This is a genomic window from Burkholderia sp. BCC1644, assembly GCF_902833225.1.
GTDB lineage: Bacteria > Pseudomonadota > Gammaproteobacteria > Burkholderiales > Burkholderiaceae > Burkholderia.
Window position 1 is genome coordinate 1 of the sequence record NZ_CADFEI010000034.1, and the last position, 54720, is coordinate 54720.

Genomic DNA, 54720 nt, shown 5'->3' on the forward strand with positions numbered 1-54720 from the left:
CACATCACGGGCAAGGCAGCGGAAGCGGCGCTCGGTGCGGCGCACATCACGGTGAACAAGAACGCGATCCCGAACGATCCGGAAAAGCCGTTCGTGACGAGCGGCGTGCGCCTGGGTTCGCCGGCAATGACGACGCGCGGGTTCGGCGTGAAGGAGGCCGAGATCGTCGGCAACCTGATCGCCGATGTGCTGGAAGCGCCGGAAGACGCGGCCACGCTCGAGCGTGTGCGCGGGCAGGTCGCCGAGCTGACCAAGCGGTTCCCGGTCTACGGCTGAGCGTCGTGAGGTTCGACCGCCTCCGGGCGGTCGAACCTTGCCGTTTCGCGGCGGCATGAAAAAACCGACTCGCGGCATCGAGCCTGCGAGTCGGTTTTTTTGGGGGTTGCCTGAAGCGGCTTCAGACGGACGGATCGACGTTCGCCTCGAGTTCGCGAATGCGGTCGAGATTGCGCGTGTCCTTCAGCACCGGCGGCCCCGCGAACGTGTTGCGCACACCGAAGCCGTACCAGATCACCATCAGCACCACGACGAAGCCGACCAGCACGTACAGCACCTTTTCGTTCGGCGGCTGGATGCCGACATACGCGAGCACGCAGGCGCCGACCAGTGCGAGCAGCGCGCACGGCTTCGACCAGATCCCCAGTTGAAACGGACCCTTGTCGGTCCACGAGCGGCCTTCGGCCAGCATCCCGGAGCCGATCGGCATCGCGTACGAGATGAACAGGAACACCGCGCTGCCGGCGCTCAGGACCGAGAACGCGTCGCCGTACAGCGTGACGACGATCGCGAGCACCGCACACGTCCAGATCGCGGGCCCGGGCGTCCGGTGGGTCGGGCTGACGCTACGCAGCAGCTTCGACGCCGGCAGGCCGCCGTCGCGTGCGAATGCGTACACCATCCGCGACGTCGACATGATCGCCGCGAGCCCGCACACGTAGTTGATGAAGAACATCGCGATTTCGAGGGTCACGCGCAGCGTCTTCGGAATCGGCGCGAGGATCGCTTCGAAGAAGCCCGTGCCCTGCTTCATGCTGGCGGTCAGGTCGGGCATCACCAGCACGAACGCGCACACCATCACGTAGCCGAACACCGCGGACCAGAACACCGAGCCGATGATGCCGCGCGGCACGTTCCTGGCCGCGTCATGCGTCTCTTCGGACGTATGGGCGGACGCATCGAAGCCGGTGATCGTGTAGGTCACGAGCAGCAGGCCGGACAGGAACGCGAGCGGCGTGGTCTGTTTCGGCCATGCGCCGCCGTCGACGCCGGTGAAGTTGGTGAAGGTGACCAGCCGGTGCGCATCGAACGCGACGGGCGAGTAGTAGAGCAGCGACACCACCAGCGCGATCGTCACCACGAAGATCAGGTAGCCCGACAGGTCGGTGATCTTGCTCGCGATCTTGATGCCGCGCGCGTTCAGGATCGCCTGCGAGATCGTGATGACCGCGATGAACGCCGTTTGATGCCACCACGTCAGGCTGTCCGGGCTGACGCCGAACATCGGCGCGATCAGCGTCTTGAAAAACGGATCGTAGGTGCCGAAATTGATCGCGGCGATCACGAAGATCAGGCCGATCAGGTTGAGCCACGCCGTCATCCACCCCCATTTCTTCCCGCCGAGGATCGCGCCCCAGTGATAGAGGCCGCCGGCCGTCGGAAACGCGGAGGCGATTTGAGACATCGACACGGCGACGATCAGCGCGAACAGCGAGCCGAGTGGCCAGCCGAGGCCGATCGATGCGCCGCCGGCCGCGGAAAACGCGAGCTGGAACGCGGTGATGCCGCCGGACAGGATGCAGATCACCGAAAACGACACGGCGAAGTTCGAGAAACCGCTCATACGTCTCGACAGTTCCTGCGCATAGCCCATCTTGTGCAGCAGGCTTACGTCACTGTCGGTGCCTGAATCAGGCTGGAATTTTGCATCCATAGTCGCTCCGTCACGAATGTCCTGCGTGGCAGGACCGTCATCGCCGCCCGGGCCGTGCGATACGGCCCGCTCCTGGGATTCGTCGGCGGCACGCGATGCCGTGGGGAAATCGGCAATCGCTTTCCAGTCCGATGCGTGAACGGTATGAAATCAAATCTCCCGGCTCTATCAGATTTCGGCAACGTAGTGAAAATCCGGATGCGTGCACCGGATGAGGGCAGCGTGCACGCGCTCGCCCCAGGTGGTCGACAGGCGAGCGCCGGGGCCGTCAGGCGCGCATGATTACGCGTTGCCGGCTGCAAACAGCGCTTCCCAGCCGAGAAACGCGCCGAGCGGAATGATCTCCCAGTCGATCAGCCCGGCCTTGGCCAGCGGAAACTCGCACAGTGCGTCGCGGGCGCCGTCGATCGAATCGCACTCCGCAATGATCGCGACGCCAGGGCGATCCTGGCGGAAATAGATGTCGCGGACGATCCCGCGCTTGAGCAAGTGCCAGCCGTAGCGCACTTCGTCGAGCAGGTGCGGCTGATACGCTTCCGGGCTGGCGCCGGGCAGCGGTACGTCGAGACACAGCAGTTTCATGTCGATTACCTTTCAAACGGTGCGCCGCTTACGCGCCGGCCGCGAACCGCGACGCCAGTTCGGCGACACGCTGCCCGAGATGCGCGGCGGTTTCGAGGTCGCTGGCGATCGGCGACAGCTCCGGTGACACGTCGTCGGACTGCGCCATCGCGCCGAGCCAGCCGCCGATCCGGTTGCGTTCGTTCGCCGCGGTGCCGGCGAAGAGGTCGAGCCCGACCCAGATCATCCCGTGCTGCGCTGCGAACAGCGTCATCGTCATCAGCGAATTCAGCTTGTCGCCGTGCTGCGCGCCGGAGTTCGTGAAGCCGGCCGCGACCTTGTTGCGCCAGGTTTGCGGAATCCACGCGGGTCGCGTCGAGTCTTCCATGAACTTCTTGAGCCGCGAACTGATCGAGCCGTTGTACGTCGGCGAACCGAAGATGATCGCGTCGCTGGCGGCGAGCGTATCCCACGGAATCGCGCCGTCGGCGACCGCGACGAGCCGGACTTCCGCGCCCGGTACGCGCTGCACGCCTTCCGCGACGGCTTGCGCCTGTCGCTCGGTATGTCCGTGGCCGCTGTCGAAAACGATGGTGGCAAGCATGAAAGCCCCTTTGCAGTACGTTGAACGATGGCCGCATTGTGGGCGGTGCGGGCCGCAACCAGAAGCTGGGTCCGGGTTGAGTCGCTCTCAACTTCAGGTTGATAATCGGCGGCAGGCGAAGGTGTACCGTGCGACGTGTCGATCGAAGGAGGCTGCTTTGGATTTGTCGCAACGAACGCGGGCGATTCTGTCGTTCGTGCATGCGGCCGACGGCGGCAGCTTTGCGGCGGCCGGCCGCATGCTCGGCATCACGTCCGCCGCCGTCAGCAAGAACGTCGCGGGCCTCGAGCAGGCGCTCGGTGTGCGGCTGATGAACCGCACCACGCGCACGCTGAAGCTCACCGACGAAGGCGCCGTGTTCCTGCGCCAGGCGCGCGTCGCGCTGGAGGCGCTCGATGCGGCGGTCGACAGCATCGTCGCGCAGCGGCTCGGCCCGCAGGGGCGCGTACGCATTTCGACCAGCGCCGCGTTCGGGCGCGATCACCTGCAACCGGTGTTGCCCGGGTTGCTCGCGCGTTACCCCGGCTTGTCGGTGGAAGTCGATTTCGACGACCGGATCGTCGACGTCGTGCGCGATGGCTACGACATCGTGATACGCGGCGGCGACATTCGCGATTCGGCGCTGGTGTCGCGGCCGATCTTTCGCATGCATGCCGCGCTGGTTGCGTCACCGGCGTATCTGGTCCGCCACGGGATTCCGAGAGCGCCGGACGAACTCGGCGCGCACCGGCTGATCGCCCGCCGCTTTCTCGACGGCGGGATCGCGACGTGGGGTTTCAGGATGCGTGACGGGAGCGTCGTCGAGTTCGATCCGGGCGAGTCGGCACTGCTGACGTTCTCGGCGCCGGAAGCGGGCGTGCAGGCCGCCGTCGACGGGTTGGGGATCGCACGGGTCGGCGTGCATCTCGCGTGGGCGCATTTGCGCGCCGGCACGCTGAAGGTGCTGCTGCGCCGCCATTTTTTGCCGGGCACCTACGAGATGGCGATCCAGTACCCGCATCGCGCATTGAAGGCGTCGCGCGTGCAGGCCACGGTCGACTATCTGCTCGACGCGTTTGCCGCGAACGAACGCCTGCATGTGCCGTTGAAGGCGCTGGATGCGTATGGGGCGTGAATGAAGTCACCGCCGTTCACGCAACGAAGCATCGGCTTCGTGCGTGAACGCGGGTGGTGCGGTGTAACGGGGGAGGTGTGCCGGCTCAGGCCGAGCGTCGTGCGGACAGGCGATTCCACAGCATGCCGGCCCGGTTGCCGCTGCCGCAATACGCGAGCACCGGCTTCTGCAGCGAATCGACCAGCGCGCCGAACGCGTCGACTTCCGCGTCGCCGATGTGGTCGCGCTCGACCGGCAGGTAGCGTGCTTCGAGGCCCAGGTCGCGGGCGGCGGCGGCGATCTCGTCGAAGGCCGGCTGGTCGACGCCTTCGCCGTCGGGCCGGTTGCAGATGACCGAGCGGAAGCCCGCATTGCGGATCGCCTTCAGGTCGGCCGGCGTGATCTGGCGCGATGCGGAGAACCCGTTCGCGGCGGTCGCGCGGCATTGCTCGATCGCCTGGCGGAAACACGCGATCGCGAAGTCGACGTCCTGCTCCGTCGTGAAGCGGCCGAAGCTGACGCGCACGGTGCGGCCGGCCGTTTGCGCATCGAGGCCGATCGCGGTCAGCACGTGCGACGGTGCGCCGCTGGTCGAGTTGCACGCGGAAGTCGACGACACGGCGAGCGCTTCGCCGAGCATGAACGGGAAGAAGCCCGGTGCGTTTACCGTCAAGCTCAGCGTGTGCGGGATGCGGCGCGCGGCGGCCGCGTTCTGCGTGACGTCGCCGAGCGCGAACAGTGCATCGGTCAGGCGTGCGCCGAGCGCGGCGATCCGCGCGGTTTCGCCGTCGAGCTTTTCAGCGGCGAGTTCGCACGCGACGCCCATCCCGACGATCTGATGCGTCGCGAGCGTGCCCGAGCGCAACCCGCGCTCGTGGCCGCCGCCGTGAATCTGCGGTGCGATGCGATCGGCGATATCGCGGCGGACGAACAGCGCGCCGATACCCTTGGGCCCGTAAACCTTGTGCGCCGACATCGACATCATGTCGATGCCGAGCGCGCGCACGTCGATCGGCGTCTTGCCGAGCGCCTGCGCGGCATCGACGTGGAGCAGCGCGCCGGCGGCATGCACGACGCGGGAAATGGCGGCGATGTCGGTCAGCGTGCCGATCTCGTTGTTCACGAGCATCAGCGACACGAGGCCCGTCTCGGGGCCGATCGCGGCCGCCACGGCGTCGGCGGTGATCTCGCCGTCGCGCGTGGGCGTCAGGAACGTGACCGACGCGCCGTGCTTCGCCAGGTTGGCCATCGTGTCGAGAATGGCCTTGTGCTCGATGCGGCTCGTGATCAGTTGGCGCTTGTCGGTCGCGTTTTCCGCATAGCCCTTCAGCGCGAGGTTGTTCGATTCGGTGGCGCCCGACGTCCAGACGATCTCGTCGGCATCCGCGCCGATCAGCGCGGCGACCTGCGCGCGCGCGTGTTCGACCTTGTCTTTCGCCAGCCGGCCGGCGGCGTGCGAGCTCGATGCGGGATTGCCGAAGATGCCGTCGAAGCCGAGGCAGGCCGTCATCGCTTCGATCACGCGCGGATCGGCGGGCGTCGTGGCGGCGTAGTCGAGGTAGTGCAGCGTGGGGGTGGTGTCGCTCATGTCCGGCTCTTGCTCTGTTCTTTCAGAATGAGAGAAATGATACGGGGGACAGGAGGGAAAAAGGATCCAAAGTTGGTCGGTGTTTGGCCTTGGTGTGGAATTTTGTTTTGTATTGGTGGTTGAGGGGGGAATTTATTTCTTGTTGAGTGGGGCCGCGCAACATGGCTCCATCTTTGGGGCGCCGTGGAAACGATGGATGCGCGGCATCCGTACTGCGGCGATTGCGATTCGGGGAAGTGGTCGTCGCGCTTCCCCGGCTCGACCAAGTGGTCACAACGGATCGAATGATGCGGGCAGTCGGTGTGTGTCACGCACCCATGCAAGCAATGTGCTTTCATACCTGGCAGGGATCGTGATCGTCAGGGTGGTCAGGTGTGTGTCGTTGTCCGGCAAGGCCAGATATCTTTGCCACGCTTTCCGTACCAACTGCGACATGGCGGAATTCGTGATGCCGAGTTCGGCGGCGAGCTTCCGCTGCGACCGGCCGTTGACGAAGATTTCAAACAAGGCCCAATGGTTCACCGGTTTGATCCGGGTATCGTGCAGCCTCAACAACTGAAACTGTTCGGCCGTCATGCGTCGAATCGGTGCCATTCAGATGCGCCCGGAAGTTTGCAGGGTAGATATCAAGGCCGCGCCGCAGGACGTCTTGTGATCGTGGAATGCGGCGGGGCGGCCTTCGACATTGAACGCCTCGTCTCCTTCAGTAATCACGCAGGCGCCGTGAAGCGGGCACGAACATGCATCGCCGACGCGGGCGACCGCGCGTCCCATCACCTTGCTCGTCGTCGCTCCGGACTCGACCTGGCCGCCGTGCGTGTGCTGGTCGCCTACTCGAATGATTCCTCGCATATGACCCATCCCGTGTGTGATTCGGTGTGGCGGTCGCGGTCGCACGCAACGCGCCGCGTGTCGGCTTGCATCACCACGAATAGCCCTGCATTCCGTAGTTGACGTCGTGACGACGCCCCCACCAAGGCAGGTAAGCGTTGTTCCCGCCACGCGCTCGGAACCAGTCGCTGTTCGGATCGATCGGCGTGAGCTTTGACGGTGGCATGACCACGACGGCCGCGGGGTGCTTCGGGTCGGTCGTGCCTGCGACTAGAGCGTTTCCGCCGAAGTGATTGATCCGGCCGATCGCCAGCGCAACGTCGGTCAATGCGCTACCGGTTCCCATGTCGCCGAGCAATGCCGACGTGTTGAACGTCTGATTCTTGTGGTCGTATTCAGGCAGGACCTCGGTGAGTGTTTGTGACAGCCCGACAAGTCGTGCCGAAGCGGCATCGCTACCGGCACCGGCATCGTGAACGATGTACTTGATGTCCGGAACGGCGATCCCTGCGTTGCGTGCTGCCTGGTCGATGGTCGCCTTCCACGCTTGCACCGTTCGCGTCGTACCGACCTTTTTCGAGAATGCGTCGGTGTTGCCGGTCGCGGCCTTGCCGATCCACGCGAGTGGTTCGCGCTCGGTGTTGAAGGTGGGGCCGGCGAGGAACAGCACGACGAGGTTCTCGTTGATCTGGGCGTCGGTGGGCGGGAAACTGGGCGCGTCCCAATTCATCACCCATACGCTCTTGTCGGGGTTCGCCTGCAAGTAGTCCAGCGCGTTGTTCAGCGACGTGAAGCCTGCGTTTGCGCCGCCTTGCGTGATCTGCACATCAGGCGGTGTGTCGCGGCTCCACAGAGTTTTGGAGGACGGCGGGCCGATTTCAAAGAATGTCATCATTCGATCGACCAGGCGCGATCGAGCGTACGTTGCATCGAGACGGAAAGGAATCGCGATATCGACACGTATGCCGGCGAGTTCGCGCCAGTCCTTCTGATTCTTGGGGCCCACTGTGTAGAAGTACTTTGAATTCATCCCATAGCGCGTTCGAAGCAGCAGAATGGCTTTATCAACGTACTTCGCATAGAAGCCCTTGAACGTCTCTGTCCCACGATTGCCATACACCAGTGCGCCAATTGACCGCAGTGAAGAGAATTTTTCAGGCTTCGTTCGCACCATATCGTCGTTCATGTTCGGGGTAACAAGTCCTTGCGCCCACAACAACTGCCACTCTGTCGGGTAGTCCATACGTTGCAATGGATTCAACCAGATCAGACCGACGACCTGCGCAACGAACGGCTTGGCAGGTTCGTCCGTATGGGCGGCTACGCGAGTGACCAGATCGGGAGGCGTCTCGGCTTGCACCGGCCGCGACATGGCCGTGGTGAATAAAAAAATCATGAGCGCCAGTAAGCTGGGCACAACTACGAATCGTTTCATCCAATCTCCTATTTCCAGGTGTGCCGGGTCCGGTTGTTCTACATGTGCCATTAACGTGGCCATCAGGGGGATCGTGATTAACCAGACCATAAGAGCGATGGCAACGCGTCGGGATCGAGTAGCGATCAGAGCCTTCATAGCGGCCCTCCAGCCATCAGGTAGAACTGGCCTTCGCGCTCGTCTACGATTTTGCCGGGCATATTGCCCTCACAATTGTCTGCATGCACCCATTCATGCATCGCCATTCGATCGAGTAGCCCGGACGCAAAGTAGTCGTAGTACTTTCGGTTCGAATTTTCTTCAGGAATACCGTCACCCATCCGCCAATCTGCTTCAATTCGCAAGTCGTACATCTGATCAGGCGTCAGGTAACACGGGCCGATCGCCACATCGTACGCAAGCGCCTTTTCCGCATGCTCCGGGTTGGTCATCGTCGTCGAGTGGTTCGTCGGGCTGTTCGTCGTACCGCGATCAAGCCAGTCCACGATCTGCTTGTCTCGCCATTCCTTGTAGCCGTCAGGTAGAGCGCTTTTGCCGTCTTCGCCGATGACGTGACCATCGCTGTCGACCCACTCCGTGTTCAACGTGCGGCGCGCCTCCATCCGCATCAGGGCGCGGTCTTCGTAACGCTGCCCGGCTTCACTCGCGGCCGTACCGTGCGCGTCACCGTCCTTGTGCTTCGCCTTGTACTGGTCGTAAGGATCATCGGCCCGTTTGGCCGCATCGATCTTGCCGGCATCGCGCCATGCGGATGGCGGATCGTTGCCTTCGTTGAAGGTGCTGGTTGCTTCGCCATCCTCGGTCAGAATCGGCTTGTCGAACCTCAACGTCTGTGGCGGAAACGTCTCGTCCAGCGTCGGTGCGTCCGCCCATATCTCCCAACCCTTCGGCGGATCGGCATTCACGCGAAACATGTTCATTGCCGAACTGAACCCGGTCGCGACGAACATGATCGGCGCCGAGAACAGCGTTGCCGCCATCCCCCAGACCGACTCATTCCCCTTGAGCGCCCCGACCAGATTGAACTTCGCCGGCGGCGAAGGCGGATACCAGAAGCCTCGCGTCGTTCCTTTCTTGCCATGCCGCCAGTCGTCTTCCCAGTAGCGATAGCGCACCTGCGCCCCTACATCGAAGCCGGACGCGAACACGCGTTGCGTCAGGACGCCGTGTACGCCGATATCCGTTAGTTCGTGCTTGCCGATGCCGCGCCAACCGATGCCCTGCACCGTGATCGCCGAAATCACCTGATCGTGCGGACAGCAATACGCCGTGACGCGCCCATACGTCGATCCGTTCAGGCCGTGGCGCGCACGGTCGGCCTGTGCGGTAAACGACTTGTCGCTCGTCGGCGATACCCGGTTGTTCGCCATGTCGGCATCGACTGTGTCGGGCGACGGCTCATGGTCGGCGCGATCGCCAATCATCGACAAGAAAGTACGGAGCGTTTGAGTGCGCGACGCGTAGGTCTGCCGGCCGCGATGGCCCGTGACATCCTTCGTCAGACGTTGCGACCACGTATCCATGAACGTGTCGGATTTGTGCGGCCCTTCACTGTTCGCCAGGCTGTACGGTGCATTGGCCAGCACATAGGCATCCGCGACGCATCGCCCCTTGCGCCCCCACGGATCTTCCACTTCCGGTAACGCGTCACCGAAGAACGCGCCCGTGAGGCCGACGATATTCCCCTGGCTATGACACACGACGGTGATCGGCACGTCGGCGCGCATCTTCCGGATCGACTCGATCAGTTTGGCAAGCCGCAACGCGGCAAGCACGCCATACGCACGCGGTGGCGCGCGATACAGGGGCCGGTTGGTCGGGTTGATGCCCTGCACGGTTATCCACCCCATTGCCCGGTCGTCGAGGCCACCGTGCCAAAGATCGGGCAAGCTCGAGCAGCCATTGGTGAACGGCCCGCCTCCCCAATAATCTTTCTCGTTGAGAAAGATCTTGTCGCCGTATTCCTTCAGTTCTTCGAGTGTCGCGCGGTAGCCCCACCGAAAATGGATGACAGGCGAGAACGACGGATCGGGCATGACGTAATTGTCCGGAAGCAAGTCCGGATTCAGAAACCCCTCCGGAGTCACGCTCTCGGTGTACTTCGCCGGCGTCAACTGCCCGGCGTCGATACCGTGATACTTCATCTGATCGTCCAGTCGTCCCAGCCGACGATTCAGGCCCTTGCACAATCCCGCTTCGGACGCCTGGAACCATTCGCCCTCGGAGTTGACGCCGTGGACGAAGATGACGACGCCGGGCAACGGCAGTTGCTTGACGCAGATGAGCCGCTTGTCCTTGTCGAACAACACCGGCCCTTGGGTTCGGCCAACGACGATAGGCGGTGGGGTGGAGCGCGATGCCGTAGCGTCGGGAGCATCAGTCGTCGTGGCCGGTGCATGGACGTGCGCACCCGCTACCGGCCGAGGATCGAGAATCGAATCGGTCATGGTCTCAACCATTCTTCTTGATGAACTGCACCGACAGCGTTTCGAACTGGTCGGCATGGACTGCCGGCAGCTCGCCGGCCGTGTCGGTGGTCAGGTTCGACAGCGCCCCGGACGCCCTCTGCATTTGCCCGTCGAAACCCGCCACCGCATCGCCATCGGTCGCACGAACGAGTTTCGTCACACGGCCGAGCGGGGCGTGGTCGAACGTCGGCATATCGGTGCTCATGCTGGCCGGACCATCCCACGCATGGCCTGCCGATTTCACCGTGAACGTGCCGGGGCAACCGAGTTCGATGTCGCCGCCGTTCAGCTTCAGATACGCACCGCCCGTCGTGACGAACACGACCTGATCGTTCGCCATGCCGGCAAGCTTGCCGCCGGCCGCGGTCAACTGGATGTTCTTCGCGGAATCCACCTGCGTGTCGTCGTCCTGCGACTGGATCGTCACCTTTCCCTGATTCGCGACGGCCGACACGCCGCCGCTATGCGCGAACATCGCGACGCCATGGCCAGCGTGCAGATTGATGCGCTCGCCGCTGGTGACCTGCACGTGCCGCTGGGCAATCTGGTCGATGTTTTCGCCCGCATACATGACATGCGTCCTGGGCGTGACGTGCAGCGATCCTGCCTGTGCGCCGAACGCCATCAAGGCGGACGCGTCGCCGGCTGAACCGGCATTCGCAAGGTCGGGCTTCCAGTTGCGGAACGCATCGACGATCTTGTCCTGCCCGGCGGTATCCGCGGCCCGTCCGCCATGCTGGCCGGCATAGTCGCCGAGCGATTTGAACAGCGCCACGCACTCGTCGAGCAAGTGAACCAGCTCATCGCGATCAAGCTGATCACCGGTCGCACGGGTGCGCGCATAGGTCGAGAACAAGATGCCCTGGGCCGCCCGCAACGCCGCCGCGGCATCGGTGCGCAACTCGGCACCTTCGCCCCGATCGGCGCCGTGTCCATCCTTGCGGGGTTGCGTCAGATAACCGAGGTTCAACTGGGTATGCGCGTGTTCGCTCGCCAACTGCGCGGATATCTGCGACGGCGTATCGTCCAGGCGAAGCTGGTTGTACCGGTCACCCTTGATTTCCTTCGTCTTGATCCCGGACACGTAACGGTTGCCGGGCAGCGCGCCGGTATGCGTGAACGTCGCGGGTGGGTTCGCGCCATTGCTTAGCACTCCGATGATGATCAGACGATCCGGATCGCCCGACAGGCAACCCAGCAAGACCTCCATCCCGACGCGGGGCAGAAACAGCGTGCCGAAGTTTCCGCCCGCCAGATTCGCCCCGACGCGTATCGGTGCGCTGTCGCCGGCCGATCCGTTCGTTCCGGCGCCTTGCGCGTGCTCGTGATCGACCGGATCGAAGCCATGAATCCGTACGCGCACGCGGCCGGCTGCATCGCAGAATACTTCCTCACCCTGCGTGCCGACGATCGTGCCGGTCAGCAGGTGAGCCGGTGGCAGGTCGATTGCCGGATCGTAGGACGGCGTGAGCGGCACGCCGCGACGCACGCACGTGAACTGGTTCTCATAGCGCGTGTCCGCCTGTTCCGACGCATCGCCCGGCGTGGTTGGGGCGGCTTGCGTGAGGTTCCGGCTGGCCGCGTACAGCGTGGTCACGCGGCTCGTCAGGTCTTTCGGAAGGTTGTTCCGGACATCGTGCCGTACCGACGTCACGACGAACTGCCGCTGCTCGGCCGGCTTCATGTCGAGTTCGGGGTCGCCTGTCAGCGTGAACCAGTAGCCGACCGGCATGTCGCGGACGCTGCCGATACCGTCGTAGCGCTCCGCCGCGAACTGGTGGGCGAGTATGCGGTCGTGCGTGATGCGGTCGTGATCGTTCCAGGAATCGCCGACGTGCGGAATGTCGATCGCGACATCGGTCAGCAATCCAGCCAGGTCGTTGCCGGCGTCGCCTTGATCGATGCTCGTCGCGATCGCGGAATCGTCCATGCGCGCCTTCTTGTAGTCCCACGACGGACGGCTGGCTTTGCCGGGGGACAGGCTTTGACGATGTGCGAACAACGTCACCGTATCGCGTTGCGCGGTTCCCGAATTGCGCGGATCGAGACGCACGGTACCGGCAGGCGATTCCGGCAATCGAAGCGGGTCGTCGCAGAACACGAGCGTGTGGATCGGCCGCTCGTCGGTCGAGCCGCGCGCGTTGTCGACCGCCCACGCCTTGGCAAAAACGGTGATGCCTTCGCGCCGCAACAGTCGGCGCACGAAACGGGCATCCGACTCGTTGACCTGCCGCGTCAGTTCGCGTGCCGGATAACGTTCCGATCGCAATCCCGACAAGTCGAAATCGAACGCGCGCGCAAGTGCGGGGCTGCGTTGCCGCCATTCGTTCAGCAGCGTGCCGAGGATGTCGATGACGTTGCGCGACCGGAAGACGCGGGAATTGATGCGGCGGTCCATCAGCGACAGCGCATCGCAAATGCGCAACTGATACACGGTCAATTCGCCGTCGGATCGACCGGCCTGCACGTCGTACACGATCGCATTGATCGCCCGCACGTCGCCCCGGTCGGTCGTCAGCCTGACCGACACCGGCAGACCGAGAAACAGCGTGGGCGCCAGATGATCGTGGGTGGATATGCAGGTCAGCTGCCCGTCGATTCCCGACATCAATCCTTCGCGAATATCGGCGTGATGAAGCGCCAGCAGATGACCGATTGCGTGTTGCGCCTGCCCGAAATGCAGCGCGACGGGCCGGTTGTTCCAGTCGACAAGACCGGACGCAAAGTTTCGCAATGCTGTTGCTATCGACATAACGGCAATCTCGTTACTTTTCCGACGTCCGCGCCGTTTTTTCGAATCGGACTTTCAGTGAAGTAAATCGGTGGTGGTCGTGATTTCGGTGCGCAGAATAACAAACTATGGGGATTTATAAGGTTTATTTAAATTTTGAGATGAAAAATAATTCACCCGGAAACGGTTTTATACATTTTGTGATTTTTGTGAGGTATTTGGTTTTAATTGGAAAAATCCTATGTCGAGCCGTCGGGGCTAGTATTTGTCGCTGTTCCTTGCTGGGTGGTGCCAAGGCGGTATTCGTGGCCGGTGCTGTCGAATCGAATTGGATGCCAGTAATTAGAGATTCGACTTGTCCTAATTTTGAAATGAATAAAGCGGAATTGAGGTGCGTAAAGCGGTGCATGCAGGGTCGTGTTCCTGCGCCGGGTATGTATATCTGCTTGACAGCGATTTTGCCGTTTTCGGTTTGGTAATGCAGGAGGCAGTTTCTGTCACGGCTGGCGATGGCTAACTGCATAAGCGCGAAGATTCTGGAGCGCGAGTCAAAGTCCGCCGTGATCGAAGATCGAAAGCGCATCTTCTGTCATACGAAATACGTCGCCCGCGCGTATCAGGGTCGACCATTCGACCATGCGCGCACCGCCCTCGCCGAAACGTGTGCATGTCGGACGTGAGCGGGCCGGTACCCGGTCACCCGGATGTCCATGAGGGATTCCCCCCGTGACGCACAATTGCGCTTCGCGTCGCCCCCACGACCGTTCTCTCCGCGCCGTCCCACCGTCACTTCCCGTCCGCCGCTGCCGATTGTTTGCATATCGCGAATGGCGCGTTCGCCGGTTGTTCGATACCCGATCCGTCGCCTTGCACCTATCGTTGTGCCGTCGGCTGGCCGGATTCGATGCGTCGAACCGGTGCGGAAGCCGGCGCTTCCCGGCGATTCACATCGCACACAAAAACCATCGGACCTGGCTCATGCGCAGGCGCTCCGGCGCGCGCAGGCGACCCTGTGTCCACGGAGACGGACATGAAAGCAAACGAGTGGGATACCTCATACGAGTGGAAAGCGGTCACGCTGCTGGCGCTCGGTTTCGGGCTGGTCGGCCTCGACCGCTGGCTCATCGCGCCGCTGTTCCCTTCGATCATGAAGGACCTGAACCTGACCGCGCAGGACGTCGGCAATTGCATCGGCGTGCTCGGCCTGTCGTGGGGCATCTTCGCGGCGCTGATGGGCGGCATCTCCGACAAGGTCGGCCGCCGGAAGGTGCTGATTCCGGCGATCCTCGCGTTCTCGCTGCTGTCGGGTTTCTCGGGGCTCGCGGGCGGGCTGCTCGGCCTGATGGCGATTCGCGGGTTGATGGGCGTCGCGGAGGGCTCGTTCTGCCCGACGAGTTTCGCGGCGACGGCCGATGCGTCGCATCCGCGGCGGCGCGGCCTGAACCTCGGTCTGCAGCAAAGCGGCTTCGCGCTGTTCGGCCTCGCGCTGTCGCCGATCATCGCCACGCAGCTGCTCGGCTTCGTGTCGTGGCGCTGGGTCTTTGCGCTGGTGGCCGTGCCCGGCCTGATCCTCGGCGCGATCATGTTCTTCGTGATCCGCGAGCCGAAGGTCGCGCAGGAAGTCGCGTCGGAACATGCGCCGGCATCGCTCGGCCATGTGCTCAAGAGCCGCAACATCCTCGTGGCGATGGCCGCGCTGTGCTGCGCGATGACCGGCGTGTTCGTGCTCGGTGCACTGCTGCCGCTGTACCTGACCGATTACCTGTCGCTCGGCACGCAGAAGATGGGCCTCGTCGTGTCGGCGATCGGCTTCGGCGGTTTTCTCGGGCAGTTCGGGTTGCCGGGGCTGTCCGACCTGGTCGGGCGCCGCATCGCGAGCATCGTCGGCTTTGCCGGAACGGCCGTGATGCTCTACCTCTTCCGCGGCCTCGGCCCGCAGCCGCTGGCGCTGTTCGGCGTGCTGTTCGTCGCATCGTTCTTCACGCTCGGGCTCGTGTCGCTGCTGTCCGGCCCGGTGGCGACCGAGGCCGCACCCGTCGGCCTCGTGTCGACGTCCATCGGCGTGGTGGTCGGCGTCGGCGAGATCTTCGGCGGCGGCATCGCGCCGGCGATGGGCGGCTATGTCGCCGCACACTTTGGCATCCAGAACATTCTGTGGCTGCCGATGTGCGCGGTCGTGCTGGGCATCGTGGTCAGTCTGTTGCTGAAGGAAACCGCACCGGCCGTGTTGCAGCGCCGCGCGGTCGTGCGGCCGGAACTGGCAACCGGAGAGCAATCGCGGTAATGCCGGTGCGTCCTGCGATTGACATCGATTTGGCGACACTGTGACGCCTTTCGCATGACACAACCCGATACCCGCACAGGTAGACTGCCGTTTTCGCTGTCGAAAAAGGGCGGGGCATGGACCGGTTCCTGAGCATCGAAGCATTCGTGAGAGTGGCCGAGGCGAGCAGCTTCGCCGAGGCTGCGCGGCAACTGGGTGTGACGAGTTCGGTCGTGACGAACCGTATCCAGCAGCTCGAGAAGTTCGTCAACGCGCCACTGTTCCATCGCAGCACGCGCCACGTGCGCCTGTCCGAAGTGGGTGAGGCGTTCTATCGCGAATGCGCGGAGGTGGTCGGGCGCGTCAACGAGCTGACGGACCAGATGCGCGAGCTTCGCGCGACGCCGACCGGGCGGCTGCGCATCCAGATGCTGCCCGGCTTCGCGCTCGATCACTTCGGCGTGCCGCTGGCCGCATTCAATCAGCGCTACCCGGGCATCCAGCTCGACATCATCGTCAATGACCGTGTCGTGGACCCTGTCGAAGAAGGGTTCGACATCGCGTTCCAGATCTTCCCGCCGATTTCCGAATCGCTGATCGAGCGGCGGCTGTTCACGGTCCGGCGTCTCTTTTGTGCGGCGCCCGCGTACGTCGACGCGCATGGTGCACCACAACATCCACGCGATCTGCTGCAGCACACCACGGCGCTGTACTCGGGCTATCCGTCGCGCAACCGCTGGACGATGACGCGCGGCGACGAGGTCGTCGAAATGGAGCTGCCGGGCATGATTCGCTCGAACTCCGTTCACCTGTTGCGCGAATACGCGCTGACGGGAGGCGGCGTGGTCTGCTTGCCCACGCTCGTGGCGAGCGACGCGCTCGTCGCGGGCAGTCTGGTGCCGATCCTCACCGACTATCAGCTCGCGCCGCTGAGCTTCGCCGCCGTTTATCCCGCAACGCAGCGACAGGCGTTGAAGGTGAAGGCGCTGGTCGAATTCCTCGCCGAATACATCGGCGACGAGCCCCTGTGGGATCTCCCGCTGCTGGAGCGCGGCTGGGTGCGTTGAACCCGGCGGATTATTCGCGAAACGCAAATGCCGTAATCGCCGTCCGTTGCCTTGTTGCTGCTGTCCCTTGCCCCTAGAGTGGAATCCAACAAGCGGTTCAACTCAGGAGACAGAAATGACCAGCACGGCATTCCACACCGTCTTCGGCTCGCTCGATGGTTACCGGAAGGGCGAGATCGAAATCACCAGCGGCAGCGCGCAGCACTACGCCTTCTCGAATGTCTTCGAGGTGGCGTCGAAGTCGGCCCCTTATGAAAAGGTCGTCGCCGGCAAGAATCTCGAATACGTGATCGAAGTGTTGAGGACCGACGGCCAGTCGCCGTGGTTCGCGTGTGCTCACGACGAGTTCACGATCCAGATGGACGGCGAAGTCCGGATCGAATTCATCAAGCTCGACAACCCGCCGGCATCGGGTCGCGGCACCGTGAGCGCAGGCGAGCAACCGGCCGGCCGGAACATGGGGTACGTCGTTTTGCGCCAGGGCCATCAGGCGCTGCTGCCGGCCGGCTGCGCCTATCGCTTCACCGCGAGCCGGCCGGGCGTCGCGCTCGTGCAGACCATCCTCGGCGAGCTGTCCGTCGAGAAGTGGGCCGAGATCTGCCTGCACTGACCACCTCATTCGACTATCCCAGGAGACACGTTATGGCCACCCTCGAAACCCTCGACCCGTCCACGGGCTTTGCCGCCGATCTGGTGCGATCGACCGAAGCCGATGCCGTGACCGGCTACCGCCGCTTCCAGCTCGGCGCATTCGAATTCCAGCGCGACGAATACTTCGTGAAGATCAGCTGGCCCGCGAAAGGCCAGACCCGCACGCACGCGATGCCGGCGGACGCGTTCCTGCGCGCGATGATGCGCGACGTCGCATGGGGCTTCTTCTACGGCTGGGTGAACTTCGATCACGTGTTCGGCACGCGCAATCACTACGGCAAGGTCGACATGTATGCGGGCACGTTCAACGGCATCCTGAAGGACGCCGGTGTCGATTACACCGAGACCTTCGAAACGCCGACGATCATGGCGACCTTCAAGGCGATGCTGCACGACTGGACGAACGAAGGCTTCGACCCGTTCGCGGCGCCGGAGGAAACGGGCACCGCATTCGGGCGCAAGCACGGTGAAAACGGCGCGGCGATCGAGCGCACGCGCATCGCGACGCGCCGCATGCCGGGCCTCGAAGGCGATTCGCCGCTGCGCGACGAGCTGCCGGTCAACCGTGCGTTCCTCGACGTCGCGCAGGACGAGCCGGAAGTGCATGTCGAGCCGGGCTTCGAAGGCGAACTGCACGCATTCAACCTGTTCAAGTACCTGTCGCGCTCGGACGTCACGTGGAATCCGTCGGTCACGTCGGTGTGCGGGCGCAGCCTGTTCTGCCCGACCACCGAGGAATTCATCCTGCCGGTGTTCCATGGCAACGACCGCGTCGAATGGTTCCTGCAACTGTCCGACGAAATCGTGTGGGACATCGGCGACAAGAACACCGGCGCGCCGCGCGCACGCGTCACGATGCGCGCCGGCGACATCTGCGCGATGCCGGCCGACATCCGGCACCAGGGCTACTCGACGAAGCGATCGATGCTGCTGGTCTGGGAAAACGCGACGCCGAACCTGCCGCAACGCTACGAGAGCGGCGAGCTCGCGCCGTATCCGATCGCATTCTGAGCCGCGCGTCAGCGACTGCTTTAGCCATACACCGAGGACGATTCATGCAAACCCAACTCTTCATCGACGGGCGCTTCGTTGACGCCGTCGACCGCGGCACGATCGACGTGCTGAACCCGCACGACGGCTCCGTCATCGCGAAGATCGCGGCAGCCACCGCGGCGGACGTCGATCTGGCCGTCGACGCCGCGACGCGCGCGTTTCCCAAATGGTCGGCGCTGCCGGCGGCCGAACGTGGCCGTCTGCTGCTGCGCCTGGCCGACGCGATCGAAGCCAACGCGGAGGAGCTGGCGCAGCTCGAATCGCTGGACACCGGCCACCCGATTCGCGATTCGCGTTCGCTCGACGTGCCGCGCACGGCCGCCTGCTTCCGTTATTTCGGCGGCATGGCCGACAAGCTGCAGGGCTCGGTGATTCCGGTCGAGACCGGCTTCCTGAACTACGTGCAGCGCGCGCCGATCGGCGTCGTCGGCCAGATCGTGCCGTGGAATTTCCCCCTGATGTTCACGAGCTGGAAGATGGGCCCGGCGCTGGCCGCCGGCAACACGGTGGTGCTCAAGCCGTCGGAAATCACGCCGCTGTCGACGTTGCGCATCGTCGAGCTGATGGCCGAAGTCGGGTTCCCCGCGGGTGTCGTCAATATCGTCCCCGGTTACGGCCATACGGCCGGCCAGCGGCTCGCCGAACATCCGGGCGTCGGCAAGATCGCGTTCACGGGGTCGACGGCCACCGGCCGGCGGATCGTCGAAGCGTCGCAGGGCAACCTGAAGCGCGTTCAGCTGGAGCTGGGCGGCAAGGGCGCGAACATCGTGTTCGACGATGCCAACCTCGACGCGGCGATCAACGGCGCTGCGTGGGCGATCTTTCACAACCAGGGGCAGGCGTGCATCGCGGGTTCGCGCCTCGTGCTGCACGAACGGATCGCGGACGCGTTCCTCGAGCGATTCGTCGCGCTCGCGTCGTCGATCCGGATCGGCAATCCGCTCGATCCGGATACGGAAATGGGCCCGCTGACGTCGAAGCAGCACCTCGATCGCGTGCTGTCGTATGTCGACGCCGCGCGCGAGCAGGGTGGCCGCGTGCTGACGGGCGGCAGCGCACCGCAGGATCCGGCGCTCGCCAACGGCTACTACGTGCGTCCGACGATCATCGAGGCGAAGAGCGCGAGCGACCGCGTCGCGCAGGAGGAGGTGTTCGGCCCGTTCGTCACGGTGCTGCGTTTCGGCAGCGACGAAGAAGCGCTCGCCATCGCCAATGCAACGGAATACGGGCTCGGCAGCGGCCTCTGGACCCAGAATCTCTCGCGTGCGCACAAGATGGCGTCGCAGATCAATGCGGGCATGTGCTGGATCAACTGCTACAAGCGCGTCAATCCGGGCAGCCCGTTCGGCGGCGTCGGCAAGTCGGGCTATGGCCGCGAGATGGGTTTCGAGGCCATGCACGACTACACGGAGGCGCGCTCGGTGTGGGTCAACGTCGACGGCAACGTGCCGCCGCACTTCAAGCGCTGAGGCTTTCATGGAGCGCTTCGTCTATCAAGGCACACCTTCCCGCGTGGTGTTCGAATGGGGCGCGCTCGACCGGCTGCCGGACGAGCTGTCGACGCTCGGCGCCAGCCGCGCGCTCATTCTGTCGACGCCCGAGCAGCGGCATCTCGCCGACCGGGTGAAAGCGGTACTCGGCGAGCGCGCGGCCGGCGTGTGTGCGCAGGCCGTCATGCACGTGCCGGTCGAAGTCGCGCGCGCGGCGCGCGAGATGGCCGCGGAGCTGGGCGCGGACTGTTGCATCGCGATCGGCGGCGGGTCGACGATCGGGCTTGGCAAGGCCATTGCGCTCGAATCGTCGCTGCCGATCCTGGCCGTGCCGACGACGTACGCGGGCTCGGAGATGACGCCGATCTACGGGCTCACGGAAGGCCGGCTGAAGCGCACCGGGCGCGACGTGCGCGTGCTGCCGCGTACCGTGCTGTACGACCCGTCGCTGACGTTGTCGCTGCCGCCGGGCATTTCGGCGGCGTCGGGCGTCAATGCGATGGCGCATGCGGTCGAGGCGCTCTATGCGGAAGACGCGAACCCGGTGATCAGCTTGATGGCCGAAGAATCGATTCGCGCGCTGGGCGAAGCGTTGCCCGTGGTGGTGCGCGATCCGGAAGATCGAACGATGCGCAGTCGTGCGTTGTATGGCGCGTGGCTTGCCGGAACCTGCCTCGGTGCGGTCGGCATGGCGTTGCACCACAAGCTTTGTCACACGCTCGGCGGCACGTTCAACCTGCCGCACGCGCAGACGCACGCGGCGATGTTGCCGCATACCGCGCACTACAACCATGCTGCGGCGCCCGATGCGCTGCGCCGCGTTGCGCGGGCACTGGGCGGGAACGACGCGGCCGATGCCGGCCCGCTGCTGTTCAGGCTGAACGAGCAGCTCGGTATCGCGCCGGCGCTCGCCGACATCGGGATGCCGGAGGCAGGCCTGGACGAAGCCGCCGATCTCGCGTGCAAGAACCCGTATGCGAATCCGCGGCCGATCGAGCGCGCGGCGATTCGTGCGTTGCTTCAGGATGCATGGGAAGGGCGTGCGCCGCGTTGAGCGGCCCGATGCGCCAACGGAGAAAGACGTGATGAATGACCCCATCGACCGGAGCTGATCGTCATGGCTCGATTTTTCGCGGTATTTGCGACGGACCAGCCCGGCATGCGCCACGTGCGCGACCGCATGCGGCCGATTCACCGGACCTATCTGCGTTCGGCTGCCGAGCACGGCGTGGTGGTGCGGCTCGGCGGGCCGACGCTCGACCCTCAAGGGGACGCGATGAACGGCACGCTGCTCGTCGTCGAGGCCGACGACATCCAGGCGGTGATGCAGTTCGTCGGGAACGATCCGTATGTGAAGGAAGGACTGTTTTCGCGCGTGGAAGTGCGTCCGTGGGACTGGAGCCTCGGCAACCCCGAGCAGAGGGTGTGAGCAATGGAAGCGAGACAACTCTGCCGCGTGTCCGAGGTGCCCGACGGCGGCGCGCGGGTCGTCGACGAAGCGTGCATCGGGCGTCCCGTCATCGTGGTGCGGCGGGGTGAGCAGGTATGGGCGTATGTGAATCGTTGCCCGCATTTCTCCGTACCGCTCGATTTCGTGCCGGGCAATGTTTCCTGCTATCGGTCGCAGGTGCTGATGTGCGCGCATCACAGCGCGCTGTTTCGCTTCGACGATGGGGTTTGCATCGACGGACCGTGCACGGGGGCTGGACTGGAAGCCGTGGCGGTCGAAGTGGATGCCGCTGCGCGGGTCATTTTTCGAGGCAATTGACTCGCGGGTTCGCATCATCAAGTTCGTGTTTATAAATCAGTAAAGCTAATCATATTTCCGGTGTTGATGTAACTGCCTGAATCAAGGCGAATTTCCACGAAGCAATGAGCGATCACCCGCGATCCGGCGCGGTGACGGACTCGTATTTCCATAAAAAAGACGGAGACAACATGAAACTCAGGTTTGGAGCAGTGGCGATTCTCGCCGTCGCGCAAGGCGCATGGGCGCAGAGCAGTGTGACGATGTTCGGTCTGATCGACTCCGGCATCTCGTATGTCAGCAACGAGGGCGGCGGAAAGAACGTCAAGTTCGACGACGGTATCTACGCGCCCAACCTCTTCGGCTTTCGCGGCACCGAAGATCTCGGCGGCGGGTATCACGCGACGTTCGCGCTCGTGAACCAGTTCTCGATGGCGAACGGCAGCATCGTCGGAACCGGGATTTTCGGGCGGAACGCCTACGTGGGCATCGACAGCGACCGGTTCGGCAGCATCACGCTGGGCAATCAATACGACTTCATGGTCGATGCGCTCTTCAACAAGGGGAATGCGATCGGAAGGGACATCTCGGGACTGTACGGTTTCCGGAACGGCCCGTTCCAGCGGCTCGCGCTTCCTGACAACCCGACCGGTGCGTTCGACTGGGACCGCACCGCAGGCAGCAAGCCGATCGCGAATTCGGTCAAATACAGTTTGCCGACGGTCGCGGGTTTCTCGGGCGGCGTGATGTATGCGTTCGGCGGCGTGGCCGGCTCGGTCGGCGCGGACAACGCCGTCAGCGCCGGGGTGAACTATGAAATGGGGCCGTTCGGCGTGGGCGCGGCCTACACGAACGAGAAGTACGGCCCGGCGCCGGGCGTGCCGTCGACCAGCGTGCGCAACTGGGGCGTCGGCATGCACTACGACTTCGGTGTCGTGAAGGCGACTGCATTGATGACCACCGTGCGGAATTCGTTCAACGATGCCGCCGTGTGGATGGCCGAAGCCGGCGGCCTGTGGCGGATCAGGCCGGATGTCGTCCTCGGCGCGAAGTACATGTACATGAAGGGGAATGAAGCGGTGAACGACAACCACGCGCATCAGGTCAGCGTGGCGCTTCAGTACCTGTTGTCGAAGCGGACGATGGTGTACGTGTCGGCCGATTATCAGCGGGCAAACAGCGGCGCGAACGCGCAGGTGAATGGCGTGCTGGATCCGAATGGCGCATCGAGTTCGGCGAGTCAGGCCGTGGCGCGGCTCGGGTTGCATACGGTGTTTTGAGGAAGGTGGCGGGCGGATCCGATGTCAAGGTCAGCCCGCCAACGGACTTCCTGGTCGCTGCGGCCGCCTCAGGTGCGGCGCGCACTGCCGTCCGCGCGTGAATGGGGTGTTCGATCGGCGGCAGACGGGGATCTTCGGGTGGGGTGTCGAGGGTATTCGAGACGAGGCTCGCGGGCGCGTGCAGCGAATCGTCAGGAGGACGGCGGGGATCCGTTTGCGGATTCCCGATGGGCGCCGCTGCTCGCTTCCCGTCGGTTGTTGTCGTCCGGGCAACACGGTAGTGTTGCCCATTGACCTGCCGCCTCGCCGACGATGATCCTATGATGGGGCGCCCGCCATCGGTGAATTTCACGCGGCGGGTGCGCTGCCGATCATTCCACTCTATAGTGCTCGTCGTTGATCGATCTGCAAGCACATCAGGAGTTCGTCGTGTTTCACCGGAAATCCAAATTGGGTCGCTCGAGCGTCGCGTGCATCGTTGCCCTGACGACGATGCTGGCGACAGTCGCGGCGCATGCTGAGGCGGAGGCTGCCGACGGCACGACGCGCATCGCGTCGGCTGTCAATCACGACACGTCGCCGGCGCGACCGATTGTCGGCGACGACCCGGTTGTAATCCGGGATGCGTTGAAGAAACTGCACGTCAGCACGCTCGCGCCTTCGTTGCGCGACCGGGTTCGTGGCCTGGTCTCCGACGCGGCCGACCGGCATGCGCCGAATCCCGACCTGGCGGCCGTCAATCTGGATCGTGACGTAACGTTCGTGGTGCCGGTGCGGTACGGCGTGAGGTACCGGTCACGGCGGCACCTGTTGACGCTGGACGTCGACCTGTTCGATGGGGAGCGCGACGACCGGACGGGCATCCTGCTCAGCAAGGTCACGACGGGGCCACGAGGGCGCGGGCTCGTGATTGCGCCCGAAGCGAAGGCAAAAGGGTACATCCAGCACGTCGAGATCATCGAACTCGATTCCGGGCAAGGCAAAAAGACCACGGTTCGTAGCCGCATGCGGCTTTCACCCGCCGAGTACGCCAAAACGCAGGGCAACTTCGCGCTCGTTTTTTCCGGACGCCTGGTTCGGCCTTACCTGACCGAACAAACCGAACATGCCGATCCGAGTATCGACGAGCCGACGGACATTACGACGCGGATCTCCACGTTGCACGTGGATCTCCATGACATCCAGCTGGTGAGTCCGTCGAGCGGCGTCGTGGTGTCGAAGAAGCTGGGTTTGTCGAAGTAGCGGGTTTCGGCGAGTGGTTGATGCAGGCACGTGGTTAGCCTGTTGTTCAACCGTCTCGTCCATGAAAACGCGGACAGGCTCGGTACGACTGCTACGGCGCTTGCCGTCGATTCGCCGATAAGGGCCGGATCGGTGAAGCCATATCCGCTCGAAGCGCCACTTTCTTGCGGCTTCTTGCCCGACGCCCGTTTTTCAGTATAATGAACCCACGTTCGGAATGTCGAACGTAAGAAATCAAGCATCCAGAGTCGGGTTTTCCGACGCCAACCTGCCCTCCCGGGCAAGGTGGACGCCTTTGAGGCGATGCGGCCGATTCACGGCAACGAAACGGGAGCAGCATGGCTGGCACCGGTTCGATCACCACTCATCCGGAGCAACCATGAGCCAAGTTTCCTCCGCTTCCCGCCCGACCGTCTGTGAAGACTGGTCGCAGTTCCTTCCCGGTTTCACGTTGACGCACACGGTTCATCTCGTATCGAGACGGAATCCGGGCATCGTTTCGACCGCGGCTGCTGTGCTCGAAGGCGAAACGGCGACCGTCGATCGATGGGCCATCACCCGCTGTGGCGACGTTCTCGAGCAAAAGATCGTGCTCGGCGAAATGACGGAAGGGCAGGCGGTGCGGCTGCGCGAACGGCTTGCCGCGCTGGATGGCGTGCTCCGCACGAGGGTGGAGCATCATTTCGTGCGGGCGGGTTGAGTTGTCTGCGGAATTGAAGCGGAGAGCGGCTGTTGGATGAGGCGTTTGTGGTGGTGCCGTATCTACTGACGAGTGGCAGGTTCTAACAGTGTTCCCCAAAGGCGCTGGTTTTCCCTAGGGCTTTGCAAAATCCCCATCTACATGTCGTCATCTACTAGGCTTGCTCCTAGCACAGCAAGCCAGCGCCACGACCGTGCTCGAGTCACGCAATTTCAAAAGTATCGGCTTTGACTCTCGTCAGTACTCGGTCACGCATGTGGCGATGGGGGCAGTCGGCGAAACGTGTATAGGTCGCGGCACCTCTCGTCCGAGTCGCGACTGACGACAGCATCCGCACGCCTAGTAATCACATTCCAGGCAGCGATTGCTGGCGCGATGTCGGCAACGCAGCGTCATTCCAAAGTTTCGTAGCAAGCGGATGACGGGCAAGATGGATGAGGCGATATAGTGGTCCCTTGTTCATGTTGACGAATAGCGGCTTGGATTGGGCAACCTGCATCTTTGTCAGGTCCGTGACGAGCGATTCCCAATACTCCAAATACACACCGACTTGTTCGCGCTTGGGAACCTCTTTCAGCCGCAAATTGTTGCGCCACCCCGGCGCAGCTGCATCCAATCTTGAGCTGGCCAGATTGAAGTCGACACCGATGTTTCGCTGAACGTCCATTACGCTGAAATGAATCAGGAGATCGATGTTCGGCCGAGCCGCAAGCTTGCGGATAATTTCGAAATCCAAGTGCTCGATGTTGAATGGGTCGAGGAAGGCGAAATGTAATCCCCTCGGAAGCATCTCGAGCACCCAGTCAACGGTTTTGGATGCGTTGCCCACGCGTGCCTGCACTTTGGCGCCTGCGGTGCGAAGTCGCGAGCTACAAGCTTCCACGCTTACAGCATCGGCATCGGCGATGTATATCTCGTCGAACGGCGCTCCACCGCGTTCCGATATACGCCAAGCAGATAGCGCACCGCCATCAGAGATAACCCCCGATTCACGGTTCATGACTCGCCCTGGCCCCGAAAAAAGGTCGATAAACGAGGCATATGGCCATTTTGCGCGAGCTTTTCGGGCTGCGTCGACATAACGGGACAGCGCCACGTGTTTGTCTTCGGACCAAGGACCAACCTTCATGACCGGCAGGCCATCAACCGGGTCGATGACTGTCTCGTCGTCATTTTTTTTGGACACGCTTTTGTCCCGTATTTTGGAGGAGCTTAATGGGGGTGTCGGATAGTATGCCGTTTTTTAGAAATATTTACTAAAACCTGATAATCTTTCGAGAGACCAAGAGCCCCGCATTACACCAAGAATGGCAAAGACAGAAGACAAGTATTTCTGGCAGGTCGGACATCCGCCGCCGCTTCTTGACCAGCACAGTGCTGTTAAGCATTCGATCGTCGAAGAGTATGTTCAGCAATACATCGAAACCCTGATGAGTTTGCCGACGATGCCCAAACTAACTTTGACGTTGGTTGACGGGTTTGCCGGCGGTGGGGAATACCTCAATGAAGAGGCCAAATCGGTTGATGGTACGCCTCTGCTTATGATGCGGGGGGCGCATCTGGCGCGAGCCGCTCTCAATGTTGGTCGACGCACACTGCGCGAAGTGGACACGGAGTTTTTCTTCGTGGAGAAAAAGCGGGAATCTGCGGAGTATCTCTGTCAACATTTGGAAAGGCGGCGAGCTGAGGGCGCCATCGCACAGCAGGACTTCGAGCGGTCGAAAGTGCTGAACGGTGGATTTCTCGATGAACTGCCGAGAATCGTCGAGCGCATCAAAGCACGACGAGGCGGCGGTCGGGCGATTTTTCTGCTCGACCAGTACAGCTACAACGCCGTTCCGATGAACAAGCTTCGGTGGCTGATGACCGAGCTGCCGAACGCCGAAGTCATCATGACCTTTAATGTCGACTCACTCCTCACCTACATTAGCGACAGAGAGGCAAATCGGAAGGCCGTTCGCAGTATCGGCATTGAGCAGTACATCCCTTGGGGGCAACTGGGGCAAATCAAGGCGGAGTCTGGACGAGCGGCACTCCAACGTTACGTCGCGCATGGCATTAAAGCTGAGACAGGCGCGCCGTACATGACGCTGTTCTTTGTTCGGCCAGACTCGGCAAATCCGTGGAGCTATTGGCTCGTACACTTGTCGCAGCAGTACAAGGCCCACGATGTAATGAAGTCGCTGCACTGGGCGCACTCGAGCGAGTTTGGACACGAACTCGAGCCAGGGCTCTTCATGCTTGGCTACGACCCGAAACGAGACGAGCAATATACCGGTCAGTCTATCCTCTTCGATGCTGGTGGGGCAGAGCTCTGCATCGAGACATTGAAGGAAGACCTCGGCCGCGTTCTGTCAGGCCGGCAGCAGCCACTCACCGTTCGACAACTCCTCACCGACCACATTTCCAACACTATTGCAGACGAAACTCGGCTGCAAATGGTTATCCGGGGTTTGCACACGTCAGGGAGTATCGTGGTGTCGAATAAAGACGACAGAGTGCGGCGGCCGTCAAAGCACTACAAACCCTCCGACATCATCGAATACTCGCCGCAGCGAAACATCTTCACGTAAGCCGCGCGTGGTCGGGCATATCGTCCCAAGTGCGTCCTTCGAGGAGCCGCCCATTCGCGCCCTTGGAGCGACGTACGCCATCGCTGCCCCATGTACCCCATTGCTTGAAGAAGAACTTCACGTCTTGCTCCTCGCACTGGATCTTGACGTTCTGCACCCACTCTTCGAGCATCGGGCGCGCCTTCGCACCGGATTCTCCGCCGACGATGACCCAGTCAATGTTCTCGAGATTCAGTGTTCCGAGGTCCTCGAGGAGCGGTTCGACGGACAGAAAGCGCACACCGCCTTGCACCGCGCGCAGCTCATCGATGCGAGGTACCCCATACCGACGGTCCTCTACGGTCACACCGAGCCAGGCGTTTGCCGGAATATCACGACGGCTGCAGTAGCTCGCGAGACGCTCAGCGCGCTTCGTGAGAATCTGAAACGTGTGCTGCGGGCACGCGCGAATCGCGTCAAATACCTGCGTGATGTACGCATCGGGAACCGAGCGGTGGAACAGGTCGGACATCGAATTGACGAAATACACCGTCGGACTCTTGCGTTTCAACGGCTCGTCCAAGCGATTCGGCAGAATGGTCAGTTTGAATCCGTTCTCGTAGCCAGGAGTGCCCATGGCGTGCAATCGCTTCGCCATGCCTTCGGCGTAGCAGTTCTTGCAGCCCTTAGAAATTTTCGTGCACCCAACCGTTGGGTTCCACGTGCGCTCGGTCCACTCAATCTTGCTTTGCCCACCGCTCATTATTCGACCTCTCAATTTGGCTGCGATTTTATCGGGCTTCCAGTGGTTGCTGCGAAATAGCCATGCTCCTGTCATGTGCTCGCGCTTTCTCGATGCTCGAAAGTGGCGGCACACAATCCCCGCAGTTCAACCCTCGTAGTATAGAGTTTTTGCTGTATATTTATACAGTTAATGGAGGTGATTATCTATTTCCAGCGCGGGCCATGCTCCGTGACGCATGCGCAACCAGGTTACTAATAACCCAGACCGTGAGCAGCCCCGGCCATTGCGCGACGTTCGAGCAAGTGGATGGTGACGACACGCGACAACTTAGACAGGGTCATGTTCGGCTCGCCAGAGCCGACGCACGTTCAATAGGAACACGAAAACGCCCCTCTCACTCCACCGTCACCGACTTCGCCAGATTCCGCGGCTTATCGATATCCGTCCCCCGCGCGAGCGCCGCGTGATACGCCAGCAACTGCATCGGCACCGTATGCAAAATCGGCGACAGCGGCCCGTAGTACTCATTGAGCCGAATCACCTCGATCCCCTCACTCGGCACGAGTCCGCAGTCCACATCCGCGAACACGAACAGCCGGCCATTCCGCGCGCTGACCTCGTGCATGTTCGACCGCAGCTTTTCGAGCAGCATGTCGTTCGGCGCAACCGCGATCACCGGCATCTCGTTGCTGACGAGCGCCAGCGGCCCATGCTTCAGCTCGCCGGCCGGATAAGCCTCCGCGTGAATATAGGAAATCTCCTTCATCTTCAGCGCGCCTTCGAGTGCAATCGGATAATGCATGCCGCGCCCGAGAAACAGCATGTTGTCGCGTCGTGCGAGCAATTCCGACCACGCCATGATCTGCGGTTCCAGCGCGAGCACTTTCGACATCGCATCGGGCAGGTGCCGCAGCGCGCGCAGATGGGCCTTCTCCTCGTCGTCGCTCAAGCGCCCGCGCACTTGCGCGAGTGACAACGTCAGCAGGAACAACGCAACCAGCTGCGTCGTGAACGCTTTCGTCGAAGCCACCCCGATCTCGATCCCCGCACGCGTGACGAACTGCAGCGCACATTCACGCATCAGCGCACTCGTCGCGACGTTGCAGATCGCGAGCGTATGCGTCATCCCGCTTTTCTTCGCGACATGCACGGCACCGAGCACATCGGCCGTTTCGCCGCTCTGCGACACCGCGACAACCAGTGTGCGCGGATTCGGCACGCTGTCGCGATAACGAAACTCGCTGGCAATTTCCACGCTCGCGGGCAGCTTCGCGATGCTCTCGATCCAGTACTTCGCGGTCAGTGCCGCGTGATAACTGCCGCCGCACGCGAGCAGCAGCACCGAATCGACGTCGTTGAACACACGCCACGCGCCGTCGCCGAACAGCTCGGGCATGATCGACGAAACATCGAGCAGCGTATCGGCCACGGCCTGCGGCTGCTCGAAGATCTCCTTCTGCATGTAGTAGCGGTACGACCCGAGATCGGCCGCGCCGCTATGCGCGGCGACGCGTTGCACCGCGCGCTCGACGCGCTGGCCGTTCGCATCGACGATCCAGTAGCGATGCAGTTGAATGTCGGCGACATCGCCGTTCTCCAGATACGCGATGCGATCGGTGATGCCCGACAGCGCGATCGCATCGGACGCCAGAAAATTCTCGCCTTCGCCGACACCGACGACGAGCGGCATCCCGTCGCGCGCGCCGACGATCCGGTGCGGCTCGTCGCGGCACATCACCGCGATCGCATAACTGCCGCGCAGGCGTGCAACCGCACGCCGGACCGCGTCGAACAGATCGCCGTCGTACAGGTGGTCGATGAGATGCGCGATCGCTTCGCTATCGGTCTGGCTGGCGAACACGTAGCCATGTGCCTGCAGCTCCGCACGCAGCTGATCGCAGTTCTCGATGATCCCGTTATGCGACAGCGCGATGCGTGCATTGGCGTCACTCGGCGAGAAGTGGGGATGTGCGTTGAGCGTAACGGGCGCGCCGTGCGTGGCCCAGCGCGTATGCGCGATGCCCGTGTAACCCGACAACGCATGCTCGGCGATCTCGCGCTGCAGGTTGGCCACCCGATCGACGCTGCGGGCGCGCGCCAGCGCCCGGTCGCGGTAGACCACGACGCCGCACGAATCGTAGCCGCGGTATTCGAGCCGCTTCAGGCCGTCGACCAGGTTCGGCAGGATGTCCCGTTGGGCGACCGCCCCGACAATTCCACACATATCGCGCTCCGTAAATGTCCCGTCTGGACCAGTGAGAGCGATGGTAGAACCAGTGGAATGGAATTAAATTTCAAAAAATTAACGGAAGTGAAATGAACGGTGGATCGTCTATCATATTGAAATTAAATTTCACATCCTGACCGGAAGGAGCCGCCGATGGCCGGCATCACCCTCGACGATCTCGACCTGCGCATCCTCGCGATCCTGCAGGACGACGCGTCGGTGTCGAACCTGCAACTGGCCGAGCGCGCGCTGTCGTCGCCGCCCACCTGCATGCGCCGCGTGCGGCGGCTGACGGAAGCCGGCGTGATTCGCCGGCAGGTCGCGGTGCTCGACCCGGTCGCGATCGGCACGGCCGTCACCGCGCTGATCGAGATCAGCCTCGATCGCCAGACGGCCGAGGACTACGATGCGTTCGAAACCTACGTCTGTGCGGAGCCGGCCGTCACGCAGTGCTACCGCGTGTCGCCGGGGCCCGATTTCGTGGTGGTGGCCGATCTGGCCGACGTCGCCGAATACGACGAATTCGCGCGTCGGCTCTTCACGGGCGCATCGAACGTCCGCAACGTGCGGACGTTCTTCTCGACGCATCGCGCGAAATTCGAAGCGAATGCGCGGGTCGCGCATGCGATGCGCAAGCGCACGTGACGTGACCGCATCGTTCGCCACGCATCAAGCGTCACGCATCACACATCACACATCACGCAGCCGCAGGCGCGGCTGCATCCGCGAGTTGCAGCGGCTTGCCGTACCCGAAGCAATGCGCGGGCTCCGGAAACACGCGCTGCCGCACGTCGTGCGCGTACTGGCGGATCGCATCGCGCATCACTGCGTTCGCATCGGCGTAGCGCTTCACGAAGCGTGGCGTGTACGCATCGAATGCGCCGATCATGTCCTCGGTCACGAGCACTTGCCCGTCGCATGCCGGCGACGCGCCGATGCCGATCGTCGGGATCGTCAGCGTTTCGGTCAGATGGCGCGCGAGCGCTTCCGCGGTGCCTTCGATCACGACGCTGAACGCACCGGCCCGCTCGGCCGCGCACGCGGCGTCGAACACCTGCGCGGCCGAACGCGGGTCCATCCCCTGCGCGCGGAAGCCGCCCGTCGCGTTGGCCTGCTGCGGCATGAGGCCGACGTGCGCCATCACCGGAATGCCGCGCCCGGTCAGGAAGCGGATCGTGTCGGCCATCTCGCTGCCGCCTTCGAGCTTCACGGCCTGCGCGCCGGTTTCGGCGAGCAGCCGCGCGGCGGAGCGATAGGCCTGCGCGGGCGATTCCTGGTAGGTCGAGAACGGCAGGTCGACGACGACGCACGCCTGCGCGGCGCCGCGCACGACGGCCGCACCGTGTGCAATCATCATGTCGAGCGTGACGCGCAACGTATCGGGCATCCCGTACAGCACCATGCCGACGGAGTCGCCGACGATGATCACGTCGGCCACTTCGTCGACGAGCTTCGCCATCGGCGCGGAATACGCGGTCAGCGACACGAGGCTGCCGATGCCTTTGGTCGAGCGGATCGCGGTGACGGTCTTGCGGGTGGTGCGGGTGTGAGCGCTCATGAACGGAAGCCGTGTGAAAGAAGAGCCGCCACGGTAGCATCGCGCTCGTTCGTGCAATGACCTTCGGAGGACGTCTTATGTTGCTGGCGGGACAATCGGGTGATCCTTATGCGGTGCCGCCGATGGCGCGCCTGCCGAGGCCGCTGTACGTGCGCGCGTTCGGGATCCCCGGCAACGTGAGCGTCGACGCGCACAGTCATCCGTGGGCCCAGCTGATGTACGCGACGAGCGGCGTGCTGGAGGTGTCGACGCCGTCGGGCCGGCAGCTGCTGCCGCCGCACTATGCGATGTGGATTCCGCCGCACGTGCCGCATGCGGTGTCGACGCGCGATTGCGTCGCGTTCCACAGCCTGTATCTCGACGCGGCGATCGCACGCGACGACGTGAACGACGACTGCACGATCCTCTGCATGACGCCGCTGCTGCGCGAACTGGTGATCGCGACCGGCGAGTTGCCGGTGAACTACGACGAGACGGGGCCGGACGGTGCGCTCGTGTGCCTGATCGCCGACCGGATCGCACGCATGCAGCCGGCGCCGCTGACGGTGCCGCTGCCGCGCGATCCGCGTCTGCTGAAAATCGCGCGTGCGTTGCATGCCGCGCCGGGCGATACGCGCAGTCTCGACGATTGGGGCCATCAGGTCGGCGCGACGCGGCGCACGCTGTCGCGGCTGTTCCGGCAGGACACGGGGCTGTCGTTCACCGAATGGCGGCAGGCCGTGCGGTTGCTGGCGGCGTTGCCGCTGCTCGATGCGGGCGAGCCGATCGGCACGGTGGCCGCGCAACTGGGCTACGACTCGACGTCGTCGTTCATCGCGCTGTTCCAGGCGAAGTTCCACGTGACGCCTGGCGCGTATGCAAAGCGTGAAGCGCGCCGGCCCGTGTTGAGCGCGTGACGCGCGCCGTCGATCAGAACGCGAGCGCCTGCTGCACCGGGTGGCGGGTGCCGCGCGAGAACCCGGCGCCTTCGAGCGACAGCAGCGCGCGCTTGCGGTCGATGCCGCCCGCATAGCCGGTCAGGCTGCCCGACGCGCCGACCACGCGATGGCACGGCACGATGATCGATACCGGATTGCGGCCGACCGCACCGCCGACGGCGCGTGCGCCGCTCATCGGCAGCCCGACGCGTTCCGTGATGTCGCCGTACGACACGAGTTCGCCGAACGGAATCGCGAGCAGTTCCTTCCACACGCGTTGCTGAAACGCCGTGCCGCGCAGGTGGAGCGGCACGGAAAACGTCTCGCGCGTGCCGGTGAAGTACTCGGCGATTTCTTCCGCGACCTTGCGTGCGATCGGCGACATCGCGTGCGCGTCCGCTTCGGTCACGATCGCCACCGCCGGAAAGTATTTCTGGCCGACGAAGTACAGGCCCGTCAGCGCATCGTCCTCGATGCGCACGGCGATGTCGCCCAGCGGGCTCGGAATCAGGTGAGCGGGAGTCATCGCGCTACATCTCCATGAAGGCGCCACACATGCAGTGCGGCATACGCGCGCCACGGCGCCCAGCGCGCCGCATGCGGCGCAGATGATGGCATGGCCGCGCGTTTGGCGGCTTCGCCGGGCAGACGGGGCGGCAATACGCGCCCGTCGTAACCCGCCGTCGAGCGGCGGTTCCGGGAATGCAGGGCGTCGTAGCAGGTGTCGGGATCGAGGCGCATGCGACGACTGTAAACCATCCCCGTGATCGATTCTGGCTGGAATCGGACATGTGTATCGGTGGCCGCCCTCCCGCGCGCGCGTCGGGAAAATCCGGGAAAAACGGTTAATGCCAATCTGCGAAACAGTCGTCTCTTTTGCCGCGATCAATTTGAGATGACTCATCGAAATCCCCGAATGACAGGGCGCCGGCAGACGCCCTATCCTTTGAAAAACGTTTTCCAGATTGGTTGGTGAAAGGGCCAGTGCGTCAGCGCGCGGGCCGTCCGCCCCGGCGCCGGTCGCCGGTCAACGAACACAGTGCGGCGCGACGGGCGCGGCCGCGCATCGGAGACATTCATGCAATCTGCCGTCGTCGGCGCCGTGCGCGCAGCCGCCAGCCGCTACCGCTGGACCGTGTGTGCGCTGCTGTTTTTCGCGACCGTGATCAACTACATGGACCGGCAGATCCTCGGCCTGCTCGCGCCGATGCTTCAGCACGACATCGGCTGGAGCCAGGTGCAGTACGGCCGCATCGTGATGGCGTTTTCCGCGTTCTATGCGCTCGGCCTGCTGGGCTTCGGGCGGATCGTCGACTGGCTCGGCACGCGCGTGTCGTACGCGGTGGCGATGCTGGTGTGGAGCATCGCCGCGATGCTGCATGCGGCGGTCGGCTCGGTGACGGGCTTCGCGTTCGTGCGCGCGCTGCTCGGGATCGGCGAGGGCGGCAACTTCCCGGCCGCGATCAAGACGACGGCCGAATGGTTCCCGCGCCGCGAACGCGCGCTGGCCACCGGCATCTTCAACTCGGGCGCGAACATCGGCGCGGTGTTCGCCCCGGCGATCATCCCGGCGATCGCGGTGGCCTACGGCTGGCGCGCGGCGTTCGTGATCATCGGCGCGATCGGCATCGTGTGGCTCGTGGTGTGGCTCGTGCTCTATCGCCAGGCCGACACGCGTGCGCTCGCCGCGGAGTACGACGAGCCGCGCGACGAAGCCGAAGCGCTCGATGCCGCGAATGCGAACGCCGGTGCGCCGCGCTGGGGCGAGCTGATCCGCAAGCGCGAAACGTGGGCGTTCCTGATCGGCAAGTTCCTGACCGATCCGGTGTGGTGGTTCTACCTGTTCTGGCTGCCGAAGTGGCTCAACGAGTCGCGCGGGATGGACATGCAGCACATCGGCCTGCCGCTCGTCTGCATCTACGCGCTGACGACGGTCGGCAGCATCGGTGGCGGCTGGCTGTCGTCGGTGCTGCTGCGCGCGGGCTGGAGCGTGAACGGCGCGCGCAAGACGGCGATGCTGATCTGCGCATGCTGCGTGCTGCCGATCGCGTTCGTGTCGCAGGTGCAGAGCCTGTGGCCCGCGGTGCTGATCGTCGGCCTCGCCGCCGCCGCGCACCAGGGCTGGTCGGCGAACCTGTTCACGACGGCGTCCGACTTGTTCCCGCGCCGTGCGGTCGCGTCGGTGGTCGGCATCGGCGGGATGGCCGGCTCGATCGGCGGCGTGCTGTTCTCGGAAGTGATCGGCCAGGTGCTGCAGCGCACGGGCCACTACTGGGTGCTGTTCGCGATCGGCGCGTCGGCGTACCTGATCGCGCTGGCCGTGATGCACGTGCTCACGCCGAAGATGAAGCCCGCGAAACTCGACGCCTGATTGCGTCCCCGCAAACGAACGCGCCGCCCGAGGGCGGCGCGTTTTCTTTTGGCGCTCGGGAAGGGCGTGTGGTCAGCCGGCCGATGCCGTCGACGCGCGCATGATCAAGCGCGGCTCGAACGTCGAATAACTCGCATCGGTGCGTCCCGCGAGCGCGTCGATCAGCTTCTGCATCGCAAGCTCGCCCATGTTCTCGCTCTGGATGTCGACGGTCGTCAGCGCGGGCGCCGCGTATGCGCCGTACGGCACGTTGTCGATGCCCGCGACCGACACGTCCTGCGGCAGCCGGAAGCCGAGCGACGCGGCTTCCTTCATGAAGCCGAGCGCGATCAGGTCGTTGTAGCAGATCACGGCCTGCGGGCGCTGCGGCCCGAGCATCACGCGCGAGCATGCGCGTTCGCCCGCTTCGGCGGTCGGCGCATGCGCGTCGTGCACGTCGAGCGTGAGCCCCGCTTCGGCGAGGCAGTCGCGCGCGCCCTGGATCCGCTCGTCGTTCACGCGCGCGGTGCCGAAGCCGAGATAAGCGATGCGCGTATGGCCGAGATTGAGCAGGTGACGCGCGAGCATGTAGGTCGACAGCCGGTTGTCGATGCCGACGCTCGGAATCGGCAGGCCGGGGCTGCGACGCAGCAGCACGAGCGGCTTGTTGAGATCGAGCATCCAGCCGGCTTCGTCGTCGGGCATCCGCGTGCTGACGATCAGCCCGTCGACGCGCTGCGCGAGCGCTTCGATCAGCGAGCGTTCGCGTGCCTGGCTCTCTTCCGTATCGACGAGCAGCAGCGTGTAGTCGTGCTGCAGCGCGACGCGGTTCGCGCCTTTCACCACGTTCGTGAAGTGCGGGTTGCTGATGTCGAGGATCACGAGGCCGATCGTGCGCGTGCGGCCGGTGATCATCGAGCGCGCGAGCGGGTTCGAACGGTAGCCGAGCCGGTCGATGGCCTCCTTGAGCCGCGCCTCGACGGTCGGCGAGAAGCGCTGCGTGCCGTTCACGTACTTCGATACCGTCGCGACCGACACGCCGGCTTCCGCGGCCACGTCGCGGATCGTCGGGGAAACTTTTTTCATCGGCAGGGTAACGTTTTCGTTCGATAACGCCGGATTGTGGCAGAAAAAGCCGGGCCGCGGCCACCGGTCGATATCGGGAAAGTGCGGATGGCTGCGAACAGGTTCGACCATTGACGTTCGACCGCGCCACCGCGTATAGTTGGAAAACGTTTTCCGATTTTGGTCAGATTCAAGGAGATTCGATGAACGCCTCATCCACCGCCGCGCGCAAACCGTTCGGGCGCCTGCTGCTGACGGGCGCGGCCGGCAACCTCGGCCGCCAGTTGCGCGGCGCGCTCGCCGACTGGGCCGACGTCGTGCGCGTCAGCGATATCGCGGCGCTGGACGACGCGGCCGCGCATGAAGAAATCCGCGTGGTCGACCTGGCCGATCGCCCGGCCGTGATGGCGCTCGTCGAAGGCGTGGACGCGATCGTCCACCTCGGCGGCATTTCGGTCGACGCGCCGTTCGACGATCTGGTCGGCGCGAACATCACCGGCACGTACAACCTGTACGAAGCCGCGCGCAAGCATGGCGTGAAGCGCGTCGTGTTCGCGAGCTCGAACCATGCGATCGGTTTCCATCCGGTCACGGAAGTGCTCGACGCCGATTCGCCGTTGCGCCCCGACAGCCTGTACGGCGTGACGAAGTGCTTTGGCGAATCGCTGTCGCGCTATTACTTCGACCGCTTCGGGATCGAGACGGTGTGCCTGCGGATCGGCTCGTCGTTCGAAGTGCCGAAGAATCCGCGCATGCTCGTCACGTTCCTCAGCTATCGCGACTTCATCGAGCTCGTGCGTTGCTCGCTGCTGACGAACCGCGTCGGGCACGCGATCGTCTACGGCGCGTCGGACAACCCGGTGAAGTGGTGGGACAACACGAAGGCCGGCTTCCTCGGCTTCCGCCCGCGCGACAGCTCCGAGCAGTTCGCCGAGTTGTTCCCGGTGACGGCGCCGACCGCCGAGTACGACGATCCCGCGCAGCGGTTCCAGGGCGGCGGCTTCGTCGTCGGCGAGCCGATGGAGCGGAAGGCGTCGTAAGCGTTGCCGGCCGCGCCGGCGTCGCGTTTCAGCGCAGGATGTCGGTGGCCTTGTGCCGTTCGTCGACGCCGTCGATCAGGATCAGCGGGCCGCTCGCGTGTCGTGCGCGCAGCGGCTGGATCTGCCGGTACGCATCCGATTCGTACCACGCGCGCGCCGTGTCGAGATCGGGAAACGCGATCGCGATCAGGTCGCCGCGCCACACGCCTTCGCGCACCTCCGGCCGCGCGCCGTGAATCACGAAATGGCCGTCATACGGCGCGAGCGTGCCGTCGATGCGTTCGAGGTATTCGACGATGTCGTCGCACAGGTCGACGTCGTGCAGGTGGGCGATGGCATAGGCGGTCATGGCGGGCTCCGTGGCGTTGCGGTTCGTGAGTCGATGGAGCCATGATCGCGGCGTGGGCGGCGCGCGTCGATTACCTGCGACGTAAGCAAATCCCGACAGCCGCGCCGCATTGCTGCCGGGCCGCCGCCGTCAATGCTTGTTGCGGCACGCCGGATCGCTTTCGCGCCGCTCGCTCGATTCGCACCAGTAGCTCGGCCGCCACGCTTCGAACGAAACGGTCTTTGCCGCATTGGCGCGCGTGACGCGTACCGGGTCGGCCTTCAGCGCATCACCGTCCTGCTCGTAGTTGAATTGCCAGTTCCGGAACACTTCGCGATGGAACACCCACGTGCGGTGCGCGACGTCATAGCGAAACGTCACGCGGTCGCGCCAGTGGTTGTGGCCCGCGAATACGCCCTGCTCGACGGTGAACGTGCGAGGCTCGACCGTGAGCGCGTTCTCGGCGACGCCGTCGAGATACGGATCGCCCATGCCGCCTTCGTCGGCTTTCATGATCACGGTGTCGTTGCGCGCGGCCAGCCGGTAGCGTCCGTTCGCGCTCTGCAGGAAGATCAGCAGCGGGCGCAGCGACGGCGTGCTGATCGAATCGCCGGGCTGATGTGCGACGACGACATAACCGTTGCGGGTGCCGTCGGTCAGGCGCCCCGACGCGGCATCCAGCGCTTCGTAGCCGGCGGGCAGCTGCGCGACGATGTCGTCCGGCAGGGCGGACGTGTCCGGGCAACGGATCGACGAATGCGTGTCGTCGCAGGTCGAGGCGAAGGCATTGCCGATGCCGAACGTCAACAGCGCGGCGACGAGAAATCCTCTGATACGGGGGATCGTCATGCGGATAAGGTCTTGAGGGTGCGCGGCGGAAGCCGACGCGCTTGCATCGGCTCGTGTCGCCACGGCTCGGGTTGATCGATGGGGGACGCAGTGCAATCCGTCACGCGCGCTTGCGCGCCGGCCGTACGACGGGCGCGGGTTCGAGCGGCTGGCTGGCCTGCTCGCAGAGGCGGTCGAGCATCCGTTGCGCGGCGCCCGCGCAATCCTCGCCTGCGGGCTTGTTCTCGATCTCGTCGATCAGCGTCTCCAGTTGCTGCCGGTTCTGCACGAGCCGCTGTTCGAGCAGCGCGATCTCGTCGACCTTGTGCCGCAGCGCGACCAGCAGTTCGTCGCGCGGCCACGCGCCGAGATCGGGCGGCAGCACCGCGCGGATTTCGTCGAGCGCGAAGCCCGCGCGCTGTGCGCGGTCGATGATCGCGAGCCGCGTCAACGCTTCCGACCCGTATTCCCGATAGCCGTTTGCCTGACGGCGGGCCGGTTCGAGCAGGCCGCTCGCTTCGTAAAAACGGATGCGCGACGCCGCGAGGCCGCTCGCCTTCGCCAGTTCGCCGATTTTCATGGTGTGCTCCAAAAGGGCTTGACCTTAAAGTTGACTTTAAAGTTATCGTTGGGCATCGTCAATCGAGGATGTCCACCATGAATCTGTTTACGCCGCTGACACTGCCCAACGGGGCGGTGATTCCGAACCGTCTGGCCAAGGCCGCGATGGAAGAGAACATGGCCGATGCGGACCACGCACCGTCCGACGCATTGCTGCGCCTGTACCAGGCGTGGGCCGACGGCCAGGCCGGCCTGATCCTGACTGGCAACGTGATGGTGGACGGCCGCGCGATGACGGGGCCGAACGGCGTCGTGCTCGAGAGCGACGCGCATCTCGACCGCTTCCGCCGCTGGGCGCAGATCGCGCGCTCGGGCGGCGCGCACGTGTGGATGCAGATCAATCATCCGGGGCGCCAGATGCAGGCCGCGCTCGGCCAGACGACGCTCGCGCCGTCGGCCGTGCCGCTCGCGCTCGGCGCGCTGTCGAAGCAGTTCCCGGTGCCGAAGGAGATGACGGAAGCCGATATCCGCGACGTGCAGCAGCGCTTCGTGCGCGCCGCGCAGCTCGCGGAGCGAAGCGGCTTCACCGGCGTGCAGGTTCACGCGGCGCACGGCTATCTGCTGAGCCAGTTCCTGTCGCCGCTGACGAACCGTCGGCAGGACCAGTGGGGCGGCAGCATCGAGAATCGCGCGCGCCTGCTGCTCGATATCGTGAAGTCCGTGCGCGCGACGGTGTCACCGGAGTTCGTCGTTGCAGTGAAGCTGAACTCGGCCGATTTCCAGCGCGGCGGCTTCAGCGCGGACGACGCGAAGCGCGTGGTCGAACTGCTGAATCCGTTCAACGTCGATCTCGTCGAGCTGTCGGGTGGCAGCTATGAAGTGCCGGCGATGCAGGGCGAGGCGCGTGACGGGCGCACGTTGGCCCGTGAAGCGTATTTCCTCGAATTCGCGCGCGACATCACGGCCGTCGCGAAGATGCCGCTGATGGTCACGGGCGGGATCCGGCGCCGTGCGGTTGCCGAGCAGGTGGTGAACAGCGGCGTGGCGATGGTCGGCATCGCGACCGCGCTGTCGATCGATCCGAACCTGCCGCGCGACTGGCGCGCGGGCAAGGACAGCGCGCCGGTGCTGCAGCCGATCCGCTGGAAGAACAAGGCGCTGGGCGCGCTGGCCAACATGGCCGTCGTCAAGTTCCAGCTCACACGGCTCAGCGAGGGGCGGCGCACGCACCCGCAGGTGTCGCCGCTGCGCGCACTGGTGCGGCAGCAACTGGCCGCGCAGTGCCAGACGCGGCGCTACCGGAAGTGGATGGCGGGGCGTGCGGCGGGCACGCGTGCGTAATGTGCGCGTGCGTGCCTGCGGCGGCGCGGCCGGAGACTGACCGGCCGCGCCGCCGCGCAAGTACCGTCAGAACCGGTAGTTCGCCAGCACCTCGAAGCGCCGGTCGTTGCCGAGCAGGTACTGCGTCTCGTTGTAGTACGCGGACTGCACGTAGCGGCGGTTGAACACGTTGTACGCACGCGCGGTGAGCGTCGTGTCCTTGCGCGGCTTCCACGCGAGACCGAGGTCGACGGTCGTGTACGACGGCATCACGAGCTGGTTCGCGGTATCGGCGAAGCGCTTGCCGACGTACTTGACGCCCGCGATGCCCGTCCAGTCCGGCGCGAAGCGCCAGCTCACCCACAGGTTCGCGAGCCGCTGCGGCACCGATACCGGCACGTTGCCCGCGCGCGACACCGTGGTGCCGCCGGACGACTGCTGGAAATCGTCGTATTTCGCGCGCAGGATCGACACGTTCGCGTCGACCCGCCAGTCCTTCGCGATCTCCGCGCCGACCGTCGCCTCGAGCCCGCGCGACGACTGCTGGCCGACCTGGATCGACTGGTTCGGGTTCACCGGATCGGCCGTCAACAGGTTGCTCTTCACGATCCGGTACGCGGCGAGCGTCCATTCCGCCTTGCCGTCGAGGAACGACTGCTTCACGCCGATCTCGATCTGCCTGCCGGTCGCGAGCGTGAAGTTCGCCTTCGACGCATTCAGCGACAGCAGCGAGCTGACCGGATCGGCCGACACCGAGTACTGGCCATACACGGCGAGACCGGGCCGCACGTCGTACACGGTGCCGATGCGCCAGCCCGTATTCGCGAATACCTTCGTGAATGCGCCGCCGTTGACGAGATCGTCACGGTTCACGCTTGCGTGGTCGTAGCGCAGCCCGCCGATCACCGACCAGCGCGACGTGATTTCGAGCCGGTTCTCCGCGAACAGCGCGTACTGGTTCGACTGGCTGCGGTACTTCGGATAGGTGCCGGCCGTGTTGATGAAACTGCCCGGGTCGAAGTTGAACGGATCGACCGTCGACGTGCCCGAATACGGCGAGTTGTTGTCGTGCTGGAACGTCGTGTGGTTGAACTCGAAGCCGGTCGAGAACGTGTTGCGCATGCCGAGCAGCGCGCGGCTCACGGTGGCCGTCGTCACGTTGCCGTACTGTTCCTGGTCGTGGAAGATTTCCGTGTAGCTGCTGCGCCGGACCTGCGCGCTCGACGGCAGGTACGTGTAGTACTCGGCGTCCTTCCAGTGACGGTTGCTCTTCATCCGGTACAGCGTGGTCGTCACGTTCAGGCTGTCGCTCGGCTGCCAGTTCGCCGATACGGTGGCCCAGCTGTCGCGGAACGCGATGTCGCTGTCGCCGACGTTGTAGTTCTTCTTGTCGAGCGCGCGATCGCGCGCGCCGTTCACGAGCGGCACGCCGAAATACTGCATCGGGTGCATGAAGCCCTGCGCATACGACGCCGTCACGTACAGGTCGGGCGTGACATCGTAGCGCAGCGCGCCGGAGACCGACAGGTTGCGCGAATCGCCGCGGTCGACCCAGTTCGACGAGCGGTTGCCGCTGATGTCGAAGCGGTACGACAGCTTGTCGTTGATCGCGCCGCCGCTGCCGAACGCGGCGCGCGCCGTGCCCTCGGTGCCGCCGCCGACCTGCAGCTCGTTGCGGATCGGCGTGCGCGTCGGCTTCTTCGGCACGATGTTGACGACGCCGCCGATCGCACCTTCGCCGTAGATCACCGAAGCCGGGCCGCGCAGCACGTCGATATGGTCGACCGACCACGTGTCGAACGGGAACGTGACACCGATCGCGCCGTACGGGCGCACGCCGTCATAGAGCTGCGTGACCGACGACGCACCGACGAAGCCGCGCGCGGCGAGCTCCGAGTTGCCGTTGCCGGGGTGCGGCGACGCGCTGATGCCGGCGGCGCGGCTCACTGCGTCGATGATCGAACTGTCGCCGCGCGTATCGAGCGTCTTGCGATCGATCTGCTCGACGCTCGCGGGCGTTTCGAGCGACGACAGCCCGAGATGGCTGCCGGTGTCGAGGGGTTGCGTGAGCGCGGGCGCTTTCTGCGCGTCGACGCGGATCGGGGCGAGCGTGGCGCCCGTGCGGTCGATACCGCTTTCCTGTGCCTGCCCGGCGGGTGAGAAGGCCGCGAGAACGGCGGCGGGCAGCATCAATCTGAACTTCATTGTTTCGGTTTCCTTCGAATGGGGGAAGCGCTTGCGTCGATCACGCAGCGGTACGCGTCGCGCGGCCGAACAGCAGCCGGTCGGCGAGCCAGACCGCGACGATCGTGATTCCCGTCAACGGGAAGACGATGCCGAGCAGCACGAGCCCGGCGATCCAGCCGCGCATCGGCGGCGTGCCGCGTTCGCGCGACGGTGCGCCCAGCTTTCCGGCCGGGCGGCGCTTCCACCACATCACGGCGCCCGTGACGGCCATCGCGGCCAGCCCGAGCGACAACACCGCGCAGATGATCTGGTTCGCGAGCCCGAAGTAGCGGCCCATGTGCAGCGACGTGCCGTACGACACGGCACGCGATACCGCGCCGTAGTCGTCATAGCGGATGTCCTTCAGCACGGCGCCGCTGTACTGGTCGAGGTAGATCGTGCGTTCCGCCTTCGGGTCGGCGGGGAAGTACGACGCGGTGAACACGCCGTCCGCGCCGGACGGCAGCGCGAGCGTGTAGCCGCTCGTCACGCCGAGGCCGCCGACGATCGCGATCGCGCGGGCCAGCGGCAGCGGTGCGGGCGTCGGCGCTGACGGCGAATGCGGAACGGGCACGTTGCCGACCGCCCACGGCGTTTGCGGCAACGGCAGGTCGTCCATCACCATCCCCGGCATCGAGTCGTCCGAATCGTGGTGATGGCCCGATGGCGCGGCGGCTTGCGCAGGCGCATGCCCGGGCGTCGTGACGGCGCCCGGGCGCGTCGAGCGCACCGATGAGCCGCCCCAGGCGCCTTCCGGCGCGCCGAGGTTCACGGTCGCCGCGAGCGCCTTGAAGTTCTTGCCCCACGAGCCCGACCACGGCAGCCCCGACAGGATGAACGCGACGGTGCCGGCCGCGAGCCAGATGCCGGCCGTCGCGTGGAGGCTTTTCCACAGCGGCCGGCCGCGCAGCGACAGGTCGGGCCGCAGTGCGCGCCCGACGCGCGCGGCGCCGCGCGGCCACCACAGCGCGATGCCGGTGCCGATCATCACGAAGGTCCAGCACGCGGCGAGCTCCATCAGCAGTTCGCCCGTCTTGCCGAGCAACAGCTTGCGATGCAGCATCCGGGCGACCTGCATGAAGCGGTTCTCGACGCTCAGCGTGCCGAGCACGCTGCCGTCGTACGGGTTCACGTACACGCTCTCGCGGCTGCCGTCGCGCAGCCGGAATACGTATTCGGCGCTGCGGTCGGGCGCGGTGGATACCTGCACGGACACCGGCGTTGCGCCGGCCGGCATCGCGGTGCGTGCGCGCGCGAGCAGCGTGTCGGCGTCGAGCCGCGGCGTGGCGCGCGGCTCGACGACCAGCCGGTGCGGATACAGCAGCGGCTCGATCTGCGGCTGGAAGCAGTAAAGCGTGCCCGTGATCGCGAGGATCACGAGGAACGGCATCACGAACAGGCCGGCATAGAAGTGCCAGCGCCAGAGCGTCCGGTAACCGGCGCTTGCGGAACGGGTGGGCGAGATTGCCCGATCGACGGTGGTCGACATGGTGTCAGCTCCTCGTGTTCGTCGAGCGGCGAGACCGGCGCGGGCCGGCCGCCGTCAACGCGCGTCGCACCCGCGTGCGCGCATCGACGCAACGGGCGGCGCGGCGTCATGCGCAATCGGTGCGCAACGCGGCGTCGCCCGCGCGACGCGGGCATGCGGATGAACGCTTGAATCAGGTCGTGTGAAACGAACGGCGTGAACGCGCATGCACATCGACGTGCACGCGCCACAGGGCGGAACGTTCAGCAGAACAGAGGAGGGGCGCGAGAAGGCGGGCGATCGTCGAATATCGATCGCACGAAAGGAAGACTGTCGAAGTGAACGCGGAACCGTCGCGGCGCCGCGGCGGGAAACAGCAGCACCAGCAGCACGAACGACGCCAGCGCGGTGAACAGCGCGGCACCGAATGCGCACAGGCTGTCGCCGTTGCCGGAGGATGCCGTCTTGCCGGCATGCGCGTCATGCTTGAGCGCATCGACGAGCGCCAGCGCATCGTTGGCCGGCGTGATCGGCGCGCTCGCATCGAAGCGGGCGGCCAGGGCGGCGCCCGCGACGATCAGCGGGCCGCGGCCCGAACACAGCACCACCGAGCCCGCATCCGGACCGTCCGGATCGAGCATCACGGCGCCCGACATCAGCGCGCGGGACAGCAGCGTCACGAGGAGGAAACCCCACAGCAGCTGTCGCGCGACGCCTGGCCGAAGCAGGAAGCGGCGAAGTGCGTTCATGGCGCGCGATTGTACATCCGTTTGCGCGGCGGGGCCGGCGCGCGGCGCTGATGGACGGGATCAGCCGGTGCGCGGCCGGAAGCGGAACGCGGGGCTATTGCGGACGGGTTGATTCCGCGTCCGGCGCGACGTTCGCGGGGCCGTACGACCAGGTGCCGTCGGCCAGCGCAGTCAGCACGTTGCCCGTGCGCCCGTCGTACAGATGCCACTGCTCGTCGGCCGGGTCGTCGCCGTACGGCCAGGTCGTCAGCTTGCCGCCGAGGTCGAAGTCGAAGGCCCACGCACCCGGCTGGGTACGCGGCGCGACCGATCTCAGGAACTGTCCGTCGAGCTGCTGCGCGGCGGCCGCGATGTCGCCGGCGCGCGATTCGCTATGCGCGAGTTCACGGCCGTCGAATGCGATCGACCAGTGGCAGTAGCAGATCCACAGGTGCCCGTCGCCGGCGACGGTCACGTGCCGCGACGCCAGCCTGTCGCGCGCCGAGGCGGACAGGCCGGACGCGCCGATGCGCGGCTCGCGGACATGCAGCGCGGGTTGCCCGAACTCGAACGTGAGGAAGCTGCCCTGGCCTTTCGTCACGGACCAGGCCGGCGTGTCGCAGATGGCCGGCCAGATCCGGTCGAAGTCGGCCGCGTTCACGAGGGGCATGTCGATGGACGGAACCCGGCGCGGCCGTGCCTGCCGCGATGGCCGTCCGTGGCAGCCGATGCGGTGTGCCGGTTCAAGCCGGATAGGCGTCGTCGACCTTCAGGTTCGCGAGCCGGAACAGCGTGCGCAGCGTCTGCGGATGAATGTCGCGGTGCGATGCAAGCGACGTCAGCATGAAGTCGAGCACTTTGGCGTAGCGAAGCAGCACGAGGCAACGCGCGAGATCGGGGGTACGGCCGCGCATGTCTTCGGCGAGGTTGACCATGTGCGTCGACAGCGTGCGCGCCATCTCGAGTTCCATCTGCTGTTTTTCGGTCCAGTCGGGCAGCGGCTGTTCGAGCACCTTCGCGAGAAAGAGCTGGAATGACGTATCGGACGAGTTGGGCAGCGCATCCATGAAGAGCCTCGTGCGTGTGCGGATCGTTCGGGCGAATCCGTGGACGCGCCCGTGGGTGGATGTGTGTCCGCGCGTTGACCGGCGCGGTGTTCACCCGAACGGAATGCAGGTTCCGTACCAGCGTCGCGACACGATTGTTGAGTAATGTTGAGCCGTGATAACGCGATGTCGGCGAGTCCCGCCGGTACTGGATCGAGGCTGCGCTCGAGGAAGGCATCCATACGCGTGGCGCGATGTGTGCCGCGCACACCAAACGGATCGACGAGTCGAAATGCTTCAGGGATGTAACGTAACGCCCGCATAAAACGCGTCGCATGATTCCGTCGACGAACGGCCGGAACGATGCGTTTCGCGCGTCGCGGCCACGTCCGACGTACGTTCGCCGGTGCCGCATGCCGCAACCGGACGCCTCGCGTTGCACGGCGCAAACCGGCTGCGAATGCCTCAGGTGTTTCAAAACCGAGACGTATACGCGAGCGACGATCCGGGCCCATGGCCGCGAAACTGGCCCAGCGAATCGCCGGCCAACTGTCCATGGGCAGACGGCGCGCGTTTGCCAACAATCTCCAGATCATCCCTGCGAGGTTCGACATGAGCGTCCACGCCTTCTTCTCGGCCAACCTGCTGCTCGCCTATACGGCTTACTTCATCGGCACCGCCAGCCCGGGGCCGAGCAACCTGGCGATCATGTCGGTCGCCGCGAACCAGGGCCGCAAGGCGGCGCTGGCGTTCGCGCTCGGTGTGATTTCGGGGTCGATGTTCTGGGCGACGGTGGCGGCGCTCGGCGTGTCGGCCGCGCTGCTCGCGTGGTCGAAGCTGCTGGTCGCGATCAAGGTATTCGGCGGGCTGTACCTGCTGTGGCTCGCGTTCAAGTCGGGGCGCACGGCGCTGTCGGGCCCGGCGGCGGCATCGGTGAACGCGGCGCGCGAGCAACGGTTGTCGCGCTTCTACGTGCGCGGCGCGATGCTGCACCTGACCAATCCGAAGGCGATCCTCGTGTGGGTATCGATCGTCGCGCTGTCGTCGAACGGGGCGGGTGCGTCGCACGGCGCCGTCGTGCCGGGCTGCCTCGTGATCGGCAGCCTCGTGTTCGGCGGTTACGCGCTCGTGTTCTCGATGGACGGTGCACGGCGGCTGTACGTGCGTGGCCGCCGTGCGATGGACGCGTGTCTGGCCGTCGTGTTCGGCGTGGCGGGGATTCGGCTGCTGGTGACGAACGTCTAGCCGCGCGGTCGTTGCCGAAACCCTCCGCGGCGCCGATGCACGGCGGAGGGTTCCAACATCGACGCGGCTTCAGAAAATGAAGCCCGTGTTGATGAACTTCGAGTGGTGATCCGACACGATCGAATCGAGCAGCTGCTTGCTGCTGTCGGTCTGCTTCGCGGCGACCATCGAGCGGATCGAGAACGCGCGCAGCGCGTCGCTCACCGACAGCGTGCCTTCGGCCGAATCCTTGCGGCCCGCGAACGGGAACACGTCGGGCCCGCGCTGGCACTGGCAGTTGATGTTCACGCGGCACACCTGGTTCACGAGCGGATCGACGAGCGCGCCGATCTGCGCCGGATCGGAACCGAAGATGCTGACCTGCTGGCCGTGATCCGACGTCGTCACGTAGTCGAGCGCGGTCTCGACGTCGTCGAACGGCGCGACTGGAATGATCGGCCCGAACTGTTCCTCGCGGTACAGCTTCATCCCTTCCGACACCGGATACACGACGGCCGGATAGAACAGCGTCTTGCTGAACTCGCCGCCCGAATGATTGACGACCTGCGCGCCCCTGGCCTTCGCGTCGTCGATCGCGTCCGTCATGTAGGCCGTGCGATGCATGCCGGGCAGCGGCGTGATGCTGACGCCTTTCTCCCACGGCATGCCGATCTTCAGCTGTTCGAGCGCGGCGGTGAAGCGCTTCAGGAATTCGTCGACGATCGAACGGTGCACGAGCAGCATCTTCAGCGCGGTGCAGCGCTGGCCGTTGAACGACAGCGCGCCGAGCAGGCACTCCTTCACGGTCAGGTCGAGATCGGCATCGGGCAGCACGATCGCCGCGTTCTTCGCGTCGAGGCCGAGGATCGCACGCAGCCGGTGCGATTTCGGGTGCTGCTTCTTCAGGTGATCGGCGACCTTGCTCGACCCGATCAGCGCGAGCACGTTGATCTTGCCCGATGCGAGCATGTGCGGCACGACCACCGCGCCGGGCGCGTAGATCGTGTTGATCACGCCCTTCGGGAACGCGTCGCGGAACGCTTCGAGCAGCGGCTCGAACAGCAGCGTGCCGTACTGGGGCGGCTTGAACACCACGGTGTTGCCCATCAGCAGCGCGGGGATCAGCGTCGCGAACGTCTCGTTCAGCGGATAGTTGTACGGGCCCATGCACAGCACGACGCCGAGCGGCGTGCGGCGGATCTGGCCGATCGTGCCTTCCGCGATCACGAAGCGCGAGTTCGCGTTGTCGAGCTCCTTCAGCGCATCGATCGTCTGCGTCATGTACGTGACGGTGCGGTCGAATTCCTTCTGCGAATCGGCGAGGCTCTTGCCGATCTCCCACATGATCAGGTTCACGACGAGCTCGCGCTGCGCGACCATCCGCTTGATGAAGTCCTGCATGCACGCGATGCGCTGCTCGACCTTCATCGTCGGCCACTCGCCGCGACCGGCGTCGTACGCGTGCACCGCGGCATCGAGCGCCGCGTCGCTTTCCGTTTCGCCCATCACCGGGTAGCTGCCGATTTCGACCTGCTCGACGCTGCCGTCTGCCTGCCGCACGCACACGGGCGACAGCACGGTCTTGGTCGCGCCGTCCCACGGCCGCAGTTCGCCGTCGACGAGCGACACGCGCTGATGGATCGGGGCAGTGAGCCGGAACTCGGCGGGGATGTCCTGATAGGCGGGAAACAGCTGCTGCAGGGAGGCGGAATCGGGCATGACGGTCTCGTTTGACGGGGTGTCCGGGAAGGACGGGCGATGCGAATCCTGAGCTGAATGATCCTCGATCCTGAATCGGCATGATGACGCGCACACGACGACGCGTCACGCGGGAACCTGGCCGAATCAATGAATGGAACCAGTTCCATTAAAAAGGAACGTCGTCGCGAATGCAAGAATTGCCGAATCGCTTCGCGTGAACCGTAAGCATTTGGAAAGACTGTTTCCGAATAGCCGGTATAACGTGCCCGGTGCGTTCGCAAACGTTTCACTCTGGCCGGATTGAGCGGATAATGGCGCGGCGCGGCGAAGAAAAAAATGAAGTGAGCCTGAGAGCAGACGTAGTGAAGAACAGAAGTAGGTCCGCCGCGTTGCCGATGCGAGGTCGGCTGCCCGGAGCGCCGGGTCGGGGTTGCCCGGTCCGGCGCGCACCGGACATTTGCATGCGTCCCGCATGCTTCACCGGATCCTTCGTGATCCTCTCCAGTTTCTCCCTCGTCGTTGCCCGAATCCCGCCTTCCAATTGATCGTCTCCGCATGACGCGGCTGATCTCATCCTTTCGGTTTTATTACGTTCCGGGCGGGCCAAACCCGCGAAACAGAAAGGCATTCGTCAGGAATGCAGAGCGCAATGCGTGCGCACGTTGCGGGCAGGCGACATGTTAAAAATTAACTAAAAACACGAATCATTCTCGTTTAATATTTCGCTCCGTTACGAGCCATGACATTCCGTCACGGCTCTTTCGTGCCGGTCGTGCCGGCCGGCATGCGCGACGGGGCGATCCTCCGCGCGCCACCGCCTGCTTCACGGAAAGGGCGTCGTCAGCCGATGCGCCGCACGACTCGCGCATTGGCCGGACACGTTTCCGTTCGCCGTTTTTCTTCACCACCCCTACGTTCACGATGAAACTCAACAAGAGCGCCTGCCATGCGCTTCTGATCGCCACGTCGCTGGCTGGCGTTCGTACCGCGTTCGCCCAGGCGAGCGATGCCGCGGCAACCTTGCCCGCAATTTCCGTCAACGCGGCCGCCGAGCATGCGTCGTACGACGGCGGCCACTCGCGCGCGGCGACCAAGACCGACATGTCGCTGATGGACGTCCCGCAGACGGTGAACGTCGTCCCGCACGCAGTGATCGAGGACCAGAACGCGACGTCGATGCAGGACGCACTGCGCAACGTGCCGGGCGTCGGCTTCTCGGTCGGCGATGGCCAGCGCGACCAGATCACGATCCGCGGTTTCAACAGCATCACGGACCAGTACGTCGACGGTATTCGCGACGATGCGCTGTACTACCGCGACCTGTCGAACGTCGATCGCGTCGAGGTGCTGAAGGGGCCGGCGGCCGTGCTGTACGGGCGTGGCTCGGCGGGCGGCATCGTGAATCGCGTGCTGAAGCGGCCGCTGGCGACCCCGGTGAACGACGTGGGCGTGACGCTCGGCACGCGCGGCGAGCGGCGCGGCGAATTCGACCTCGGCTGGAACGCGAACGACGCGGCGCGTTTTCGCATCACCGGCGCGGCCGAGAACTCGAACAGCTTCCGCGACCAGTTCCAGCTCAACCGCCAGGCGATCGCGCCGTCCGCGCAGTTCAAGCTCGACAGCGACACGGTGCTGAACGTCGAATTCGACTACCTGCACGACCGCCGCACGTCCGACCAGGGCCTGCCCGCGTACGGCGGCCGGCCGGTCGACGTGCCGATCAACACGTACTACGGTTCGGCTGATGCGGCGAACAGCTCGTACAACGACATTTCCGCGAAGAGCGCGACGGTGTCGCTCGATCACCGCTTCAACGATTCGCTGTCGTTCCACGGCGCGATCCGCGCGTACGACTTCTCGCTCGAACGCAAGAACTACGTGACGTACGAGCCGATCAAGACTTCCGCGCACCCGGTCGTCACGCTCGACCAGTCGACGCGCCAGCGCACCGATCACGGCATCGACGGCGTGTTCGAACTCACGCAGAAGACCTCGCTGTTCGGCATGCGCCATGAGCTGCTGTACGGGCTCGAACTGTCGCAGCAGCAGAAGTTCGACACGATCTACAGCGTGACGAAGGTCGCGACCTACGATCTGTTCAATCCGCAGCAGGTGATCCTGCCCGGCGTGCCGAGCGGCGCGCGGGCGAAGACGAATGCGTCGACCGTCGTCGGGCTCGCGGGCGTCTACGCGCAGGACCTGATCTCGCTGACCGAGCACTGGAAAGTGCTCGCCGGCTTGCGCTTCGACTACCTGAACCAGATCCGCCACGACTACACGTCGTCGAACGTCAACCTCGACCGCACCGATCACGCGTGGAGCCCGCGCGTCGGCCTGATCTACGAACCGCTCGACTGGCTGACGCTGTACGGGTCGTTCAGCCAGTCGTTCTCGCCGCTCGCCGACACGCTGATCAGTTCCGGCGCGTTCGCGAACGGCGCCGCGCTCGCGCCGCAGAAGACCACCGCGTATGAAGTCGGCTCGCGCTTCGACCTCGGCGGCAAGGCGACGGCCAGCGTCGCGCTGTTCGACATGCGTCAGACCAACCAGCAGATCGGCGATCCCGCGAACCCCGGCTATGCGCTGCCGATCGGCACGCAGCACGTGCGCGGGATGGAGCTCGGCTTCACCGGCGAGATCGCGCCGAAGTGGTCGGTGTATGCCGGTTACGCGTACCTGAACGGCACGGTCGACGGTTCCGCGCAATCGACGGCGGCCGGCCTCGCGGTGTCGAGCAACACGCCGGGGCTGATGCCGCGCCACAGCGCAAATCTGTGGCTCAAGCGCGAGTTGCCGTACGGTTTCTATGCGGCGGCCGGCATGCAGTTCCAGTCGGCGCGCTATGCGTCGGCGAGCGATCTCGTCACGCTGCCGTCGTTCACGGTGTTCAACCTCGGCGCCGGGTATCGCAGCAAGAAGGTCGACGTGACGCTCACGCTCGACAACCTGTTCAATCGCCGCTACTTCATCGCCGCGCACGGCAACGCCGACCTGTACAACATGCCCGGCGATCCGCGCACGCTGACCGCCACGGTGAAGTGGCACATGTAACGCGCGTCACGCGCATCGCGCGTGCGTTGCGCGACAATGCGGGTCATCGTCACGATGGCCCGCCTCTCACTGCCATGATCCGCCAAGCTGATGTATCGAACCTGACCGGCCGCGCCCGCACGCTGTGCGCCGTGTTGATGCTGGCGTGCGGTCCGGCCGCGGCGGGCGAGCCGCCGATCCTGGCCGATGCCGAGCCGGAATGCCATGCCGTGCATGTCGACCGGACGATCACGCTGTCGGGTCGTTACGCGCTCGATTACGACGATGAAGCGATCGGGCCGGACGTGTGGTTCGAAGAGGACGAAGCGTCGGCGAAGCGCTTGCCCGACCGCTCGCAACGCGCAGGGATGATCGTCTTCACGAACCAGGATGTGGCGCGACGCGGGCTGCGGCTGCCCGCCGCGCAGCCGCACGGCGTTTGCCTGCTCGACGGGCGCGCGACGCTCGTGATCCGCGATTTGTATACCGCGTGCCCGGGGCTGGAAACGCCCGACAGCGCGCGGCTGGTGAAGGTCGTCATGGCCAGCGTGCCGGCGCGGCACGCCTGCAACGCCACCGCGCCCTGACGCCGCCGCGCCGTTACTCGACGTCCTCGTCATCCTCCATATCGGCATCCTCCTCCGCGCGTTCCGGCGCGGCATACGCGCTCGCCTGTTCGAGCAGCCAGCCGCGGAACAGCTCCAGCGGCTTGCTGTGGCTGAATTCCGTCGGATACACGAGGTAGTACGCCGAATCGCCGACCGTCGCCGCGTCGCACGGCACGACCAGGCCGAGCTGCTGCAACTGTTCCTCGACGAAGAACTTCGGCACGAGCGCGATCCCGAGCCCGGCCGCGGCCGCGCTGATCAGCATCGTATGCAGCTCGTAGCGCACGCCCTGCATCGTGCGGATGTCCTCGACGCCGTGCGTCTCGAACCACTGCGCCCACGCGCCGGGGCGCGTCGTCGAGTGCAGCAGCGGATACGCGAGCAGATCCTCGACGCGCTCGACGGGCCCGTCGAGCAGCGCGGGCGAGCAGATCGGCACGACTTCTTCGCCGAACAGGTAGTCGGACGACGTACCGGGCCAGGTCGGCTTGCCGTAGTGGATCGCGGCCTCGAAGTGCGTGTCCTCGAACGAGAACAGGTCGGTGCGGCTGCCCATGTTCACGCGCACGTCGGGCGTGCGGTCGTAGAAGCTCTTGATGCGCGGGATCAGCCAGTGCGACGCGAAGGTCGGCAGCACCGCGAGCTCGAGATAGCCGCCGCCGCTGCCGTGCGCGATGATCGACAGCGTGTCGCGGTCGAGCGTTTCCAGCGCACGTCGCACCTGCGTGCCGTACAGCTTGCCGGCGCGCGTCAGCACGACGCGCTGCTTCACCCGGGCGAACAGCCGCACGCCGAGGCTGGCCTCCAGCGTCGCGATCTGGCGCGATACCGCGCTTTCGGTCAGGAACAGCTCCTTGGCCGCGTGCGTGAAGCTCTCGTGGCGTGCGGCGGCTTCGAAGGCCACGAGCGCGCCCATGTTGGGGATCTTGAATTTACGCATGATGCTCGATTCGTCTGACGAACAGGGCCGCGCCGCGCGGGGGGGGGAAGGCGGGCGAGGAATGGCTAATAATTCCAAAAACTCATCACGTGTCAATTTAATCTCGCTTTACGCCCGGCTGCAACCCTTTGAATAATGCTCCCCACGCAAGGCCAGGCGCCCGCTGGGCGGCCGGCCAACGAGTTGCCGGCACGTTTGCCGGCGGTCCCCCGAGACGAGAATCCTGATGCGCAATCCGAATATCGAGAGCTTGCTGACGAAGCTGCTGGGACAGGCGAAGACCGACGCCCTGTTCTCGACCCTGAACATGCCGGCCATCCTCGAAGAATGGGAAGACGGCGTCGTGACGCGCGCGGAAATCGCGCAGGCGATGAACATGGCGCTGTTCGAAGGGCTGCTCGAGCGTTCGGCGAACGGCCGGGCCTACACGGCCGAAGCGATCGAAAGCGGCGGCTCGGTCTATTTCGACCACGGCGCGCTGCGCACGGTGCGCTGGCCGAACACGGGCGCGCTGCCGCCGGGCGAAGCCGCGTTCACGCGCATCCTGCGTCCGCTCGGCTTCCGCCTGAACGGCCGCTACCCGCTCGACAAGCTCGGCATGACGGGCCGCGCGTATGCGCATGAAGACGCACCGGACGAAATCGCGCAGTTCTTCGTCAGCGAACTGCATCCGGAACGTTTCTCGAAGGAATTCCAGCAGGCCGTGACGAACGTCGTCGGCTCGTCGCGCGATCCGCTGTCGCCGGCGGCCGTCGCGCTGCTGTGGGAAGTCGAGCGCGAAGGCTGGCTGTCGCTGGACGCCGCGCAGGCGCTGCTGCCGGAAATCGTCGGTGCGTTCGCGCGCCAGCACGACTTGCCGAACGAACTCGACTACGAAACGCTGCTGATGGAATCGGCGGAAATGGCGTGGATCTCGACCGAAGGCAACGCGTTCAACCACGCGACCGACCGCGTCGCCGACGTGTTCAAGCTGTCCGACGACGAGAAGGCGAAGGGCCGGCCGATGAAGCCGGAAGTCGAGCGCTCGCGCTCGGGCCGCGTGTTCCAGACCGCGTATCGTGCCGACACCGTCGAGCGCGAGTTCCGCACGCGCGACGGCGGCACGGTGAAGCGCAACGTGCCGGGCTCGTTCTACGAGTTCATCACGCGCAAGCGCACGTTCGACCAGGGCGCGCGCCGCTGGGTGACCGACCTGCGTTTCGATGCGGGCAACGCGCAAGGCATCTTCAAGATGACGGCGAACGCGGCGAAGTAACGAACGGAGGGCGGCGCGCGACGTGCGCCGTTGAAGACGTGAGCGGATCGGGCAGGGCGTGCATGCGTCCTGCCCGATTTGCGTTGGGCGGCCGCGATGCAGCGGAACGCCGTGTCGCGGTCGATTGCGTCGTCGGGAAGACGAGGGGGTGCCCCTATGTGTTTCGTCAAGCGTTAGGGACTGACTTGGGTTGGTAAATGGTGCCGTCGCGCAGCATGGCGAACAGAACGTCGCAGCGTCGCCGTGCGAGCGCGATGAGCGCTTGGTTA

At 64.7% G+C, this 54720-nt stretch carries 47 protein-coding genes, 2 pseudogenes and 1 riboswitch; of the genes and pseudogenes, 23 read left to right on the top strand and 26 right to left on the bottom strand.

The window, feature by feature from the left end:
• Window positions 1-276, top strand: a pseudogene (glyA, locus tag HWX87_RS36790) (serine hydroxymethyltransferase); the annotation flags it as partial.
• Window positions 277-397: 121 nt separating this feature from the next.
• On the opposite strand, the gene HWX87_RS36795 reads toward glyA, so the two are convergent.
• The 3 genes from HWX87_RS36795 to HWX87_RS36805 form a co-directional block, all read right to left on the bottom strand.
• Window positions 398-1930, bottom strand: a complete 1533-nt coding sequence (locus tag HWX87_RS36795; protein WP_176051689.1) for an amino acid permease — start codon at window positions 1928-1930, stop codon at window positions 398-400.
• Between the two features lie 282 nt (window positions 1931-2212).
• Window positions 2213-2512 (bottom strand): superoxide dismutase, encoded by a 300-nt coding sequence (locus HWX87_RS36800; protein ID WP_176051690.1) that lies wholly within the window; start codon window positions 2510-2512, stop codon window positions 2213-2215.
• A 28-nt stretch (window positions 2513-2540) separates the two neighbouring features.
• Window positions 2541-3095 (bottom strand): flavodoxin family protein, encoded by a 555-nt coding sequence (locus HWX87_RS36805; protein WP_176051691.1) that lies wholly within the window; start codon window positions 3093-3095, stop codon window positions 2541-2543.
• Window positions 3096-3252: 157 nt separating this feature from the next.
• On the opposite strand from HWX87_RS36805, the gene HWX87_RS36810 reads away from it, so the two are divergent.
• Window positions 3253-4209 carry a LysR family transcriptional regulator gene (locus HWX87_RS36810; protein ID WP_176051692.1) on the top strand — a complete coding sequence of 319 codons (957 nt, stop codon included), beginning with the start codon at window positions 3253-3255 and terminating at the stop codon, window positions 4207-4209.
• An 85-nt stretch (window positions 4210-4294) separates the two neighbouring features.
• On the opposite strand, the gene HWX87_RS36815 is transcribed toward HWX87_RS36810, so the two are convergent.
• The 6 genes from HWX87_RS36815 to HWX87_RS36840 all read right to left on the bottom strand — a co-directional run bounded on the left by HWX87_RS36815 (window position 4295) and on the right by HWX87_RS36840 (window position 13262).
• Entirely contained in the window at window positions 4295-5776 is a 1482-nt protein-coding gene (locus tag HWX87_RS36815) for an aminotransferase class V-fold PLP-dependent enzyme (RefSeq protein WP_176051693.1), read from the bottom strand.
• A 270-nt stretch (window positions 5777-6046) separates the two neighbouring features.
• A complete protein-coding gene (locus HWX87_RS36820) occupies window positions 6047-6352 on the bottom strand; it encodes a TrfB-related DNA-binding protein (RefSeq protein WP_176051694.1) in 306 nt (101 codons plus the stop codon).
• Between the two features lie 18 nt (window positions 6353-6370).
• A complete protein-coding gene (locus tag HWX87_RS36825; RefSeq protein ID WP_176051695.1) occupies window positions 6371-6628 on the bottom strand; it encodes a PAAR domain-containing protein in 258 nt (85 codons plus the stop codon).
• Between the two features lie 70 nt (window positions 6629-6698).
• Window positions 6699-8042 carry a virulence factor gene (locus tag HWX87_RS36830; protein ID WP_244137840.1) on the bottom strand — a complete coding sequence of 448 codons (1344 nt, stop codon included), beginning with the start codon at window positions 8040-8042 and terminating at the stop codon, window positions 6699-6701.
• A gap of 134 nt (window positions 8043-8176) precedes the next feature.
• Window positions 8177-10489, bottom strand: a complete 2313-nt coding sequence (locus HWX87_RS36835) for a DUF3274 domain-containing protein (RefSeq protein ID WP_176051697.1) — start codon at window positions 10487-10489, stop codon at window positions 8177-8179.
• Window positions 10490-10493: 4 nt separating this feature from the next.
• Entirely contained in the window at window positions 10494-13262 is a 2769-nt protein-coding gene (locus tag HWX87_RS36840) for a type VI secretion system Vgr family protein (protein ID WP_176051698.1), read from the bottom strand.
• 1009 nt (window positions 13263-14271) lie between these two features.
• Here HWX87_RS36840 and HWX87_RS36845 point away from each other — a divergent pair.
• The 11 genes from HWX87_RS36845 to HWX87_RS36895 all read left to right on the top strand — a co-directional run bounded on the left by HWX87_RS36845 (window position 14272) and on the right by HWX87_RS36895 (window position 24734).
• Window positions 14272-15525 (top strand): MFS transporter, encoded by a 1254-nt coding sequence (locus HWX87_RS36845; RefSeq protein ID WP_176051699.1) that lies wholly within the window; start codon window positions 14272-14274, stop codon window positions 15523-15525.
• Window positions 15526-15641: 116 nt separating this feature from the next.
• Window positions 15642-16571, top strand: coding sequence for a LysR family transcriptional regulator (locus tag HWX87_RS36850; RefSeq protein ID WP_176051700.1), 930 nt, complete (start codon window positions 15642-15644; stop codon window positions 16569-16571).
• Window positions 16572-16686: 115 nt separating this feature from the next.
• The gene (locus HWX87_RS36855; protein ID WP_176051701.1) at window positions 16687-17181 is read left to right on the top strand and encodes a hydroxyquinol 1,2-dioxygenase; all 495 of its coding nucleotides are present in this window, start codon (window positions 16687-16689) and stop codon (window positions 17179-17181) included.
• Window positions 17182-17213: 32 nt separating this feature from the next.
• On the top strand, window positions 17214-18233 hold the full coding sequence (locus HWX87_RS36860; RefSeq protein ID WP_176051702.1) for a hydroxyquinol 1,2-dioxygenase: 1020 nt from the start codon (window positions 17214-17216) through the stop codon (window positions 18231-18233).
• Window positions 18234-18277: 44 nt separating this feature from the next.
• Window positions 18278-19744 (top strand): aldehyde dehydrogenase family protein, encoded by a 1467-nt coding sequence (locus tag HWX87_RS36865; protein WP_176051703.1) that lies wholly within the window; start codon window positions 18278-18280, stop codon window positions 19742-19744.
• 7 nt (window positions 19745-19751) lie between these two features.
• Window positions 19752-20819, top strand: coding sequence for a maleylacetate reductase (locus tag HWX87_RS36870; RefSeq protein ID WP_176051704.1), 1068 nt, complete (start codon window positions 19752-19754; stop codon window positions 20817-20819).
• 63 nt (window positions 20820-20882) lie between these two features.
• Window positions 20883-21194: a YciI family protein gene (locus tag HWX87_RS36875; RefSeq protein WP_176051705.1), complete on the top strand. Its 312-nt coding sequence runs from the start codon at window positions 20883-20885 to the stop codon at window positions 21192-21194.
• A gap of 3 nt (window positions 21195-21197) precedes the next feature.
• On the top strand, window positions 21198-21533 hold the full coding sequence (locus tag HWX87_RS36880) for a Rieske 2Fe-2S domain-containing protein (RefSeq protein WP_176051706.1): 336 nt from the start codon (window positions 21198-21200) through the stop codon (window positions 21531-21533).
• Window positions 21534-21703: 170 nt separating this feature from the next.
• Window positions 21704-22792 (top strand): porin, encoded by a 1089-nt coding sequence (locus HWX87_RS36885; RefSeq protein ID WP_176051707.1) that lies wholly within the window; start codon window positions 21704-21706, stop codon window positions 22790-22792.
• A gap of 429 nt (window positions 22793-23221) precedes the next feature.
• Window positions 23222-24034 (top strand): hypothetical protein, encoded by an 813-nt coding sequence (locus HWX87_RS36890; protein WP_176051731.1) that lies wholly within the window; start codon window positions 23222-23224, stop codon window positions 24032-24034.
• Between the two features lie 233 nt (window positions 24035-24267).
• A riboswitch (SAM-I-IV-variant riboswitch) is annotated at window positions 24268-24371 on the top strand.
• Between the two features lie 42 nt (window positions 24372-24413).
• Window positions 24414-24734, top strand: coding sequence for a hypothetical protein (locus HWX87_RS36895; protein WP_176051708.1), 321 nt, complete (start codon window positions 24414-24416; stop codon window positions 24732-24734).
• Between the two features lie 346 nt (window positions 24735-25080).
• Here the strand turns inward: HWX87_RS36895 and HWX87_RS36900 are convergent, their stop codons facing one another.
• Window positions 25081-25920, bottom strand: a complete 840-nt coding sequence (locus HWX87_RS36900; protein ID WP_244137841.1) for a three-Cys-motif partner protein TcmP — start codon at window positions 25918-25920, stop codon at window positions 25081-25083.
• A 121-nt stretch (window positions 25921-26041) separates the two neighbouring features.
• Here HWX87_RS36900 and HWX87_RS36905 point away from each other — a divergent pair, with 121 nt between their 5' ends.
• Window positions 26042-27307 (top strand): three-Cys-motif partner protein TcmP, encoded by a 1266-nt coding sequence (locus tag HWX87_RS36905; protein ID WP_176051709.1) that lies wholly within the window; start codon window positions 26042-26044, stop codon window positions 27305-27307.
• On the opposite strand, the gene HWX87_RS36910 is transcribed toward HWX87_RS36905, so the two are convergent.
• A complete protein-coding gene (locus tag HWX87_RS36910) occupies window positions 27300-28124 on the bottom strand; it encodes a phage Gp37/Gp68 family protein (RefSeq protein WP_244137842.1) in 825 nt (274 codons plus the stop codon). The two genes, HWX87_RS36905 and HWX87_RS36910, sit on opposite strands and share 8 nt — an antisense overlap.
• Before the next feature lie 301 nt (window positions 28125-28425).
• The gene (glmS, locus tag HWX87_RS36915) at window positions 28426-30255 is read right to left on the bottom strand and encodes a glutamine--fructose-6-phosphate transaminase (isomerizing) (protein ID WP_176051710.1); all 1830 of its coding nucleotides are present in this window, start codon (window positions 30253-30255) and stop codon (window positions 28426-28428) included.
• 156 nt (window positions 30256-30411) lie between these two features.
• Here glmS and HWX87_RS36920 point away from each other — a divergent pair, with 156 nt between their 5' ends.
• Complete coding sequence (locus HWX87_RS36920; protein ID WP_059237721.1) at window positions 30412-30903, top strand: Lrp/AsnC family transcriptional regulator; 492 nt, start codon at window positions 30412-30414, stop codon at window positions 30901-30903.
• A 52-nt stretch (window positions 30904-30955) separates the two neighbouring features.
• On the opposite strand, the gene panB is transcribed toward HWX87_RS36920, so the two are convergent.
• Entirely contained in the window at window positions 30956-31816 is an 861-nt protein-coding gene (gene panB, locus HWX87_RS36925) for a 3-methyl-2-oxobutanoate hydroxymethyltransferase (RefSeq protein ID WP_176051711.1), read from the bottom strand.
• 77 nt (window positions 31817-31893) lie between these two features.
• On the opposite strand from panB, the gene HWX87_RS36930 reads away from it, so the two are divergent.
• Window positions 31894-32712, top strand: coding sequence for a helix-turn-helix transcriptional regulator (locus tag HWX87_RS36930; protein ID WP_176051712.1), 819 nt, complete (start codon window positions 31894-31896; stop codon window positions 32710-32712).
• Between the two features lie 13 nt (window positions 32713-32725).
• Here HWX87_RS36930 and HWX87_RS36935 read toward each other — a convergent pair whose 3' ends face one another.
• Window positions 32726-33259 (bottom strand): methylated-DNA--[protein]-cysteine S-methyltransferase, encoded by a 534-nt coding sequence (locus tag HWX87_RS36935; protein WP_176051713.1) that lies wholly within the window; start codon window positions 33257-33259, stop codon window positions 32726-32728.
• An 82-nt stretch (window positions 33260-33341) separates the two neighbouring features.
• Window positions 33342-33492, bottom strand: a pseudogene (locus HWX87_RS36940) (adenosine deaminase); the annotation flags it as partial.
• Window positions 33493-33811: 319 nt separating this feature from the next.
• Here HWX87_RS36940 and HWX87_RS36945 point away from each other — a divergent pair.
• Window positions 33812-35104, top strand: a complete 1293-nt coding sequence (locus HWX87_RS36945) for an MFS transporter (protein ID WP_176051714.1) — start codon at window positions 33812-33814, stop codon at window positions 35102-35104.
• A 72-nt stretch (window positions 35105-35176) separates the two neighbouring features.
• Here the strand turns inward: HWX87_RS36945 and HWX87_RS36950 are convergent, their stop codons facing one another.
• The gene (locus HWX87_RS36950) at window positions 35177-36280 is read right to left on the bottom strand and encodes a LacI family DNA-binding transcriptional regulator (RefSeq protein WP_176051715.1); all 1104 of its coding nucleotides are present in this window, start codon (window positions 36278-36280) and stop codon (window positions 35177-35179) included.
• A gap of 71 nt (window positions 36281-36351) precedes the next feature.
• On the opposite strand from HWX87_RS36950, the gene HWX87_RS36955 reads away from it, so the two are divergent.
• Entirely contained in the window at window positions 36352-37188 is an 837-nt protein-coding gene (locus tag HWX87_RS36955) for an NAD(P)-dependent oxidoreductase (RefSeq protein ID WP_176051716.1), read from the top strand.
• Between the two features lie 28 nt (window positions 37189-37216).
• Here HWX87_RS36955 and HWX87_RS36960 read toward each other — a convergent pair whose 3' ends face one another.
• The 3 genes from HWX87_RS36960 to HWX87_RS36970 all read right to left on the bottom strand — a co-directional run bounded on the left by HWX87_RS36960 (window position 37217) and on the right by HWX87_RS36970 (window position 38924).
• Window positions 37217-37537 carry a DUF1330 domain-containing protein gene (locus tag HWX87_RS36960; RefSeq protein WP_176051717.1) on the bottom strand — a complete coding sequence of 107 codons (321 nt, stop codon included), beginning with the start codon at window positions 37535-37537 and terminating at the stop codon, window positions 37217-37219.
• A gap of 129 nt (window positions 37538-37666) precedes the next feature.
• Window positions 37667-38365 carry a hypothetical protein gene (locus tag HWX87_RS36965; RefSeq protein WP_176051718.1) on the bottom strand — a complete coding sequence of 233 codons (699 nt, stop codon included), beginning with the start codon at window positions 38363-38365 and terminating at the stop codon, window positions 37667-37669.
• A 100-nt stretch (window positions 38366-38465) separates the two neighbouring features.
• The gene (locus HWX87_RS36970) at window positions 38466-38924 is read right to left on the bottom strand and encodes a MerR family transcriptional regulator (RefSeq protein ID WP_176051719.1); all 459 of its coding nucleotides are present in this window, start codon (window positions 38922-38924) and stop codon (window positions 38466-38468) included.
• Between the two features lie 77 nt (window positions 38925-39001).
• Here HWX87_RS36970 and HWX87_RS36975 point away from each other — a divergent pair, with 77 nt between their 5' ends.
• Entirely contained in the window at window positions 39002-40246 is a 1245-nt protein-coding gene (locus HWX87_RS36975; protein ID WP_176051720.1) for an NADH:flavin oxidoreductase/NADH oxidase family protein, read from the top strand.
• A 66-nt stretch (window positions 40247-40312) separates the two neighbouring features.
• Here HWX87_RS36975 and HWX87_RS36980 read toward each other — a convergent pair whose 3' ends face one another.
• From HWX87_RS36980 to HWX87_RS37000, 5 genes are all read right to left on the bottom strand, one after another.
• Entirely contained in the window at window positions 40313-42430 is a 2118-nt protein-coding gene (locus tag HWX87_RS36980) for a TonB-dependent receptor (RefSeq protein WP_176051721.1), read from the bottom strand.
• A 40-nt stretch (window positions 42431-42470) separates the two neighbouring features.
• Window positions 42471-43940: a PepSY domain-containing protein gene (locus tag HWX87_RS36985; RefSeq protein WP_176051722.1), complete on the bottom strand. Its 1470-nt coding sequence runs from the start codon at window positions 43938-43940 to the stop codon at window positions 42471-42473.
• 242 nt (window positions 43941-44182) lie between these two features.
• Window positions 44183-44668, bottom strand: a complete 486-nt coding sequence (locus tag HWX87_RS36990) for a hypothetical protein (protein ID WP_176051723.1) — start codon at window positions 44666-44668, stop codon at window positions 44183-44185.
• A 94-nt stretch (window positions 44669-44762) separates the two neighbouring features.
• Window positions 44763-45317, bottom strand: a complete 555-nt coding sequence (locus HWX87_RS36995; protein ID WP_176051724.1) for a hypothetical protein — start codon at window positions 45315-45317, stop codon at window positions 44763-44765.
• Between the two features lie 73 nt (window positions 45318-45390).
• Window positions 45391-45714, bottom strand: coding sequence for a DNA-binding protein (locus tag HWX87_RS37000; protein WP_176051725.1), 324 nt, complete (start codon window positions 45712-45714; stop codon window positions 45391-45393).
• 591 nt (window positions 45715-46305) lie between these two features.
• Between HWX87_RS37000 and HWX87_RS37005 the strand changes: the two genes are divergently transcribed.
• Window positions 46306-46938: a LysE family translocator gene (locus HWX87_RS37005; protein WP_176051726.1), complete on the top strand. Its 633-nt coding sequence runs from the start codon at window positions 46306-46308 to the stop codon at window positions 46936-46938.
• Between the two features lie 69 nt (window positions 46939-47007).
• Here HWX87_RS37005 and HWX87_RS37010 read toward each other — a convergent pair whose 3' ends face one another.
• Window positions 47008-48636 carry an NADP-dependent glyceraldehyde-3-phosphate dehydrogenase gene (locus HWX87_RS37010; RefSeq protein WP_176051727.1) on the bottom strand — a complete coding sequence of 543 codons (1629 nt, stop codon included), beginning with the start codon at window positions 48634-48636 and terminating at the stop codon, window positions 47008-47010.
• A gap of 903 nt (window positions 48637-49539) precedes the next feature.
• Between HWX87_RS37010 and HWX87_RS37015 the strand changes: the two genes are divergently transcribed.
• Window positions 49540-51669 carry a TonB-dependent siderophore receptor gene (locus HWX87_RS37015; RefSeq protein WP_176051728.1) on the top strand — a complete coding sequence of 710 codons (2130 nt, stop codon included), beginning with the start codon at window positions 49540-49542 and terminating at the stop codon, window positions 51667-51669.
• Between the two features lie 74 nt (window positions 51670-51743).
• A complete protein-coding gene (locus tag HWX87_RS37020; RefSeq protein ID WP_244137843.1) occupies window positions 51744-52235 on the top strand; it encodes a hypothetical protein in 492 nt (163 codons plus the stop codon).
• Window positions 52236-52248: 13 nt separating this feature from the next.
• Here HWX87_RS37020 and HWX87_RS37025 read toward each other — a convergent pair whose 3' ends face one another.
• The gene (locus HWX87_RS37025; RefSeq protein ID WP_176051729.1) at window positions 52249-53196 is read right to left on the bottom strand and encodes a LysR family transcriptional regulator; all 948 of its coding nucleotides are present in this window, start codon (window positions 53194-53196) and stop codon (window positions 52249-52251) included.
• 226 nt (window positions 53197-53422) lie between these two features.
• Between HWX87_RS37025 and HWX87_RS37030 the strand changes: the two genes are divergently transcribed.
• Window positions 53423-54451 carry a DUF1338 domain-containing protein gene (locus HWX87_RS37030; RefSeq protein WP_176051730.1) on the top strand — a complete coding sequence of 343 codons (1029 nt, stop codon included), beginning with the start codon at window positions 53423-53425 and terminating at the stop codon, window positions 54449-54451.
• Window positions 54452-54720: the final 269 nt, after the last annotated feature.

Bases quoted from the DNA above. Each gene is read 5' to 3' on its own strand.
- HWX87_RS36795 (WP_176051689.1), bottom strand. From the start codon at position 1,930: ATGGATGCAAAATTCCAGCCTGATTCAGGCACCGACAGTGACGTAAGC.
- HWX87_RS36800 (WP_176051690.1), bottom strand. From the start codon at position 2,512: ATGAAACTGCTGTGTCTCGACGTACCGCTGCCCGGCGCCAGCCCGGAA.
- HWX87_RS36805 (WP_176051691.1), bottom strand. From the start codon at position 3,095: ATGCTTGCCACCATCGTTTTCGACAGCGGCCACGGACATACCGAGCGA.
- HWX87_RS36815 (WP_176051693.1), bottom strand. From the start codon at position 5,776: ATGAGCGACACCACCCCCACGCTGCACTACCTCGACTACGCCGCCACG.
- HWX87_RS36820 (WP_176051694.1), bottom strand. From the start codon at position 6,352: ATGACGGCCGAACAGTTTCAGTTGTTGAGGCTGCACGATACCCGGATC.
- HWX87_RS36825 (WP_176051695.1), bottom strand. From the start codon at position 6,628: ATGCGAGGAATCATTCGAGTAGGCGACCAGCACACGCACGGCGGCCAG.
- HWX87_RS36830 (WP_244137840.1), bottom strand. From the start codon at position 8,042: ATGAAACGATTCGTAGTTGTGCCCAGCTTACTGGCGCTCATGATTTTT.
- HWX87_RS36835 (WP_176051697.1), bottom strand. From the start codon at position 10,489: ATGACCGATTCGATTCTCGATCCTCGGCCGGTAGCGGGTGCGCACGTC.
- HWX87_RS36840 (WP_176051698.1), bottom strand. From the start codon at position 13,262: ATGTCGATAGCAACAGCATTGCGAAACTTTGCGTCCGGTCTTGTCGAC.
- HWX87_RS36845 (WP_176051699.1), top strand. From the start codon at position 14,272: ATGAAAGCAAACGAGTGGGATACCTCATACGAGTGGAAAGCGGTCACG.
- HWX87_RS36850 (WP_176051700.1), top strand. From the start codon at position 15,642: ATGGACCGGTTCCTGAGCATCGAAGCATTCGTGAGAGTGGCCGAGGCG.
- HWX87_RS36855 (WP_176051701.1), top strand. From the start codon at position 16,687: ATGACCAGCACGGCATTCCACACCGTCTTCGGCTCGCTCGATGGTTAC.
- HWX87_RS36860 (WP_176051702.1), top strand. From the start codon at position 17,214: ATGGCCACCCTCGAAACCCTCGACCCGTCCACGGGCTTTGCCGCCGAT.
- HWX87_RS36865 (WP_176051703.1), top strand. From the start codon at position 18,278: ATGCAAACCCAACTCTTCATCGACGGGCGCTTCGTTGACGCCGTCGAC.
- HWX87_RS36870 (WP_176051704.1), top strand. From the start codon at position 19,752: ATGGAGCGCTTCGTCTATCAAGGCACACCTTCCCGCGTGGTGTTCGAA.
- HWX87_RS36875 (WP_176051705.1), top strand. From the start codon at position 20,883: ATGGCTCGATTTTTCGCGGTATTTGCGACGGACCAGCCCGGCATGCGC.
- HWX87_RS36880 (WP_176051706.1), top strand. From the start codon at position 21,198: ATGGAAGCGAGACAACTCTGCCGCGTGTCCGAGGTGCCCGACGGCGGC.
- HWX87_RS36885 (WP_176051707.1), top strand. From the start codon at position 21,704: ATGAAACTCAGGTTTGGAGCAGTGGCGATTCTCGCCGTCGCGCAAGGC.
- HWX87_RS36895 (WP_176051708.1), top strand. From the start codon at position 24,414: ATGAGCCAAGTTTCCTCCGCTTCCCGCCCGACCGTCTGTGAAGACTGG.
- HWX87_RS36905 (WP_176051709.1), top strand. From the start codon at position 26,042: ATGGCAAAGACAGAAGACAAGTATTTCTGGCAGGTCGGACATCCGCCG.
- HWX87_RS36910 (WP_244137842.1), bottom strand. From the start codon at position 28,124: ATGACAGGAGCATGGCTATTTCGCAGCAACCACTGGAAGCCCGATAAA.
- glmS (WP_176051710.1), bottom strand. From the start codon at position 30,255: ATGTGTGGAATTGTCGGGGCGGTCGCCCAACGGGACATCCTGCCGAAC.
- HWX87_RS36920 (WP_059237721.1), top strand. From the start codon at position 30,412: ATGGCCGGCATCACCCTCGACGATCTCGACCTGCGCATCCTCGCGATC.
- panB (WP_176051711.1), bottom strand. From the start codon at position 31,816: ATGAGCGCTCACACCCGCACCACCCGCAAGACCGTCACCGCGATCCGC.
- HWX87_RS36930 (WP_176051712.1), top strand. From the start codon at position 31,894: ATGTTGCTGGCGGGACAATCGGGTGATCCTTATGCGGTGCCGCCGATG.
- HWX87_RS36935 (WP_176051713.1), bottom strand. From the start codon at position 33,259: ATGACTCCCGCTCACCTGATTCCGAGCCCGCTGGGCGACATCGCCGTG.
- HWX87_RS36945 (WP_176051714.1), top strand. From the start codon at position 33,812: ATGCAATCTGCCGTCGTCGGCGCCGTGCGCGCAGCCGCCAGCCGCTAC.
- HWX87_RS36950 (WP_176051715.1), bottom strand. From the start codon at position 36,280: ATGGTCGAACCTGTTCGCAGCCATCCGCACTTTCCCGATATCGACCGG.
- HWX87_RS36955 (WP_176051716.1), top strand. From the start codon at position 36,352: ATGAACGCCTCATCCACCGCCGCGCGCAAACCGTTCGGGCGCCTGCTG.
- HWX87_RS36960 (WP_176051717.1), bottom strand. From the start codon at position 37,537: ATGACCGCCTATGCCATCGCCCACCTGCACGACGTCGACCTGTGCGAC.
- HWX87_RS36965 (WP_176051718.1), bottom strand. From the start codon at position 38,365: ATGACGATCCCCCGTATCAGAGGATTTCTCGTCGCCGCGCTGTTGACG.
- HWX87_RS36970 (WP_176051719.1), bottom strand. From the start codon at position 38,924: ATGAAAATCGGCGAACTGGCGAAGGCGAGCGGCCTCGCGGCGTCGCGC.
- HWX87_RS36975 (WP_176051720.1), top strand. From the start codon at position 39,002: ATGAATCTGTTTACGCCGCTGACACTGCCCAACGGGGCGGTGATTCCG.
- HWX87_RS36980 (WP_176051721.1), bottom strand. From the start codon at position 42,430: ATGAAGTTCAGATTGATGCTGCCCGCCGCCGTTCTCGCGGCCTTCTCA.
- HWX87_RS36985 (WP_176051722.1), bottom strand. From the start codon at position 43,940: ATGTCGACCACCGTCGATCGGGCAATCTCGCCCACCCGTTCCGCAAGC.
- HWX87_RS36990 (WP_176051723.1), bottom strand. From the start codon at position 44,668: ATGAACGCACTTCGCCGCTTCCTGCTTCGGCCAGGCGTCGCGCGACAG.
- HWX87_RS36995 (WP_176051724.1), bottom strand. From the start codon at position 45,317: ATGCCCCTCGTGAACGCGGCCGACTTCGACCGGATCTGGCCGGCCATC.
- HWX87_RS37000 (WP_176051725.1), bottom strand. From the start codon at position 45,714: ATGGATGCGCTGCCCAACTCGTCCGATACGTCATTCCAGCTCTTTCTC.
- HWX87_RS37005 (WP_176051726.1), top strand. From the start codon at position 46,306: ATGAGCGTCCACGCCTTCTTCTCGGCCAACCTGCTGCTCGCCTATACG.
- HWX87_RS37010 (WP_176051727.1), bottom strand. From the start codon at position 48,636: ATGCCCGATTCCGCCTCCCTGCAGCAGCTGTTTCCCGCCTATCAGGAC.
- HWX87_RS37015 (WP_176051728.1), top strand. From the start codon at position 49,540: ATGAAACTCAACAAGAGCGCCTGCCATGCGCTTCTGATCGCCACGTCG.
- HWX87_RS37020 (WP_244137843.1), top strand. From the start codon at position 51,744: ATGATCCGCCAAGCTGATGTATCGAACCTGACCGGCCGCGCCCGCACG.
- HWX87_RS37025 (WP_176051729.1), bottom strand. From the start codon at position 53,196: ATGCGTAAATTCAAGATCCCCAACATGGGCGCGCTCGTGGCCTTCGAA.
- HWX87_RS37030 (WP_176051730.1), top strand. From the start codon at position 53,423: ATGCGCAATCCGAATATCGAGAGCTTGCTGACGAAGCTGCTGGGACAG.